We start from the raw sequence: 41,768 nt of genomic DNA, 5'->3' as shown, positions 1-41,768 counted from the left end.
GGGGGGGGGCCCCCCTCGGGGGGGCCCCTACCCCCCCCCGGGGGGGGGGGCGGGGGTACCCCCCGGGCCCCCCCGGCCGGCCCCCCGCCGGCCCCGCCCGCGTCGTACGGGGTTCAGAAGCGGAAGACGACGCCGTCGGCTCCGTCCTTGAGGCAGCTGTTGCCGAAGGTGTGCGCGAAGGCGACCCGCCGGCCGTTCCACACGCCGTCCGCGGTGACCGTCACCGGGTCCCACTGCCTCGTGCACATGACGCCGCTGTCCGCGGCGACGATCGACTCGAACCGGGCTCCGCCGGCGCGCAGTTCGGCGCAGGCCTCGCGGGCGGCCGGGTGGGTGCCGGCCGCCGTGGGCATGCAGGTGAGGGTGACCGCGCGCAGCACGCTGCCGTTCAGGGCGTCGTCGCCGGCGGTCAGGGTGAGCACCAGCGCGGAGGGGGCGTACAGGCTCTGCGTGCCGGTCTGCGCCGCGCCCGCGCTGCCCGTGCCGGGCGCGACGGCGATCCCGAGCGCCGTGGTGGCGAGCACGAGACTCTTGGCGATGTACCGCATGTCGAACACTCCCTGGGGTGGTGGTTTCGGAAATCGGTTGGCGGCTGCCGGAAATCGGACGGGGAAGCCGGAGCGGAGTCTTGCTCACCTCCGGCGAGATCGCTTGCGCGCGCGACCGGAATCGGTCACCCTTTGTGACCCCTCATGGGCAGCTTGTGACTGCCGCTGCCGCACTGAGCAGCGGTTCAGTAGTGCGCCGAAACGGCCGAAGAAAGACGTCCCCGCTTGTTGATCAAGAAAATTTAAGGTGAATCGATCCTTGAATCATTGATTGAAAGGCGCAAGTGAACCCATGCCTTCCTCGTTCACCGTTGGACTGTTCCAGGGTGGCGGGGTTCACTGGGCAGGGGACCTGGGAGGTGCCATGGAACCGGTCGAAGCGCTGGACCGCGTCGCCTATCTGCTGGAGCGCACGCGCGCCGAGACCTATCGCGTACGGGCCTTCCGCACCGCCGCCGCGGCCCTCGCGGAGCTCGACCGCGACGAGATCGCCCGGCGGGCGGCGGCCGGGACGCTGGTCCGGATCAAGGGCGTCGGGCCCAAGACGGCCAAGGTCGTCGAGGAGGCGCTGACCGGCGAGACCCCCGCCTACCTGCGCCGCCTGGAGGAGGAAGCGGCCGCTCCACTCGCCGGCGGCGGTGCCGGGCTGCGCGCGGCGCTGCGCGGCGACTGCCATCTGCACTCCGACTGGTCCGACGGCGGCAGCCCCATCGAGGAGATGGGCCGCGCGGCGGCGGAACTCGGCCACGAATGGGCCGTCCTCACCGACCACTCGCCCTCCCTCAAGGTCGCGCGCGGACTGAGCGCCGAACGGCTGCTCGCCCAACTCGACCTGATCGAGCGCCTCAACGAGGAGTGGAAACCCTTCCGGCTGCTCACCGGCATCGAATGCGACATCCTCCCCGACGGCACGCTCGACCAGGAGCCCGCACTCCTCGACCGCCTCGACCTCGTCGTCGCATCCGTCCACTCCAAACTCCGCATGGACGCCCCGGCCATGACCCGCCGCATGCTCCGCGCGATCGAGAACCCCCTCACCGACGTGCTCGGCCACTGCACCGGACGCCTCGTCACCGGCGGGCGCGGCACGCGGCCCGAGTCGCAGTTCGACGCCGACCGCGTCTTCGCCGCCTGCGCCGAGCACGGCACCGCCGTCGAGATCAACAGCCGTCCCGAACGGCGCGATCCGCCCCTGCGGCTGCTGCGCCGCGCCCTCGACGCCGGGGTGTTCTTCGCGATCGACACCGACGCTCACGCACCGGGCCAGCTGGACTGGCAGATCATCGGCTGCTCCCGCGCCGAGGAGTGCGGCGTACCGCCGGAGCGGGTGATCAACACATGGACGGCGGACCAGCTGACGGAGTGGACCCGCACCCGCAGGCCGCCGGACGGCGGCTGAGCGCGCCCGCCGGCCGCGGGGCCCCGTCGCCGCCCCGGTCGGGCAGGCGACGATCAGCTCCCCGAGCATGCGGCGCTGCCGGGCGTGGTGCTTCGCCGCCGTCGGACCGCGGCCGGACAGGGCGTCCGGACCGATCCCTCCCTCACCCGCGCGAACGCAGCCTGGTCGGGCTCACCGTCCTGGTGGCCCACGGCCACCTGGACGAACTCGCCCTGCACGTACGCGCTGCCGTACGCGGCGGTCCGGCACCGGACGAGACCGGCGCGGGGCTGCTCCAGACCGCCGTCCGCCGCGGCGTGCCGGCGGCCGACGCGGCCTTCGCCGTGGGCGCGGCGCACGCTCGCCGAACCCGGTGACGGGGCACCCCGGCATCCTGAGCGGCCGCGCCCGGGCGCCGGGCGCTCCGGTGCGGAAAATGCGTGGCGCGGCGATCCGCCGTCCCGCTAGGGTGAGTTCACTGCTGCGCCGGCGGTCTTTCCGCCGGTGCTCCGAGCCGAGTACGACCAGGAGGTGTGACCGATGGCTGTCATGGCGATGGGCGCTGCCCGCATCCAGAAGACCATTTCTCCCACCCCTGTGGTCTCCGGCTGACCTCACCTTCCTCCTGGCGCGTCGAGCGCCTGCGCGCCGACGCGCGCCTGCCGGGGCCACCCTTGTGAAGGGTTCCCCTTGAATCTCTCTTCTGCCTCCGCCGCATCCGCACACCCCCTCGCCGCCTACGGCTGGGACGACGGATGGGCGCGGGAGTTCGCCCCGTACGGCGAGCGCGGGCTGCTGCCCGGACGCGTCGTGCGCGTCGACCGCGGTCAGTGCGACGTGGTCACCCCCGCCGGCCCGGTGAGGGCCGACACCGAGTTCGTGACACCCCGCGACCCGATGCGCGTCGTGTGCACGGGCGACTGGGTCGCCGTCGACGGGGACGGCGACCCACGGTACGCGCGCGCCGTGCTGGAGCGCCGTACCGCACTCGTCCGGTCCACGTCGTCGGAGCGGTCCGAGGGACAGGTCCTCGCCGCCAACGTCGACCACGCCGTCATCTGCGTCTCGCTCGCGGTCGAGCTCGACCTCGGACGGATCGAGCGCTTCCTCGCGCTCGCCTGGGAGAGCGGTGCGCAGCCCCTCGTCGTCCTCACCAAGGCCGACCTGGTGCCCGACGTCACCGCGCTGTCCTACCTCGTGCAGGACGTCGAGACCACGGCGCCGGGCGTGCAGGTGCTGCCCGTCAGCTCCACCACCGGGGAAGGCGTCGACGTGTTCCGCGCCATCGTCTCCGGCGGCACCAGCGTGCTGCTCGGCGTCTCCGGAGCCGGCAAGTCCACGCTGGCCAACGCCCTGCTCGGCGAGGACGTCATGGACGTGCGGGCCACGCGCGACGTCGACGGCAAGGGACGGCACACCACGACGACCCGCAACCTCCTCGCCCTGCCGGACGGCGGAGTCCTCATCGACACCCCCGGCATCCGCGGGGTGGGTCTGTGGGACGCGGAGACCGGGGTCGGGCAGGTCTTCTCCGAGATCGAGGAGCTCGCCGAGCGGTGCCGGTTCCACGACTGCGCCCACGGCGCGGAGCCGGGCTGCGCGGTGCTCGCCGCGATTGAGGACGGCACCCTGCCGGAGCGCAGGCTCGACAGCTACCGCAAGCTGGTCCGCGAGAACCGGCGGATCGTGGCGAAGACGGACGCGCGGCTGCGGGCGGAGATGCTGCGCGACTGGAAACTGAAGGGCGCTCAGGGCAAGGCGGCCATGGCCGCCAAGCGCGGCAACCTGCGCTGAGCCCCCACCGGTGCCGTGCCCCGGGAAGCCCCCAGGGGCACGGCACCGGCGTCAGCCGCCCAGCACGACGGCCACCCACGCGCCCACGACCAGCAGGCAGCCGACCAGTTCCACCAGCATGCTCGTGCCCGCCGCGCGCATCGCCGACCGCGTCGCCGCCTTCGCCTGGCCGTGGCCGCCCAGGCGCAGGCGCTCGCAGACGTAGATCCCGCCGATGAACCCCGGCACCGCCCCCACCACGGGCACCACCACGAAACCCACCAGTGCCCCCACACCCGCACAGAGGGCCGCCCGGCGGGTGACGGCCGCCCCCTTGAGCCTGCGCGGCGGCAGCAGCCACACGACGACCTGGTTGATCAGCAGGACCACGGTCGCGCCCACCAGCAGCGCCCACGCGGGTCCCGACAGCTCGTGCATCGCCCACCACAGGACCGCGGCCCACACCAGCCACGGGCCGGGCACTCCCGGCAGCAGCACGCCCAGCAGGCCCAGCAGCATCACGCCGCCGACCATCAGCAGCTGCCACACGCTCATGCGACCACAGTGCAGGATCAGTGACGTCCTCGCAGGTCGCGAGCCACCCACCCGTTCGCACAGGCATGCCACCCGAGCTGCAGGCGGGTGGTGACGCCCGTCAGTTCCATCAGGCCCTTGACCCTGCGCTGCACCGTGCGCAGGCCCAGCTCCAGCTGCTTGGCCACGCTCGCGTCCGTCATCCCGGCGAGCAGCAGCGAGAGGATCTCCAGATCCGTGGCATCCGGTCCCACGGCGGCGGTCTCGGTCACCGCATCGCCCCCGGCGCCCGGCCGCAGCGGCACCGCGTCGCGCCACACCGTCTCGAACACGCCCTTCAGCGACTCCAGCAGGCCGCCGGCCCGGACGACCAGCGCGGCCGGCTCCGCACCGCGGCCGGTCAGCGGCACCATCGCGAGTGAACCGTCGGCGACCACGAGCTCGGTCGGCACCCGGTCCACCACCCGGACCCGATCGTCGCGCCCGAGGGCGGCGGTCAGCTCCGAGGTGCCCTCGGGCGCCGTCAGCACCTCGCGTTCGACGACCAACCGGTACGTCACCCCGCGCGTCGCCGCCGTCTCCTCCGCCTCGTTGTCCATGCCGCTGACCGCGATGGGCCGTCCCGTGACCAGCGCACAGACCTCCTCGGCCGCGCCCCGCTGTAACTGGACGAAACGGTGCGAGACGGCCCTCGCGCCCGTCACCACCTCCACCAGGTCGTGCACGGCGGGCTCTTCCGACTCCGCGCGGGACTCCTCCGCCGGCAGCGCCGCCGCCGGCTCCGCCTGCCCCCGCTCGTGCCGCTGCCGGGTCAGGAGCGCTCCGAGCGCGACGCCCGGCGGAGCCGCCACCCAGCGTCCGGTGCGGGTGGAGGACTGTGCCGCGAGGCCCTGTTGCTCCAGCCGCCGCAGCGTACGCTCCGTCTCCGTCTCCGGCAGTGCGAGACGGCGCGCGAGATCGGTGATCTCCGCGGCTCCGAGCGCGACGAGCGCGCGGTAGGCCGTCTCCTGTCTCTCGTCGAGACCTATGGCTCCCAGCACGATGCCCCTCCCCGGACGTGCGCTTCCTCGCCCCCGTGGCGGAAGACGGCCACGGCGCGAACCCGCCGCGCACATCATCCCCCGCACCGGTCGTTCCTCTGCCGACGGCGCCACCGCAGCCCCGACAGCCTCCGGCGCCGGGCTGTCCTGCCCGTCGTCTCCGGCTTCCCCCGGGCGAGCTGATGTCCGACCGGCGCGTGCCCGCACGGCGGACACCGTTCGCGGGAGTCCTGATACGGCGGGGGGCGTGGCGCCGACCGCGCCGCGCGACGACTGCGGCAAGCCGGTGCTCGCGGCGGAGCGGCAGAGCCACCTCGTCGGTGTGGCCCTCACGCTGGGGCGCGACAGCGGAACTGTCGCCCGCACGGGGGACGTTGGGTGACATCGACAGCCTGCGACTGGTGCGCGACGGGGAGGGGATAGGGCAGACTGGGTTTCCGCTCGGGGTCTTCGAGATCCCGTCGGACGACGCGCTGTGTGAACTGTCGCTCAACCAAGCGGAGATCGCGCAGCCCGCCGCGGTCCGGAAGCGCTCGACCCAGCTGCTGACGGCCTGGAAGTTCCGCTCCCGCCTGGACGAGAGCGCGTACTCGCGAGGCATCCCGCCGCTCTTCCTCACCGGTCACACGGGTTACGAGCCCGGTGAACAGTCGCACGCAAAACCGAACTGACGGACTCCAAGGGCACTTCGTCACCCAGCTCGTGGTCGGCGCATACGCCGTGCGCCGCCCACGACGGTCCGCCGGGCAGTCTTCCCGTGGGGGGTTGGGCCGCCCGGCGGACCACCTTCACGGGTGGGATTCTTCTGGATGCCCCGTTTTCACCCGCCTTTGCGATGGACAATGACAGCATGAGCGAGCAGGGGGAGAGGCCGGGCGAGCCGACCGCCGAGGACGACTGGTGGAGCAGGCTCTACGACGACTCCGCGCCGGACACGGGCCCGGGCCCGACGCGCACGGACGACACGCTCGACACGCGCTTCGCCTCGGCGTCGGGCACGGTCTCCCGCCCCGGCGCCCGGGGGAACCGCATTCCGGCCTCGGCCGACATCCCGGCCCAGGCCGCCGCCACGCCGGACGGCCCGCCCGCCGAGGGCGGTTCCGGGCCGGCGTCCGAGGTCGGGGATTCGCCACCGACGGCGCTGCCGGGGTGGCCGCCGGACGGGTCACGCGTCGATGGCGGTCCGCCGCCGCCCCGGCGGTTGCCCGACGACCGGTCCGCGAAGGCCGGTCCGCGGCCGCCGTCGACTGGCGCTGTGCCGCCGACGGGTGTGCCGGGCGCTCCGGCACCGGACGGGCCGCCCGACGGTGGCGGTCGCGCGCCCGGAGTGGGCGGTCCGCTGCCGCCCCGGCGGTTGCCCGACGACCGGTCCGCGAAGGCCGGTCCGCGGCCGCCGTCGACTGACGCTGTGCCGCCGGCGGGTGTGCCGGGCGCTCCGGCACCGGACGGGCCGCCCGACGGTGGCGGGCGCGCGCCCGGAGCGGGCGGTCCGCCGCCGGCGGTGCCGCCCGCGCCTGGGGGAGCGCCCGCGCAGGGCGGTCTCCGGCCCGGGCGCGTGCCGGACGAGGGCGGTGGCCGTCGGCGGGCTGTCGACGCCGATGGGGGCGAGGCGCCGCCCGGCCCGGAGGGCGACGCGCGGCCGCGGATCGAGGTCGTCGGGGGCGGGCCTCCCACCTACGAGGCCGAGCCCACCGCGTTGCCCGCCGCCGAGGCGCTCGCCCTCGAGCAGCTCGTCCCCGACACCGTCCTCGACGGGGCCCGGTACGGCACGTACACCCTGCGCGCCGCCTCCGTGCGCGGCGATTCCGCTCGCTACCGCGGCGAACCCCGCCGCGACGCCCTGCTCACCGCCCGGTTCGGGACCGGACCCGCCGCCCTCGTGCTCGTCGCCGTCGCCGGCGGCAGCCGCCACGCGGAGAACGCCCGCCTCGCCGCCGCCGACGCCGTCCGCTGGATCGGCACGGCCGTCGGTCGCAGCCACGCGCGGCTCGCCGAGGACATAAGGGCCGGCCGCAGGGACGACCTCAAGTCGGGGCTGCACCGCCTCACCGACCGCGGCTTCGGCAGGCTCCGCGCCCGCGCCGCCGAACTCGGTCTGGAACCGGAGCAGTACACCGCCGGCCTCCGCTGCCTCCTGCTGTCCGCCGACCCGGACTGCCGTACCCGGGTCTTCTTCGGTGCCGGCCCAGGCGGGCTCTTCCGACTGCGCGACGGCGTCTGGCAGGACATCGAGCCGCTCGTCCCCGAGCAGGCCGACGGCGCGTCGGCCGAGACCCCGTACGGCGAGCGGCTCACCGCGGACCGGAACACCACCGCGCCCCCGCCGCCCGCCGATCCGTTCCGCTTCCGTGCCGGTGTCGCCCGCCCGGGCGACACCCTCCTGCTGTGCAGCAACGGTCTCGCCGAGCCCCTGCGGGGCGAGCCCGCGCTCGCCGCGGCGCTCACCAGGCGGTGGGAGGACTCCGGCCCTCCGGGCATGACGCAGTTCCTCGCGGACATCCAGCTCCGCGTCAAGGGGTACGCCGACGACCGCACGGCCGTCGGCGTCTGGGAGGCGTAACCGCACAGGCGCGACATGGCGGGCCGTGGGTTGATGGACGTTCGAGGTCCACCAGAAAGGGCACGCACCCATGGCCAAGCAGAACGTGGCGGAGCAGTTCGTGGACATCCTCGTCCGCGCCGGCGTCCAGCGGCTCTACGGCGTCGTCGGAGACAGCCTCAACCCCGTCGTCGACGCGGTCCGCCGCACCGCGGCCATCGAGTGGATCCAGGTCAGACACGAGGAGACCGCCGCGTTCGCGGCCGGCGCGGAGGCGCAGATCACCGGCCGTCTCGCCGCCTGCGCCGGTTCCTGCGGACCGGGCAACCTGCACCTCATCAACGGGCTCTACGACGCCCACCGCTCCATGGCGTCCGTCCTGGCCCTCGCCTCCCACATCCCCTCCTCCGAGATCGGCCTCGGCTACTTCCAGGAGACACATCCCGACCACCTGTTCCGCGAGTGCAGCCACTACTGCGAGATGATTTCCAGTCCGCAGCAGATGCCGCGCCTCCTCCAGAGCGCGATCCAGCACGCGATCGGCCGCAGCGGGGTGAGCGTGGTGTCGATGCCGGGCGACATCGCCGACCGGCCGGCCCCCGAGAAGACGATCGAGCACGCACTGGTCACCACGCGCCCCACGGTCCGTCCCGGCGACACCGAGCTCGACAGGCTCGTCGCCATGATCGACGAGGCCGACCGCGTGACCCTGTTCTGCGGCAGCGGCACCGCCGGCGCGCACGCCGAGGTCATGCAGTTCGCGGAGCGCATCAAGTCACCCGTCGGACACGCGCTCCGCGGCAAGGAGTGGATTCAGTACGACAATCCCTACGACGTGGGCATGAGCGGACTGCTCGGTTACGGCGCGGCGTACGAGGCCACCCACGAGTGCGATCTGCTGATCCTGCTCGGCACGGACTTCCCGTACAACGCCTTCCTCCCCGACGACGTGAAGATCGCGCAGATCGACGTCCGCCCCGAGCACCTCGGCCGCCGCTCCAAACTCGACCTCGCGGTGTGGGGCGATGTGCGGGAGACGCTGCGCTGCCTCATCCCGCGGGTGCGGGCCAAGACCAGCCGCCGCTTCCTCGACAAGATGCTGAAGAAGCACGCGGACGCCCTGGAAGGCGTGGTGAAGGCCTACACCCGTAAGGTGGAGAAGCACGTCCCGATCCATCCCGAGTACGTCGCCTCCGTCGTCGACGAACTCGCGGACGAGGACGCGGTGTTCACCGTCGACACCGGCATGTGCAACGTCTGGGCCGCCCGCTACCTCACCCCCAACGGCCGCCGCCGCATCATCGGTTCGTTCAGCCACGGCTCGATGGCGAACGCGCTGCCGCAGGCGATCGGGGCCCAGTTCACCGACCGGCGGCGGCAGGTCGTCTCGCTGTCGGGCGACGGCGGCTTCACCATGCTGATGGGCGACTTCCTCACCCTCGTCCAGTACGACCTGCCGGTGAAGATCGTGCTGTTCAACAACTCCTCCCTCGGCATGGTCGAGCTGGAGATGCTGGTCGCCGGACTGCCGTCGTTCGGCACCGCGAACCACAACCCCGACTTCGCGGCCGTCGCGCGGGCGGCCGGCGCCTACGGCGTGCGTGTGGAGAAGCCCAAGCAGCTCGCGGGCGCGCTCAAGGACGCCTTCCGGCACAAGGGGCCCGCGCTGGTGGACGTCGTCACCGACCCGAACGCGCTGTCCATCCCGCCGAAGATCCGCGCCGAGATGGTGACCGGCTTCGCGCTGTCCGCCAGCAAGATCGTGCTGGACGGCGGCGTCGGCCGGATGCTCCAGATGGCACGCTCCAACCTGCGGAACGTGCCGAGGCCGTGACCGCACGCGAGCAGGTGTCGCGGGAATCCCATGAGTGGCGCCCGGCGCGCGGGGCATGCATCCCCTGAACACATGCGCATCACGACTGGTTCCGACATGTGGGTGGGGGATCGATGGGTGAACGTCACGGGGGCGCCGGAGTGCGCGGACGCCTGCACCGCAGACTGGGCAGCGGTGATCTGACCGCCGTGCCCGAAGTGCGGCACGCGTTACGCGACCTGCTGGAGAAATGGCCGCAGCCGGACGCGGACAGCCCGGCGGACGCGGCGGACGTCGCCGAGCTGCTGGCCAGCGAGCTGGTGACCAACGCGCTGATCCACACCGACCGGGGCGCGGTGGTCACGGCCACGGTCGAGGACTCGCGGCTTCATGTGGAGGTCCGCGACTTCATGGCCGGACTGCCCGTCCCCGACGTACCGACCGCCGACCTCGGTACGTCGGGCAGGGGACTGGTCCTCGTGGAGAGACTCGCCGACGCGTGGGGCGTGCGTACGGCTCAGGGGGTGGGCAAGGTGGTGTGGTTCGAGCTGCACGCCGGGGCGGCCTGAAGCCCAGCCGCCCCGCGCTGCCCGGCCCTCAGCCGAACTGCCGCTCCAGGTCCTTCAGCTTGCGCTCCAGGGAGTCGAGACGCGGCAGCGTCAGGGTGTCGTCCTCGGCCGTCAGGTCCACGGTGACGGGCTCGGGCCCCTTCGGCCCGACGGCCTGCAGGGAGCGCCGGCCCCGCACGGGCAGGTGTCCGGACTCCGCTATGGCGGGCTCCACGACGGTTCCCGAGGACTCCACCATGGACCCGGCGAGCGGTGCCTGGGCCTGCGGGCCGCCCGCCGGGCCCCCCGCCGGTCCGAGCGCGGGGAGCTCCGCGGGGCGCACGGTCCGCCCCAGGCCCCAGGACCGGTGCTGCCGGTTGTATGCCTTGAGCTGGGCGCGCTCCAGCTTCTCCCGGTCGCGCCTGCGCATCCGGTTCCGCTCCTTCTCCCGCCGGTCCTCGCGCACCTCGTCGACCGCCTCGTCCAGGGTGCGTACGCCCTCCAGGAGCATCAGCGACCAGGCGGCGAACGTCTCCCGCGGGGCCCGCAGCCAGCGGACGATGCGGATCTGCGGCAGCGGGCGGGGCACCAGGCCCTGCTCGCGCAGCGCCGCCCGGCGGGTCTGCTTCAGCGCGCGGTCGAAGAGGACCGCGGCCGACAGGGACATGCCCGCGAAGAAGTGCGGGGCGCCCGCGTGGCCGAGACCGCGGGGCGCGTGCACCCAGTTGAACCACGCCGCGGCGCCCGCGAACGTCCACACCAGCAGGCGCGAGCCGAGCGCGGCGTCACCGTGGCTGGCCTCCCGCACGGCGAGGACGGAGCAGAACATGGCCGCCCCGTCGAGCCCGAAGGGAACCAGGTACTCCCAGCCGCCCGAAAGATTCAGGTTCTGCCGCCCGAAGCCCACGAGGCCGTGGAAGGAGAGCGCGGCGGCCACCGCGGCGCAGCAGAAGAGCAGTACGTAGGAGGCGCTGCCGTAGACGGCTTCCTTGCGTCTGCGTCGTTCCTCGCTGCGCTCCCAGGAGTCCTCGGCCGCGGCCTTGTCCCCGGCACGCTTGCCGCGCGTGAGCACTGCCACCGCCGCCAGGACCCCCACCAGCATCACGCCGCCCGGAAGCAGCCAGTCCAGCGATATGTCGGTCAGTGTCATGCGGTGTCCCTTGTATCGCGGTACGCGTTCGGCAGTCATATTGGCCGACGGGGCCGGACGTCCAAGGGGTTTCGCTGCAAGAGCACGCCAACGGGGCGCTCGGGCGCACGGATAGGTGCCTACCGGTCGAACTCGTCTGCGGGAAGGGAGTTGCGTTCGATTCACGGCCACTCGAAAGAGTGACGTGGCCCCGATGGCTCCGACCGGCGCCGCGGGGCGCGGGTCACTCGCCACGCAGCAGGCGTTCCACGCGGTCGGCATCGCAGGTGCGGGGGCAGGTGACGCAGGTGTCCTCGGGGCGCAGTGTGTAGAACAGGCAGCAGCTCGCCCGGTCGCGGGTGGGCAGGCGCTCGCCGGCCGGCCCGGTCAGCTCGCGGAAGCCGGCGGTGCCCACGTAGGGCTTGGCCGTGCCCGGCAGCAGCATCTCCAGCTCCGCGACGGCGCGGCTCTCCTCGCCGAGCAGATGTGCGATGTACCACAGGCCCTCGACGACCTCGTCCGTCACCATGCCCCACAGGGCGCGCCCGCCGCGCCGCATCCGGGGGCCGAAGCCGTCCAGGACGGGGCGGATGTGCTCGGCGACCGCGGCCCGGACCTCCTCCCGCAGCGCCTCCTCGTCCGGCACCACGCGGGCGCCGGGCAGGGTGGCCGCCGGGTCGTCCGGCAGGCAGGCGAAGGAGCTCACGCGGACCGCCATGCGCCCGAGAGCGCGCTGGAAGGCCACGTCCTCGACCGGCACCCTCGGGACCCGGCGGTGCAGGAACCAGGGGACGGTGATCAGCAGGCACGCCGGCCAGGCGTAGCGGTGCAGGCCGAAGCTGGCGACGACGTCCGGGCGGGCCTGCTGCCCGTAGTCCCGCAGCACCTGCGCGTTGTCCCAGGCGAGGAAGGAGTCGAGGCCCGGGCCGCCCGCGGCGAGTTCACTCGCACGGACCCAGCCCGCCCCCTCGGGTGTCCGCTCGCCGTCGCCCAGCTCCTGGACGCGCAGGCCGGGGAAGACGTCCGCCAGACGCTCGTAGGCGTCGCCGACCGGGGAGGCGACGCCGGGAAACAGGGCAGGAAGGGTCATGCCGGGGACCACCGAATCGCGATCGTTAGCAGGTAAGCCTTACCTTACCCGATCTGTTCGATGTTTGAACTGCGGCCTCACACGCATATCGTGCACAGGGGGCCTCGCAACGCCAGCCGGGCCCGTTGGACCGGCCGGAGGAGGACCCGAGTGGAGCAGGCCCGAGCGCGTGACGCCGCCGCCCGGCCGCACGCGTCCGCACGCGTTCCCGCCCAGGGCGGCCCCCGCGTGCCGGAAGAGGTCCGCGGCGAGCACACCCACAGCGAGCCCCCCGCCCCGGCGCCCCGGCTCGTCCGTCGCCACTCCGTCCGAGAGCAGATCCTCCAGGCCCTGCGCACCGCCCTGGTCGACGGCGACCTCGTCCCCGGCGAGGTCTACTCCGCGCCCGTCCTCGGCGAACGCTTCGGCGTCTCCGCGACCCCCGTACGGGAGGCGATGCAGCAGCTCGCCACCGAGGGCGCCGTCGAGGTCGTGCCCAACCGCGGCTTCCGCGTCCTCGCGCGCACGCCCCGCGAACTCGCCGAGCTGGCCGAGGTGCGCGCCCTCATCGAGGTACCGGTCATGCTCCGCCTCGCCCGCACGGTGCCCGCCGAGCGGTGGACCGCGCTGCGCCCCCTCGCCGAGGCGACGGCCGTGGCGGCCGCGACCGGTGACCGCGCCGGATACGCCGAATCGGACCGCGCCTTCCACCACGCCGTCCTCGCCCTCGCCGGGAACCAGCAGCTCCTCGCCGTCGCGGACGACCTGCACCGGCGCTCCCAGTGGCCGCTCACCGCCGCCCCCGTCACCAGACGGGCGGACCTGGTCGCGGACGCCGCCGAACACACGGCCCTCCTCGAAGCCCTGATCGCCCAGGACCTGACGGTCGTGCAGTCCCTGGTGCGCGAACACTTCACCGGTTCCGACATCTGACGGGAGCAGGCGTGCGCGGCACGGTATGGGCGGCGGCCAACCAGCTCGGCGTGGTCGCCGGCACCCCCGCGGAACTCCAGTCCGCCCTGCTGTCCGGAGCGCCGCGCACCCTGCGGCTCGGGCAGCCGGGCCAGGACCCGGCGGCCGTCGGCGAACTCGCCCGCATCCTGAGGGAGTTCGGCCATGTCCGGGTGGTCGTCGAGGAGGCCGCGGACAGTGGCCCGCCGCCCCCCGAACCGGTGGACCTCGCCGACCCGGCCGCCGTGTGCGCCGCCGAACCGCTGGGGATCACGGCGGCGTACGAGAAGGACGGCGGTGCGCACGGCGGGCTGCGGGCGGCCTGGCTGCGCGCCGGGCAGGCGCTGATACGCGACCAGGAGCCGGCCGAACGCGCCCTTGCGCTGCTGGCCGCGCTGCCGGCCTCGGCCGAACCGCACCTGCGCGCCGCCCTCACGGACCTGGCCGGCGGGGCCCGCTGGAGCGTCGCGTGGACGCGCGGCCCGGACGACACGCGACCGTCCCCGTCCGGTCCCGTCTCCGCGCTGACCGTCTCCGCGGGCAGGCTGCTGATCGCCGGACGCGACGGAGCCGTACGGCAGCTGGACGCCGAGCCCCACACGGCGCCCCTGCCCGGCCGGGTCAGGGCGATGGCGGCGACGGGCGACGGCACCCTGCTGCTCCTCGACGAACGCGGCCGCCTGCACACCCGCGGCCCCGGCAGCCGGCTGACCGCGGCCGTCACCGCCACGCTCGCCGCCCACCCGGGCACCGCACTCGCCGCGACGGGCGAGACCGTGCTGGCCGGCGACCGCGTGGGATCCGTGCACGCCTTCGGACCCGCCGGACTGCACCAGGCCGCACCGCACTCGGGCCGGGTCACCGCTCTCGCCGCGACCGGCGCCCTCGTGTGCAGCGGCGGCGCGGACGGCGCCGTATGCCTGTGGACTCCCGGGAGCGCGGACCAGCCGGCTCCGCTGACCGAGCGTGCCTGCCCCGTCGTCGCCCTGCACGCCGCGTCCACCGCTCGGGGACCGGCCGTCGCGGTCGCCTGGGAGGACGGACTCGCCGAACTGCACCACCCCGGACCGGGGGACGTGCGGGCCTTCCGCCCGGGGCCCGCGATCCGCGCCGTCGCCATCCTCCAGGACGGTCAACTCGCCCTCGCCACGGACGAGATGCTCGTGGCACTGCGCCCCGCGTGCCCCCCGGCGGAGGCCCTGGACTAGCCTGTGCGGCCGTGCTGTCCACGAGCGAGGGGGGTTCGATGAACGGGGAGCTGCCGGAGACGCCGGAGTCGTCCATATCCGACGAGGAATGGGCGAGGTTCCAGATCGAGAGCGAGGGGCCTGCTCGTCTCGCGGCCCCCAAGGAGCCGTCCGCGCGGGCGCGGATGGTGACCGAACGGCTGCGCCGGGCGGACGAGGAGGCCACGCGGCAGCAGAGCCGCGCGCGGCGCCTCGTGCGCAGGGGCAGGCCCGTACAGGCGCAGCCCGACGGCTGGCGCGCCTGGCCCGACCGGCAGACACGCGAGCGGCGCGGCCGGGTGTGGACCTTCATCTGGATCGCGGTCGGGATCGGCGTGCTCATGGTCCTGCTGAACCCGGTGGCGGCGCTGTCCTGGCTGGTGTGACCGGCGCGGTCAGTCGGGCGGCTCCAGACCGGACAGCAGCGAGGCGATGTCCAGACCGGTCAGCAGGTACTGCTCGAACGCCGGGTTGTGCAGCGCCCAGGACGAGCGGCGCAGTCTGACCCGGTCGATCGCGCCCTCGCTGTCGTGGCCCAGTTCGATCAGGGTCTGCGCGGCGACGAGGCCCGAGCGGTTGTAGCCGGAATAGCAGCGGACGAGGACCTTGCGGCGGGCCCGTACGGCGTCCGCCGCGACCTCCGCGATGCGGCGGACGCTGTCGATCTCGCCCGCCGTCAGCCAGTCGTCCGGGATGGGCACCACATGGTGCTCGACACCGGCGGCCGGGCCGTGGCCCTCGCGGGTCCACAGGCTGATCACCAGGTCGAACTCCCGCCCGACGACCACGTCCTGATGCGGGCGCACCCCGTCGGTCCAGACGTGGCCGCCCATCCACAGGCCGGTGGTGATCTCGTCCCAGCGGGTCCGCGGCTCCGGGACCTCCCCTTCCCTGCGGCGGGTCCTCACGGCGCGGCGGGCTCGGGACGGGCGGGGGAGCCCTGCGGTGGCACCGCGGGCGACAACTGGGGGCTCAGCCACACCGGTACGCCGCCCAGCAGCCGGAACAGCCGACGCGCCTCCGCGCGCATGCGGCTCGCCTCCGGCTCCGGCTCGCAGTCGGCGAGCCCCGCGAGCGCGGGCGCCGTGCCGATCAGGTAGCCCAGCTCCTCGCGGATGCGCAGGCATTCCGCGAAGCCGTGCCGCGCCTGCGCCAACTCGCCCTCGCGCAGGGCGATCCCGGCGAGCTGCTGCCAGGTGAAGGACAACAGCAGGGGGTCGTCGTGCGCGGCGGCTCCCGCATGGGCCCTCTCGTACGCGGCACGCGCTGCCTGCGGCGCGTCGGCGATGTGCTCGGCGACCAGTCCGCGCCGGAAGTCGAGCAGCGGGCGCCGCGGCGAGGAGGGCGCGAGCAGCGCCGTCGCCCGGCCGAGAGCGGAGCGCGCCTCGTCGGCCCGGTCCCGTACCCCGAGCCGGGTCGCCGCGTACGCCAGCCGGCCGCGCTCGCTCGCCGCGCCGCCGCGTTCCTCGTCGTCACCGGCAGCGGCCTCGGCGGTGCGCAGCGCGTCCTCGGCCTCGGCCCATCCGTCGCAGGTGAACAGGCAGCGTTCGACGAGGAGTCCGGCACGCTCCAGAGCCGCCGCCGGGTCCGCGGCGTGCGGTGCGAGGAGAGCCGCAGCGTCGGTCCAACAGCCGCGCGAACGCAGCCGCCATACCGCGGTCTGGAGGGGATCGTCACCTGCTGTGGTTCCGGAACCAGACATGGCGGTATGCGCCACTTGCCCTCCCCGAGCACGCCATTGAGCTGTTGAGTCAGACGGCATCTCAGCACGGATCGGCATGCGTGGCCAAGGGGTCGAGTGAATCAGTTCACAATCTTCAGCGGCCGACCGTGTCGCCGTGGGCGCCCGATCCCCGGGTGACCAGGGCGAGATGGCCCCCGTCGTTGAGCGGTGTCGGCACGGACAGCGTGGTGACCCGCGCGTTCGGGGCCGGCGCGCGGTCGGCGTCAACGAGATGGATCTCGCCGTGGCCCCCACGGGTGACCGCCACCAGAGGGGATCCGGGTGACGCGGCGATGGCCCGGCGCTGCACCCCGTCCCACGGTGTCCCGCCCGGCCGGGGCGCGCCCTCCATGGCGGGCAGCGGCAGCCGGGCGGTGACGCGGGGCGTGGCCGAGTCCGTGGCGATCAGGACCAGTTCGTCGCCGTCCGGGTGGACCCGGGCGTATGCGACGTGGCGCGCGGCCACGGCCAGCCGGAAGACGAAGCCGGGTCCGATCGGCAGCCGCCCGACGGCGCCGGAGTCGAGGCCGTGCCACCACGCGTCGTTGGACCACTCGGGCCAGCGGCCGGGTTCGGCGGGTCCGCCGCGCACACAGGACCACAGGACACGACGGGCGGGGTCGAGGCGCAGATAGTAGCCGCGGCCGGGGCCGCCCCACGGCAGCGCCTCCTCCATGACGAGGGACCCGCCCGCGCGGCGCGCCCGGTGCACCCCGGACCCCGCGGCGGCGAACACCCGCCCGGTCAGCGGATCGTGCGCGTCGCCGTGGCCGTCGTCGTCGGCGAGCGGCAGATCGGCCGCGGGGACGGCGGGCGGACAGGCGGGGGCGGCGGCCATCAGCTCGGCGTGCCGGTAGACGGTGAGCGAGCCGGGTTCGCGGTGACGCAGGACGACCAGCGCGTCGCCGGGTCCCCGGCCGGGGCCGGGGTCCGTCGGGTCCGTGGAGCGCCCGGACGGCCGGGGGCCGAGCACGGTGACGCCCGGTTCGCCCGCGTCCGTGCGCACGCGCACCGCGCGCGGTCCGCCCGGTGCTGCGAGGTCCACGGCGGTCAGCAGATCGCTCCACGGTTCCCAGTTGCGTCCCAGGCCCGTCGTCACGGCGAGCAGCCGGCCGGTCGGGTCGGCGGCCAGGTGCTCGGCGGGGACCGCCACGGGCACGGTCGCCTCGACGAACGGCCGCCCGGCGTCGGGGCCGTACGGGTCGAGGACCACCAGTTCGCCGGCGAGGTCGTCGACGAAGGCGGTCCGGTCGCCGGGGAGCGCGAGGAATCCGGCGTGCTCGGCGAGGTGGCGGCCCTCGACCAGGCCGCGTTCGCGGCCGTCGGGGAGGTCCAGCAACCGTACGCAGCCCGCCACTTGGTCGGCGACGAGCAGACGAGGGGGCGTGGAGGTGGCCTCGGTCATGGCGGCTCCGGAGAGAGGGGTGAATGTTATTGATAATGATTATCATGTAGAACTCTATGGCCGACTCCGGCCGAACCGAACCGAGAGAGAAGAGTGCGATGCCGCACCGAGCGCTGAGGGCCGTCCGCCGCTGGGCCGCCGCCGCCGTCATGGGAGTCCTGCTGTCCGGCTGCGGCGCCGCCACCGGCGGCGCCGAGGACAAGCCGGCCGACGCGGGACCGAAGACCGAGGTGACGGTCGAGCCCATCACCGCCGCCCGGAGGATCACCGACGCCAAGGGCGTCACCGTCGCCACCGGGAAGCCGCCCGCCCGCGTCGTCTGCCTCGTCGCCCTGTGCGACGACATGCTGACCGAGCTCGGCATGAAGCCCGTGGCCACCAACTCCGGTCTGCTCGCGCATCCGCGGTTCCTCGGCAAGGACGCGGCCGCCCGCATTCCCGTCGTTCCCGGGGGCTTCCTCAGCCCCGAGGCCGAGGCGATCCTGTCCCACAAGCCCGACCTCGTCATCGGTCTCGAGGACACCCACGGCAAGCTCGCGCCCGCGCTGAAGGGCGCCACCGTCTTCTGGCCCGTACAGCCGGCCACCTGGCAGGACAGCGTCGGATACCTGCGCGACCTCGCCGCGCTCACCGGACGCACCGCGCAGGGCGAGAAGGCGGAGCTGGCCTTCCGGCACGAGCTGGCCGACGCCGAGGCCGACAGGAGCGCCGAGACGTCGCTGATCATCTTCGGCAGCGACGAGAACTTCGGCGTGGCCACCCCCGGCAACGACGTCGCCGCCGGGCTCTTCCCGAAGATCTCCGACTACCCCTGGAAGAGCCGTGGTGTCGAGGGCTCCTACAGCATGGAGGAGATCCTCGCCCGTGACGTCGACGTCCTGTTCGTGGAGACGCTGTCCTTCGGCGGGCAGGCCGAGAAGAAGCTCTCCGACAAGCTCGCCGAGAACCCCCTGTGGTCGCAGATCCCGGCGGTCAAAAACGGCAGGGTCCACGAGGTCGACTCCGAGGTGTGGGCCAAGGGACGCGGCACCCGCTCGCTCGGCATCGTCCTCGACGAGGCGACGGCCAGGCTGAAGTGACCCGCCACGTCGTCGCCGCGTCGGGGCTGCTGGCGGTCGCGGCCCTGTGCGCGCTGTGCCTCGGCACCCCGTACGTGCCGCCGCACCAGCTGCCCGCGGCCTTCGACGGCGACGGCCTGGCGGGCGTCGTCGTCACCGAACTGCGCCTGCCGAGGCTCGTCCTGGCGCTCGTCGCCGGGGCCTGCCTGGGCGCGGCAGGACTCGTGCTCCAGGAGGCACTGCGCAATCCGCTCGCCGTCCCCGAGCTGCTCGGCGTCTCGTCGGGCGCCGCCCTCGGCGTCGCGGCGCCGCTCGTCCTCACCCTGTCCGTGCCGCTCGCCCTGCAACCGCTGCTGGCGCTCGCCGGAGCGGCGGCCGGAGGCGTACTGACCCTGCTCGCCGCCGGGTTCGGGCGCAGCCCGTCAGCGGTCCTGCTGACCGGTGCGGCCGTCGCGGCGGCGCTGCAGGCGGCGCTGCTCGTGCTGATGGTGCTGGCCGACCAGCTCGACCTGCAGCTGATCTACCGCTATCTCCTCGGCAGCCTGTCGGCCCGCACCTGGCGCGACGTGGACGGGGTGTGGCCCTGGCTCGCCGTCGCGGTGCCCGCCCTGGTGCTGTGCGCACCGGTGCTGTCGGTCCTGCGGCTCGGCGACGACGACGCGCAGGCGCTGGGCGTACGGGTGCGGCGGGCCCGGCTCGCCGCCCTCGCCATCGCCGTGCTGCTCATCGCCCCGGTCGTCGCCGTCTGCGGGCCCGTCGCCTGGGCCGGATTCCTCGCGCCGCATCTGGCCCGCCGTCTGCGGCCGGGCTCGGACGCGGTCGGCTGGCTCCCGTGGTCGGCGGTGTGGGGTGCGGTGATCGTGGCCTGCGCCGACCTGCCCGCCCGGCTCGCCCTCGCCCCGACCGAGACCCCGGTCGGCGCGTGGACGGCTCTCCTGGGCGTTCCCGCGGGAGTCGCCCTGCTGAAGGTGCGCACCGGCACCGGGACACGGCGGCATTCCACGGCCGAGGAGGTGGCGGACGCATGAGCCGCGACAGCACACCGGTCACGGCCGGACGACGCGCCCCCGGCCAACTGCCGCCGCCCGCACGGGCCGTACGGGCGCGAAGGGCCCGCGGGTGGCCGCTCGCCCTGCTGGCGCTGGCGGTCGTCGTCGCCGGCTGCGCGGATCTCGTGGCCGGTCGGTCCCTCGGGCCGGGGGACGTGTGGCAGGCGCTCGGCGGCGGGGGAGACCCCACCGCACGGCATGTCGTGCTCCAACTCCGGCTGCCCCGCGCGCTGGTGGCGCTCGTCGCGGGCGCGAGCCTGGGGCTCGCCGGCATCGTGCTCCAGTCCGCGCTGCGCAACCCGCTCGCCGGGCCCGAGGTCACCGGCGTCACCCCCGGGGCGGTGCTCGGCGCGGTGACCGCCACCGGACTCGGACTGGCCGGATGGCGTTCGCCGGAGGCCGTCGTGGCCGCGGCGTGTCTCGGCGGGTTCACGGGCGCGGGCCTGCTGTGGCTGCTCGCCGGGCGGCAGAAGGCCGATCCGGCGCAGACAGCCGTGCACGGAGTGCTGGTCTCCGCCGTCCTGTCCGGGCTGACGGCCATGGTGCTGCTGGTCGCCCCCGGCGAACTGGGCAGTGTCGTGCAGTGGCTCGTCGGCTCCACCGAGGGCCGGGTGTGGGACCACTGGCGCCTGCTGTGGCCCTGGGCCGCCGTGTGGGGATGCGCCGCCTGGGCGATGGCCGTACCGCTGACGATGCTGCGCTGCGGCGACGAACAGGCCGCTGCCGCGGGCCTGGCGACCGGGCGGGCCCGCGTGGCCGCACTGGTGTGTGCCGTCGCGCTGACCGCGGGCGCCGTCTCGGCCGTCGGCGCCCTCGGGTTCGTCGGACTGCTCGTACCGCACCTGGCCTTCGCGCTCCTCGGCGCGGACCTGCGCCGGGCGCTGCCGGGCGCGGCCCTGCTCGGCGCGGTGGTGGTGTGCGGCGCGGACGCGGGCTCGCAGTGGCTGTCCCGGGCGCTGGCGGGGGCGCTGGACATGGACCGGCTGAGCGTGCCGACGGGCGCGCTGACGACGTGTGCGGGCGCGGCCCTTCTGCTCCTGGTGGCACGCCGCGGCACGGCGGAGGGGTGAACGGCGACGGACGCCCGGTCATCCGGCCGACCCGCACCTCTCGCGAACACGACCCATGGAGGACACATGACCAGGACGGCCGGCGACCGGTCCCTGCCCCGCGACGCGATGTCCGGGAGCGGCACCCTGCGGGTCGAGGGCCTGCGCTTCGGATATCCGGGACGTGACGTCCTCGCCGGCGTCGATCTCGACGTCGGCGCCGGTGAGTCCGTCGCCCTCGTCGGCCTCAACGGCTGCGGCAAGAGCACCCTGCTCAGACTCTGCGCGGGGCTGCTGCGGCCCTCGGCGGGCCGGGTCCTCCTCGAAGGGGACGACCTCGCACGGCTCGGCCGGCGCGCCGCCGCCCGCCGTGTGGCGCTGCTCCACCAGTCCGCGCCGCCCGTACCGGGGATGACGGTGCGCCAACTGGTGCGTCAGGGGCGGTACGCGGCGCGCGGCCCGCTCGGCATGCTCCGCGACGGCGACGACGCCGTCTGTGCGCGGGCGCTGGCCGACGTGGGGGTGACCGCGTGGGCCGATCGCCCGGTCGACGCGCTGTCCGGCGGTGAACGGCAGCGTGTACGGCTGGCCATGGCCCTGGCCCAGGACACCCGACTGCTGCTGCTCGACGAGCCGACCACCTACCTCGACCTGCGGCACCAGCTGGAGGTGATGCGCACGGTCGCCCGACTGCGCGAGGAGCGCGGTCTGACCGTCGTGATGGTGCTGCACGACCTCGGCCACGCGGCCCGGTTCGCCGACCGGATCGTCGCGCTGCGTTCGGGAGTCGTCGCGGCCGACGGGCCTCCCGCGGACGTCGTCACGCCCGCGCTGCTCGCCGACGTGCTGGGTGTGGCGGGGCGAGTGGGGCCGGACCCGGTCGGCGGGTGGCCGGTGTGTTACCCGGATCACCCTCTTCCCGAGCCCTCACCCTTGCAAAATGAAAATCATGTTCATTAAGGTGTTCGTGTGCCGCCGGGAGACCGGTGACACGGAACCGACCGACGAACCGAACGGAGTTCAGATCATGGAGCAGCACAAGGTGTTCAGCCCGATCGCCGAGCAGGGCCAGCTCGCCCACCTGTCCGCCACCCACTCCAACGCGCTCGTCGAGAACCCCTTCGACGACGCCGTCGAGGCCGACAGCGACAAGTAAGTCCCGTATCGGGCCCGCCCGGAGAGCAGTTCCGGGCGGGCCCGACCCGTCCACCGAAACACTCAGGAGACCACGTGTCCACCGCACGGCTCGCTCCCGGCGTCGCACTCGTCACCGTCCCCGGACAGGGCCTCGCGGTGCGCACCCCCGACGGGGAGTTCCTCCGCGTCGACACGGGCACCGCGGACCCGGCCGCGCTGGTGGCCCACCTGACGGGGACCACGGGGGACAACCGGGCGCTCGACGGCCTCACCGACGCCTTCGAGCAGGCCGGTTACCTCGCCCGGCCAGGCGGTTCCTCCCCCCGCCTGGCCGGGCGCACGGTCCTCGTCCTCGGCGACGAGCACCTGACCGGCGCGCTGACCGCGCTCGTGCGCGCCGAGGGCGGCGAGGTCCGTGCCGTGCCCCCCGGTGAACTGCCGGCCGTCGAAGGGCCCGGCACCGCCGTCGTCTGGTGCCTCGACTCGCCGGTGCCCTCCGGCCTCTGGGACGAGGCCGACCGGCTGCCCGCCCGAGGCGTCGCCTGGCTGCGCTGCCACCGCGAAGGGGCGACCGCGTGGCTCGAACCGCTCGCGGCGGGCCCCGGCGACGTGACCTCCGCTCACATCCGGCTGCGGCGGCTCGCCGCGACGCCGGCCCACCGCGAACTCGCCGCGTACTGGGCCGGTTCCGGCACGCCCGACAACGGGCCCGCGCACAGCGCCGCGTCGGCCGCGCTGACCGCCGCCCTGCTCACCGCCGACCTCCTCGCCTGGGCCGCCGGCGCCGACGGCAGCCGGCGCCTGCTGCGCCGCGTCGACCTGCGGGACCTCGCCGTCACGGCGCACCCGGTCCTGCCGGTGCCCGACGTCGCCCCCGTCGTTCGATGAGAACGACCGAGATCGCCGTCCCCGGCGCCCGGCTCGTCACCGACATCCACCTGCCCGACGGCGACGGGCCCTTCCCCGCCGTCGTCCTGCGCACCCCCTACGACCGCCGACGCCACCGTGCCGAGGCGCGCGGCTGGGCGGCGCGCGGCTTCGCCGCCGTGGTCCAGGACGTCCGCGGCCGGTACGCCTCCCGGGGCCACTGGCACCCGTACCGCGAGGAGGCCGCCGACGGCGCCGCCACGCTGCGCCGGATCCGGGACGAGGCGTGGTCCGACGGCCGGATCGTCGCGGCCGGAGCCTCCTACGCGGCCCACTGCGCACTGGCCGCGGCACACGGGGACGACGACCCGGCCGACCGCCCGGACGCCGTGATCGCCGCGGTCCCCGCGCTCGGTCTCGCCGAGACGGCGCGCGAAGCCGGCGGCGTCGAGCGCCTGTCGGCCCGCGCGGGCTGGTGGGCCGCGCACGGCGACCGCCCCGACTCCGACGAGAAGGCCCTCGCCACGGCCCTCGCGTCCGACCCCCACCTGCTCGAACACCTCCCGCTCGCCACACTCCCCTCCCGCCTCGGCCGGGACCTTCCGTCGTGGGCAGCGTTGTGGGAGGCGGCCCCCGCGGGTGCACCGGGCGGGCTCGGCCCGGCCGTGTCCGGGCCCCGAGTGCCGCTGCTCGTGGTGGGCGGGACCAGGGACCCGTTCCTCGACGACGCAATACGGCTGTGGCGTCACTGGGGCGGAACCGCACGCCTTCTCATCGGGCCGTGGGGACACGGGCTCACCGCCGAGCCGGGCCCCGAGGCGCGGCCCGGACACGCGATCGCGCTCGGCGAGCTCTACGTCCGCTGGGCGCGCGCCGCCCTCGGCGGCGCCCTGAGACCGGGACGGGGCGGCGCGATCGCCCTCGGCGGCAGCGAGCACTGGTACGCCGCCGGAACCCCCGCGCGCCCCGTCGCCCGGGACTTCGGCTCCCCGGCGGGGCCGCGGCTCCTGCACGGCGAGCACTTCACCGCCGACCCGCAACGACCCGTGCGCAGCGACGAGTTGGCCATCGGCACCGGCGGGCCGGCCGACCGCGCGGTCCTCGTCACCCCGCCGCTGCCGCGCCCGCTCGACCTCCTCGGCAGCGCGGAGGTCCGGCTGCGCGCCACCGCCGACACCCCCAGCGCCGACTGGGCCGTACGCGTGGTCGCGCTCGACCCCGAGGGCCGCGCGGACCCCCTCGCGGTGGGCGTCGTCCGGCGCGCCGACCCACCGGGCGCCGACGCCCGGTTCCCCGTCCCGCTCGGCCCGGTGGCCCGCCGGCTGCCCGCCGGGACCCGGCTGCGCGTCGAGATCGCCGGGCACCACTTCCCCGCCCACGCCCGCAACCCGCACACCGGCGAGGACCCCGTGCACGCCACCCGGCTGACCGCCTCCCGGCGCACCGTACGGACGACGGGCAGCACCCTGCTGCTTCCCGTCGCCGACGGCCGCCACCCCGTAGACCCCGCAGAGGAGACATGCACGTGACCGGCAGCCCGCTCTCCCCCGACGCGCTCGTCGACCCCGTCTGCGGGCTGATACGCGCAGTCGAGGCCGTGCCGCATCCCACCGGCGCCCCGCCCCGCTACACCGCCATGACCGCAGACGTCTCCGACGCCCGCCGCTTCGGCGCATGGCCCGCGGACCGGGTGTCGCTCGGCACCACGTTCGGCGACCCGTCCGGCGCGCGGATCGCCGCCGTCGCCGAGGCCGTCGAGCGCTACTGCGGCAACCGGCTGCCCCCGCCCGGACACCGGGACGCCCCCCGCCGCGCCACGGCCGCCGAACTCCTCGCCGAGGGCCGCACGCTCTACGGCCCCGGCGACCTCCCGGCGTACGCCGAATGGCAGTACGCCCGTCCCGGCTTCGCCTACCGCCCCCTCACCGAGGACACGCCCGCCCTGTGGATACCGGCCCGGGAGAACGGCGAGGAGGTGTGGGCACCCGTCGCCCTCACCCATCTCAACTGGCGGCAGGGCGACTTGAAGCAGCTGCCCCGCACGCACCACCTCAACTACGCGGGCATCGCGACCGGCCAGGGCCTCGACGACGCGGTCGAACGCGGCCTCCTCGAAGTCGTCGAACGCGACGCGCTCGAACTGTGGTGGCACCTCGACGGCCCCACCCGCGGCATCGACGCCGCCTCCGTCCCCGGCCTCGTCCACGATCTCGCGGGCTGCGACCTGGAGGTGTCGATCGTGGAGATGCCTTCCGAGTTCGCGCCCTGCATGGCCGCGCTCGTGCACGACCCGGAACGCGGCATCCACGCCGCCGGCTTCGCCTGCCGCTACGACCCCGCCGAAGCCGCCCGGAAAGCGGTCCTGGAAGCGGTCCACACCTGGGTGTTCACCCAGGGCGCCACGGAAGCCGACGGCTGGGTCTTCCGCGCGATCGACGCCGGAATGCTCGCCCGCGGGCTCTACCTCGACCACCGGGCCGACCGGCGCTACCTCGACGACTGCGGGACCGACTTCGCGGCCGTACGGGACCTCGGGGCGCACGTGCAGGTGTGGCTCGACCCGCGCATGGCGCCGCTCGCCGCCCGGTTCACCGAGCCGGCGCTCGGCACCGTCCCGGTGTCCGCCGTACCGCACGGCAGCAGGGAAGACCTCCACGCGCGGCTCGCCGCACGCGGACACCGCGTGATCACCGCCGACCTCACCACGGAGGACGTGACCGAGACGCCGCTGCGGGTCGCCCGCGTGCTCGTCTCCGGCCTGGTGCCGAACGCGCCCGCGGCATTCGCCTACCTCGGCTGCCCGCGCTTCGGCCAGGCCGCCCTGGAACGCGGCTGGCGTGACGAACTCCCGTACCGCCCCGGCGACTTCACCCTCGCCCCGCCCCCGCACATGTGAGCCGCGACGCATGACCGACCCCGTACGCCAGGCGCTCGCCCGGGCACGTTCGGCCGAGGAGCCCGGCCCGGACACGCCCGCCGGCCCGGCGCGCCCCGCGCTGCCCGGCGAACCGCTGCCCGTACCGCCCGAACTGGACCGCCTCCTGCGGCAGGCCCTCGCGGGGGACAGGCTGCGCCCCACGCCCTCGGCCGGGGCGCTGCACCCCGTCGACACGTACCTGGTGATCGGATCGGGCTGCTCGGTGCGGCCCGGCCGTTACGTCTACGACCCCGCCGGGCATTGCGTCCACCGTCGCGGCCCGCTCGGCCGCGGACGCGTCCCCGCCGGGGCCGTCGCCGTGTTGGCGGCAGCCCCACGCCGGACCGTCTCCCACTACGGCCACCGCGCCTGGCCCCTCGTGGTCCTCGACACCGGGCACGCCGCGGCGGCGCTCGCGCTCGCGGGAGCGCCCGCCGTGTGCCTCGACGCGAACGGCGCGCTGCTGTCGGCGGCGCTCGGCGGCCCCCTCGAACCGGCCCTCGCCGCCGTGCGGTTGCTGCCGGGCGATCCCGACGCGCTGCTGGTGCGGTCGGCGGCGGCCGGCGCGGTGACGCTCCCGTACGACGAGGTTCCGGTGCACCGGGACCTGGCCGAGGCGCGACGGGTGCTCGCGGCCCTCGCCGCGGCCGGCGGCGTCCGGGGGACCTGGCGTCCCGCACCGCCCCCGGCCGCCTCCGATGTCCTACTGGCGCGCCGCAGTGCGCCCCCCGGTTTCGGCGGCGTCCCGCGCCGCGCCGAACTCCTGCGTGTCCTGACCGCCGCGCGCACGGCGGCCCCGGACGGCCCCGCCTGGAGCCTCGCGCTGGGCGGCCCGCGACCGGGCCTCCTGGCGGCGTCACGCGACGGGCGAGGCGGCCGGGACACGGGCGAAGCCCTGCGCCGGATCGCCTCCGGGCACGTGCTGGGGACGCTCGCCCACTGGGCCGCCCGGCAGCCGTGGATCGCCCTGGCCGGAGCCGTACTCCTCGCGCACGGCTGTCCGTCCGACGCCCCCGCGCACCGGGTGCGGCACGAGCACCTCCTCGCCGGATACGGCATGGGCCACGCCCAGGCCGCCGCCACCGCCCTCGGCCTCGCCTCGCGGCCCGTCGGGTCGTGGCAGGACGCCGACCTCGGCGCCGCGCTCGGCGACCCCGCGGGCCGCGACTGGGTTCTCCACGGCCTCGCCCTCGGCCGCGACGCCGCGGCCCCCCATCCGGATCCCACCACCGCGAGCACTCAAGGAGACGACTCGTCATGATGGTCCACCCCGAGCTGGTGCGCGCGGCCCGCATCGCGCGGCGGCCCCTGCTCACCGCCACCGCGCTCCTCGGCGCGGTCGCCGTCACCCACCTCGCCCAGGCCGTCCTGCTCGCGTACGCGCTGGCCCGCATCGCCCGCGGCGAGACCGGCCCGCTGCCGCCGCTGCTGGGCGCGGTGCTCGCCGCCGTCGCCGTACGCGCCCTGCTCGTGCGCGTCCAGCGGCGCACCGCCGTCGGCGCGGGCGCGAGGGTCAGGACCGCGCTGCGCGACGAACTCCTCGTACGCCTCAGCCGCATCGGACCGTCCCGGCAGGCCGACGCACGCGCCGGGGCCCTCCGCGCCACGCTCGTCGACGGAGTCGAGGGCGTGGACGCCTACGTGTCCCGCTACCTGCCGCAGCTGCTGATCACCTGCGCCGTGCCGCCGCTGCTGCTCGTCGCCGTCGCGTTGGCCGAACCGTGGGCCGCGCTCGCCCTCGGGCCCGCCCTCGTGATCGCGCTGCTCGCTCCCCGCTGGTGGGACAAGCTGCTGGAACGCCGGGGGCAGCAGCACTGGGGCGCGTACGAGGCCCTGTCCGCCGACTACCTGGAGGCGCTGCAGGGCATGCCCGCCCTGCGGGCCGCCGGTGCGGTCGGGCGCACCAGGGTCAGGCTCCAGGAGCGCTCCGCGGAACTGCACCGGGCCACGGTCGCCAAACTGCGCGTCTCGCTGGTCGACACCGGGATCACGGACCTCGCCGTCCAGGGCGGCACGGTCGCCGCCGCCCTCGTGGCCTGCGCGTCCGCCGCGTCGGGCGCGGCGACCCCCACCGGCACCTACCTCGTGCTCATGCTCGCCTCCGAGTGCTTCCGCCCCGTGCGCGACCTGTCGCGTGAATGGCACTCGGGCTACCTCGGCGTCTCGGCCGCCGACAACATCGCCGAACTGCGCACCGCCACCGGCGGCCTCGGCGACGAGGGACGGCTCGCCGCAGCCTGGCAACAGGCCCCCGACATCCGGTTCCAGGACGTGCGGTTCACCCATCCCGGCGCCGCGCGCCCCGCTCTCGACGGCGTGACGTTCACCGCGCGGGCAGGACGCACGACCGCCGTCGTCGGCCCCTCCGGCGCGGGCAAGTCCACGCTCCTCGGCCTGCTGCTGCGACAGACCGACCCGGACGGCGGACAGGTGCTCGCCGCCGGCACCGACATCCGCGCGTACACCCTCGACTCGCTGCGGCGCGGCATCGCCGTCGTCTCCCAGGAGACGTACCTCTTCCACGCCACCGTCGCCGAGAACCTGCGTCTGGGCGCTCCGGGCGCGAGCGACGCCGAGCTCCACCGGGCGGCGCGCGCCGCGGGCATGCACGACGAGATCATGAACCTGCCCGACGGCTACGACACCCAGGTCGGCGAGCGCGGCGCCACTCTCTCCGGCGGACAACGCCAACGGCTCGCCCTGGCACGGGCCCTGCTCGCCGACGCACCCGTCCTGGTGCTCGACGAGGCGACCAGCGCCGTCGACGAACGCCGCGAGGCGCAGATCGTGCGCGAACTCCTGCACGCCGCGCGGGGCCGCACCTGCCTCGTCGTCGCCCACCGGCTCGACTCCGTACGCCACGCCGACCGCATCGTCGTCCTCGACGCGGGACGGGTGGAAGCCGTCGGCAGCCATGGCGAACTGCTCGCCGCGGACGGCGTCTACGCACGCCTTGTCACAGCCGCCCGTACGGCGGGCCCGGCGGAAGGGCAGGCGGCGTGACCAGCGAACGCGGCGCCCTGCGCGCCCTGTTGCCCGTCCTCGGCGCACACCGCGCCATGACCGTCCGCACCTTCGGCGCGGCGCTCGCCGACCAGGCCACGCTCGTCGCCCTGGTCACCCTCGCCGCGCACACCGTCGGCACGGCCGTCGTCTCGTCCACCGCGCCCGGTCCCGGCACGATCACCGCGCTCGTCGGGCTCGTCCTCGTCCGCGCGCTCGCGACCTGGCGCGAGATGGACCTCTCGCACGACCTCGCCTACCGGGTCCTCGCCGAGCTGCGGGTCCGCGTCTTCGACGGCCTCGCCCGCAGCGCGCCCGCGCGCGTCGGGGGCCGCCGCAGCGGCGACCTGGCGTCGGCCGCGCTCGGCGACGTGGAGGCACTGGAGTTCTTCTACGCGCATGCCGTGGCCCAACTGATCGCCTCCGGCGTGGTGTTCGGGGGAGGCACCGTCGTCCTCGCCGCCCTCGACCCGTGGCTGCTGCTCGCCGTCCTGCCCGTCGCCGTCCTGCTCGTCCTCGCCCCCGTTCTCGAGGCTCGGGGACGCGCCGCGCGCGGGGCCCGTACCCGTTCCGCGGCCGCCGACCTGTCGGCGGAGACCGTCGAAACCGTCGACGGACTGCGGGAACTGCTCGCGTTCGGGGCGCTGGAGGGCCGCCGTGAGCGGCTGCGCGCGCACGGCCGCCGGCTCGGCGACGCCCAACGGGCCGAACAGGCGTGGGAGGCGGACGCCTCGGCCGTCCGCGACCTGCTCGTGGTCGCGGCCGTCGTCGGCGTCGTCCTCGTCGCGGCGCACACCGTCGCGGGCGCGTGGGCGCCCGCCGCGATGGCACTCGCCCTCGGCGTGCTCGCGCCGGTCGCCGACTCGTCGGCCGCGCTCGGGCAGGCGGGCGGCCTGCGGGCGGCGGCGGCCCGGGTCGGTGCGGCGGTACGGGCCCCGGCCGGCGCACCGGCCCCCGCCGTGCCGCGCGCGCTGCCCGAGGGGCCGCTCGGCATACGGCTGCGGGGCGTGCGCTTCGACTACGGCGGCGCGCCCGTGCTCGACGGCGTCGACCTCGCCGTCCGGCCCGGTGAGACGCTGGCCCTCGTCGGAGCGTCGGGCGCCGGCAAGTCGACGTGCGCGCATCTGGTGGCCCGCTTCTGGGACCCGGCCGCGGGGGCGGTGGAACTGGTGCCGCGGACCGGCGACCCCGTCGACCTGCGGGAGGTCGCCGAACCCGAACTGCGGCGCGCGGTCGCGGTGGTGGGCCAGGACGCGCCCCTGTTCCACGGCACGCTGAGGGAGAACCTGCGCCTCGCCGCACCGGACGCCGACGCGGCCGCGCTCGCCCGGGCCGCGCGGATCGCGGGCGTCGACGGGATCGCCGAGGGTCTGCCCGACGGGTACGAGAGCGCGGTCGGGGAGCGCGGCACGACGCTGTCGGGCGGCCAGCGCGCCCGTATCGCGCTGGCGCGGGCGCTGATGACCGAGCCACGCGTGCTGGTCCTCGACGAGACGACGGCGAACCTGGACGCGGAGGGCGACGCGGCGGTGTCCGCGGCCCTCGCGGCGGCCCCGAGCACGCGGACGACGCTGCTGATAGCCCACCGCCCTTCGACGATCCGCCGTGCGGACCGGATCGCGGTGCTGGAGGCGGGCCGTGTGGTGCAGGTCGGTACGTGGGCCGAACTGACGGAGGAGGGGGGCGCGTTCGCCCGCGTCCTGTCACGCTGACGCGCCCCGCCCGCGGCGCCCCCGAAACCGCGAGCGCCGGCCCCCGCACCGCTGCGGCGGCTGCCCCCCGGCGCCCGGATCCGGGGCCACCCTCCCAGGCCGGGCGCGCTGACGCGGTGGCAACCGGGGGTGCGCCCCGGGACGCTGTGATGTGGCGGCTCTGCCCTCGCGTGTGGTCTCTGGAGGACACGGCCTCTGCGGGGAGTTGGGGTGCCGGAGCAGCGTCCTTCGCCGCGCGCCGGGCCCGGCCGGGCGGCTGGGCTGTCAGCCTCTGCGCGGCCGGGAGCTGCAAGCCGCGCCCGGCCGCGCACTGATGTGGTGGCTTCGGCCCCTGGCGCGGTCCCTTGGGGCCCGTGGCCCTTGGAGAAGTGGTGGCCAGGACAACGGCGCTGCGCGCCGGGACCGGCGCGCCCCAGCGGCGGCGGGGAAGCCGGGGGCTGCGCCCGGGCCAGGCGGCGATGCGGCGGTGTCGCCGGCCTGCGGGCCGAAGGGGCGGGGGCCGCGCCCCAGCCCCGCGGCCGCGTCAGCTCATCCGCAGCGCCAGGAAGAAGTCCAGCTTGTCCTCCAGCCGCGACAGATCGCGGCCCGTCAGCTGTTCGATCCGGCCCACCCGGTACCGCAGCGTGTTCACGTGCAGATGCAGGCGCGTCGCGCAGCGGGTCCAGGAGCCGTCGCAGTCGAGGAACGCCTCCAGCGTCGGGATCAGCTCGGCGCGGTGGCGGCGGTCGTAGTCCCGCAGCGGGTCCAGCAGGCGGGCCGTGAACGCCCGGCGCACGTCGTCCGGCACGAACGGCAGCAGCAGCACGTGCGATGCCAGCTCGTGGTGGCCGGCCGCGCACACCCGGCCGGGGCGCGCCGCCGCCACGCGGCGGGCGTGGCGGGCCTCCTCCAGCGCGCCGCGCAGGCCCTCCGCCGAGTGCACGGCCGCGCTGACGCCCAGCGTGAGGCGGCCGTCGCCGTCGAGGCCGGCCGACAGCGGGGCGCGTACGGACTCCAGCAGGGCGTCGGCGTGCAGACCGGCGTCCGAGGGCGGCGTGGCGTTCTCCTCCAGGCCGAGGGGGCTCACCGCCGGCAGCGGCACCAGCGCGATGGCCTCGTCACCGGTGTGCGCCACGGCGATCCGGTCCGCGGAGTCCGCTCCGGCGGCCGACGGGTCGACCAGGATCTCCTCCAGCAGCGACTGCGCGACCGGGCCCGCCTCGATGCCGGAGTCCGCGCCCCAGTCCACCCGGGCCACGACGACCTGCCAGTGCGGCGCGCTCCCCAGACCCGGCAGCAGCACGGGCGCGGCCACCCGCAGCCGGGCGGCGATCTCCGCCGGCGCGGCGCCCGTCTGGACCAGCTCCAGGACCTCCTGGGCGAGGCGGCGCCGGACCGTGCGGGCCGCCTCCCGCCGGTCGCGTTCGACGGCGATCAGCTGGGTGACGCCCTGCAGCAGGTCCAGACGGGCCGCGGGCCAGTCCCCGGCGTCGGCCTCGACGGCCAGCAGCCAGTCCGACAGCACGTTCTCGCGGACGTCCCGGGACGCGGCCACCGCCCCCCGGCCGGTGTTACGGATCGGGAAGAGCGAGTACGTCACGCCCCCGACCACCGCCCGGTGCGGCGCCCGCCGGCCGGCCCGTACCGCCGCCAGGTGCTCGGCGGCCAGTGCCGCGCCGGTCTGCGCGGTCAGACCCTCGCCGGCGCCCGCGATCTGCCGCCCGGTGGGGGAGAGGACCCAGGCCCGCAGGTCCAGGTCGGAGCCCAGGAGGTCGAGCACCGCGTCCGGGCCGCCGCCCGCCGGACCGGAGGTCATCAGCCTTCTGTGTCTGTCGACGACTGCCGCGAGGTCCCCGGCGCGCTCCCCGGAGACCTGCCGCACGACGTACTCGGTGATGGTCGCGAACGCAACGGACTCGTTCACAGCGAACAGCGGCAGCCGGTGGCGGGAACACGCCTGCACCAGATCGTCGGGAATGTCGCCGAGCTCCGCCTCGCCCGCGGCCAGCCCCGCGACCTGGGCGCCCGCGAGGATGCGGACGAACGGTTCCGAGTCCTCGGCGCTGCGCCGCCAGGCGAGGCCGGTCAGCACCAGTTCGCCGCCCGACAGGTACCGGCTCGGGTCCCGGAGGTCGGTGGTCATCACGCCCCGTACACCGCGGTCGAGCTCCTCCTCGCCGCCGAGCAGCCGCAGCCCCAGCGCGTCGGTCTCCAGCAGTGCGCGCAGCCGCATCTCGTCGCCACCGATCTGTCTCGTTGTTGCACGTTCCGGCCAGAGATTCTTTGGCCACGGTTTCCGGGGGGAAACGGTGAGGTTGCTGATCCCCGCCTTTCGTTCGAATCTACAAGACGAAAGAGGAGACCAGCCAACTCCTTCATGGTTTCAGTGACTGCACCGCTCGGATCCCGCCTTGTGTACTGGACCACACCGCGTGAAGAGCACATGAACATCCAGTCGAGGGCCGGCCGTCCCGGGCCCGTTGCGACGACCCCGAGACAAGAAGAAGAGAGCCACTCATGGACTTCCTTCGCCCCGCCAGCTGGGAGGAGGCGCTCGCCGCCAAGGCCGAGCACCCCACCGCTGTCCCCATCGCGGGTGGCACCGATGTGATGGTCGAGATCAACTTCGACCACCGTCGGCCGGAGTACCTCCTGGATCTGAACCGCATCGGTGAGCTGACCGAGTGGGAGGTCGGGGGAGAGAGCGTCCGGCTGGGTGCCTCCGTTCCGTACACCAAGATCATGGAGAATCTGCGGGCCGAGCTGCCGGGCCTCGCACTCGCCTCCCACACCGTCGCCTCCCCGCAGATCCGCAACCGCGGCGGGGTCGGCGGCAACCTCGGCACCGCCTCCCCGGCCGGCGACGCCCACCCGGCGCTGCTCGCCGCGGGCGCCGAGGTCGAGGCGGAGTCGGTGCGCGGCTCCCGCCTGATCCCGATCGACGAGTTCTACACGGGCGTCAAGCGCAACGCGCTGGCCCCCGACGAGCTCATCCGCGCCGTGCACATCAAGAAGGCCGACGGGCCCCAGCAGTACTCCAAGGTCGGCACCCGCAACGCGATGGTGATCGCGGTCTGCGCCTTCGGCCTCGCCCTGCACCCCAAGACCCGCACCGTGCGCACCGGCATCGGCTCCGCCGCCCCCACGCCGGTGCGTGCCGAGGCCGCGGAGGACTTCCTGAACGCCGCGCTCGAAGAAGGCGGATTCTGGGAGAACGGGAACATCATCACCCCCTCGATCGCCAAGCAGTTCGCGGAGCTCGCCTCCGGCGCCTGCAACCCCATCGACGACGTGCGCGGCACCGCCAAGTACCGCCGTCACGCGGTGGGCATCATGGCCCGCCGCACGCTCGGCTGGACCTGGGAGCAGTACCGCGGCACCGCCCGCACGCTTGAAGGAGCTGCATAAGCATGCGCGTCAATTTCACCGTCAACGGACGCCGCCAGGAGGCGGACGACGTCTGGGAGGGCGAGAGCCTGCTCTACGTCCTGCGCGAGCGCCTGGGGCTGCCCGGCTCCAAGAACGCCTGTGAGCAGGGCGAGTGCGGCTCCTGCACCGTCAGACTCGACGGCGTCCCGGTCTGCTCGTGCCTGGTCGCGGCCGGCCAGGTCGAGGGCCGTGAGGTCGTGACCGTCGAGGGCCTCGCCGACTACGCCAAGCAGCGCGAGGAGTCCTGCGGGACGGGTGCCTGCGGCAGTGCCAGGGGCACCGACTCGCAGACCGGCGAGGGCACCGAGCTCTCCCCGATCCAGCAGGCGTTCATCGACGCGGGCGCCGTGCAGTGCGGCTTCTGCACCCCGGGCCTGCTGGTCGCCGCCGACGAGATGCTGGAGCGCAACCCGTCGCCCACCGACGAGGACATCCGCGAGGCCCTGTCCGGCAACCTCTGCCGCTGCACCGGATACGAGAAGATCCTCGACGCCGTCCGCCTCGCGGCCGCCCGTGGCGAACGTCAGGGACACCAGGAAGCGACGGTCTGACGATGACGCAGCACACCCGAGTCGCCTCCGCCCCGGCGGGCACTCCCACCAAGGTCACCCAGGGGTCCAGGACCAAGGGCGGCATCGGCGAGTCCACGCTCCGCCCCGACGGCACGCTCAAGGTCACCGGCGAGTTCGCGTACTCCTCGGACATGTGGCACGAGGACATGCTCTGGGGCCAGATCCTGCGCTCCACCGTCGCGCACGCCGAGATCGTCTCCATCGACACCTCCGAGGCCCTGGCGCAGGCCGGCGTCTACGCGGTCCTCACCTACGACGACCTGCCCACCGAGGTGAAGAACTACGGCCTGGAGATCCAGGACACCCCGGTCCTCGCCAACGGCGTCGTACGCCACCACGGCGAGCCCGTGGCCCTGGTCGCCGCCGACCACCCGGAGACCGCGCGCCGCGCCGCCGCCAAGATCAAGGTCGAGTACAGGGAGCTGCCCGTCGTCACGGACGAGGCCTCCGCGACCGCCCCCGACGCGCCGCTGCTGCACCCGGGCCGGAACGACCACCACGCCGGTCACGTCCCGCACCCCAACATCGTGCACCGCCAGCCGATCGTCCGCGGCAACGTCGACGAGGCCGCGAAGAGGGCGGACGTGATCGTCTCCGGCGAGTACGTCTTCGGCATGCAGGACCAGGCGTTCCTCGGCCCCGAGTCGGGCCTGGCCGTGCCCGCCGAGGACGGCGGGGTCGACCTGTACGTGGCCACGCAGTGGCTGCACTCCGACCTGCGCCAGATCGCCCCCGTCCTCGGCCTGCCCGAGGAGAAGGTCCGCATGACGCTGTCCGGCGTCGGCGGCGCCTTCGGCGGTCGCGAGGACCTGTCGATGCAGATCCACGCCTGCCTGCTGGCGCTGCGCACCGGCAAGCCGGTGAAGATCGTCTACAACCGGTTCGAGTCCTTCTTCGGGCACGTCCACCGCCACCCGGCGAAGCTCTGGTACGAGCACGGTGCCACCAAGGACGGCAAGATCACGCACATGCGGTGCCGGATCGTGCTGGACGGCGGCGCCTACGCCTCGGCCTCCCCGGCCGTGGTCGGCAACGCCGCCTCGCTCTCCGTCGGCCCGTACGTCATCGACGACGTCGACATCGAGGCGATCGCTCTCTACAGCAACAACCCCCCTTGCGGCGCCATGCGCGGCTTCGGCGCGGTCCAGGCGTGCTTCGCCTACGAGGCCCAGATGGACAAGCTCGCGGCGAAGCTGGACATGGACCCGGTGGAGCTGCGCCGGCTCAACGCCATGGAACAGGGCACGATCATGCCCACCGGGCAGCCGGTCGACTCCCCGGCCCCCGTCGCCGAGCTGCTGCGTCGCGTCAAGTCCCGCCCGCTGCCGCCCGAGCGCCAGTGGGAGACCACCGAGGGCGCCGACGTCCGCGCGCTGCCCGGCGGCCTGTCCAACACCACGCACGGCGAGGGCGTCGTCCGGGGCGTCGGCTACGCGGTCGGCATCAAGAACGTCGGCTTCTCCGAGGGCTTCGACGACTACTCCACCGCAAAGGTGCGCATGGAGGTCGTGGGCGGCGAGGCGGTCGCGACCGTCCACACCGCGATGGCCGAGGTCGGCCAGGGCGGTGTCACCGTCCACGCCCAGATCGCCCGCACGGAACTGGGCGTCACCCAGGTGACCATCAACCCCGCCGACACGCAGGTCGGCTCGGCCGGCTCCACGTCCGCCTCCCGCCAGACGTACGTCACCGGCGGCGCGGTGAAGAACTCCTGCGAGCTGGTCCGCGAGAAGGTCCTGGAGATCGGGCGCCGCAAGTTCGGCACCTACCACCCGGCCTGGGCCACCGCCGAGCTGCTGCTCGAAGGCGGCAAGGTCGTCACCGACGGCGGCGAGGTCCTCGCCGACCTGGTGGACGTCCTGGAGGGCGAGGCCGTCGAGGTCGAGGCCGAGTGGCGCCACCGCCCCACGGAGCCGTTCGACCTGCGCACCGGCCAGGGCAACGGCCATGTGCAGTACTCGTTCGCCGCCCACCGGGCGGTCGTCGAGGTGGACACCGAGCTCGGCCTGGTCAAGGTCATCGAGCTCGCCTGCGCCCAGGACGTCGGCAAGGCCCTCAACCCGCTGTCCGTCGTCGGCCAGATCCAGGGTGGCACCACCCAGGGCCTGGGCGTCGCGGTCATGGAGGAGATCATCGTCGACCCGAAGACCGCGAAGGTCAGGAACCCCTCCTTCACGGACTACCTGATCCCCACCATCCTCGACACGCCGACCATCCCGGTCGACGTGCTCGAACTCGCCGACGACCACGCCCCGTACGGGCTGCGCGGCATCGGCGAGGCCCCGACCCTGTCGTCCACCCCGGCCGTCCTCGCGGCGATCCGGAACGCGACGGGTCTCGAACTGAACAGGACGCCGGTGCGCCCCGAGCACCTCACCGGCACCTGACAGATCCCCACCACCTCTCCGGGCGGTGCGTGCCATGCCTCCCAAGGAACGCCACTTCCGGCACCGCCCGTGCCGCCCGGAGAAAACCCGAGTGCCGCACCGCTCGCGGCCACAGCACCACCCCGCAGTACGAGCAGTACCCGCAGAGCAGGTTCGTCTCGGGCCGTCCCCCGGGTCGTGCAGCCGAAGCACCTTCCCAAATCCCGCCACCGAAATCCTTCCGGCGGGTGCCCCTGTGAACCTTGGGAGTAGGCACCATGACCCAGCAGTCCACTGAGCCGAGGACCACGGCGGAGGACGCCGGCGCAGGTACGCGCCAGCCCGCCGGCCGGTCCTGGCTCGACCGGTACTTCCACATAACCCAAAGAGGCTCCACCATCGGGCAGGAGGTGCGTGGCGGCATCACCACCTTCATGGCGATGGCGTACATCGTCCTGCTGAACCCGGTGATCCTGTCGGTGCCCGACGCGACCGGCGCGAAGCTCGACGGTGACCAGGTGACCACCGCGACCGCCTTCGCCGCGGCCGCCACCACCATCGTGATGGGCCTCATCGGCAACGTGCCGCTGGCCCTCGCCGCCGGACTCAGCGTCTCGGCCGTGATGGCCTTCCAGGTCGCGCCCGAGATGACCTGGGCGAACGCGATGGGCATGTGCGTCATCTACGGCGCCGTGATCGTCCTGCTCGTCGTCACCGGCCTGCGTGAACTGATCATGAACGCGATCCCCCTGGCGCTGAAGCACGCCATCACCATGGGCATCGGTCTGTTCGTCTGTCTCATCGGCCTCGTCCAGGCCGGATTCGTCACCTCCATGCCCGGTGAGGGCGGCATCGCCGGCGCCAAGCCGATCCAGCTCGGCACGCACGACATGCTCACCGGCTGGCCGGTGCTCTGCTTCTCCGTCACCGTCCTGCTGATCTTCCTGCTCCAGGTGCGCAAGGTCCCCGGTGCGATCCTCATCGGCATCGTCGGCGGCACGCTCTTCGCCGCGGTCGTCCACCAGTTCGCCGGCCTCGACAAGGCCGCCTGGGGCGGTCTGAACGCGCCCGAGATCACCGGCTCGATCGTCTCGACCCCCGACTTCGGCCTCTTCGGCGCCGTCTCCTTCGACGGCATGGCCGACGTCGGCGGCATCACCGTCGGCGTCATCGTCTTCACCCTGGTGCTGGCCGGATTCTTCGACGCCATGGGCACCATCATCGGCATCGGCCAGCAGGCCGACCTCGCCGACGACAAGGGCAAGATGCCCGGCCTCAACAAGGCCCTCGCCATCGACGGCGCGGGCGGCGCGATCGGCGGCCTCGCGGGAGCCTCCGGCCAGACCGTCTTCGTCGAGTCCACCGCCGGCGTCGGCGACGGCGCGCGCACCGGCCTGGCCAGCGTCGTCACCGGTCTCGCGTTCACCCTCTGCCTCTTCTTCACCCCGCTGGCGCAGCTCATCCCGACCCAGGTCGCCGCGGCCGCGCTGGTCGTCATCGGCTCGATGATGATGACCAACGCCAAGCACATCGACTGGAACGACTCGGCCACCGCCATCCCGGTCTTCCTGACCACGGTGCTGATGCCGTTCACCTACTCCATCACCGCGGGCATCGCCGCCGGTGTCATCGCCCACGTCCTGATCAAGGCGGTCCAGGGCCGGGCGCGCGACGTCGGCTGGCTGATGTGGGTCCTGTGCGCCGTGTTCCTCGCCTACTTCGCCCTGAATCCGATCGAGGGCTGGCTGGGAATCAAGTAGCACCTCCGCCGCCCTCCGCACACCTTCATCCAGAGGAGACCGACATGCTGGACATCGCCGAAGAGCTGAACCGGTGGGTCGAGCAGGGCCGTTCGTTCGCCGTCGCCACCGTCGTCGCCGTCGGGGGCAGCGCGCCCCGCCAGCCGGGCGCCGCGCTCGCCGTCGACAGCGAGGGCACGGCGATCGGCTCGGTCTCCGGTGGCTGTGTGGAGGGCGCGGTCTACGACCTGTGCACCCAGGCGCTCCAGGACGGCGAAAGCGTCCTGGAACGCTTCGGATACAGCGACGAGGACGCGTTCGCCGTGGGCCTGACGTGCGGCGGCGTCATCGACGTCCTCGTCACCCCCGTACCCGTGGACGCTCCCGGCAGGGAGGTGTTCGCGGCCGCGCTGGCCACCGCCGCCCGAGGGGAGGCAGCGGCGGTCGCGCGCATCACCGACGGCCCCGCGGAACTGGCCGGCCGCGCCCTGCTGGTACGCCCCGACGGCGGCTGCGAGGGATCGCTCGGCGGGCACCCCGAGCTGGACCGCACGGCGGCCGCCGAGGCCGCGGCCATGCTGGACGCCGGCCGCACCGGGACCGTCGTCATCGGCGAGGACGGTTCGCGCTGCGGCCGCCCGCTGACCCTGCTCGTGGAGTCGAGCGTGCCCCCGCCCCGCATGATCGTCTTCGGTGCCATCGACTTCGCCTCCGCGCTCGTGCGGGTGGGCAAGTTCCTCGGCTACCACGTCACCGTGTGCGACGCCCGGCCCGTCTTCGCCACGCGGACCCGCTTCCCGGACGCGGACGAGATCGTCGTCGACTGGCCGCACCGCTACCTGGAGTCCACCGAGGTGGACGGCCGCACCGTCCTGTGCGTCCTGACCCACGACGCCAAGTTCGACGTCCCGCTCCTGGAACGGGCGTTGCGGATGCCGGTCGCGTACGTCGGCGCGATGGGCTCGCGCCGCACCCACGAGGACCGCAACAGGCGGCTGCGTGAGGTCGGCGTCACCGAGCTGGAACTCGCCCGGCTGCGATCCCCGATCGGCCTCGACCTCGGCGCGCGCACACCGGAGGAGACGGCGCTGTCCATCGGCGCGGAGATCGTGGCCAACCGCCGGGGCGGCAGCGGCGTTTCGCTGACGGGCGCCCACACGCCGATCCACCACGACGGACCCGACGCCGTGGCGGGCCGGATCGGGTCGGTGGCGTAGCCCCGTCCGGCGGAGCGCGCGGCACGTGGTCCGTGCCGTCCCGCTCCTGTCAGCTGTGACGTTTCTGTGGGTCCTGGCGCTGAGTTGTGTGCGGGGGGACACACGCGGGTCATGGTCATGGGCATGACGTGACCGCAATGACGAAGAGGAACGAGTGGGCAAGGAGCGGGGCGACCGACGTGCGCAGGCGGCGCACGACACGGAGCTCGGTGACGCGGTCGCGAGAGCGCAGCAGGGTGACGAGGCCGCTTTCTCCCGGGCCTACCGGATCGTCCAGCCCCCACTCCTCGGGTTCCTGCGCGGACTCGTCGGCGACGACGCGGAGGACGTGGCCTCCGACGCCTGGCTCGAAATCGCCCGTGACATCGGGCGCTTCCGCGGCGACGGGGCCGGCTTCCGCGCCTGGACCGCGAGCATCGCGCGCAACCGGGCCATCGACCACCTGCGCCGCGTCAGGAGTCGTCCGCGCGGCACGTTCCTCGAGAACGACCTCGCCGAGCTGCCGGCTCGTCAGGACACGGCCGAGGAGGCGTTCGAGACCGTCTCGACCCAGGCGGCACTGGCGCTCATCGCCCGGCTTCCGCGCCAGCAGGCCGAGGCCGTACTGCTCCAGACGGTCATCGGACTGGACGGGCCGGCCGCCGCCCGTGTGCTCGGCAAGCGGCCCGGCGCGGTCCGGTCGGCCACCCACCGCGGCCTGAAGCGACTGGAGAAGCACCTCGCCTCACTCCGGCCGAAGGGTCGTGTGACAGATTCGGACCCCTGTGCGCTGGGAGGGGCGAGATGACCGAAAACCGATCTGGAGGCGCGGCGGGCTCCGGGCCCGAGCCGCAGCCCACGCCCCCGGCGCTCGACGAGGTGCTGGCCGCCGCCGCGCGCCCGGCGCCCGTCGAGCCGGAGCGCGCCGAACGCGCGCTGGCGGCCTTCCGCGCCGCGCGCGCCGAAGGCGCACTCTCCTTGCCCACCCGTCCCGAGGACGACTGGGGCCCCGCGGCCCCGCCGCGCATCCGCGCACGAGGGCTCAAGGCGGGCATCACCGCGCTCGTGGCCGGTGTGCTGTTCGGCGGAGTCGCGATGGCGGCCGGCGCGATCCCGGCGCCCTTCGGCGACCCGCCGCCGCAGCGGCCCGGCCCCGTGCCCGGCGCCTCGACCGACGGGGAGCCGGCCCCGGACACCCCTGACGAGGGGTCCGCGCCGCCCACGCCGGACGCATCCGCCGCCCGGGGCGAGCGCCCGCCGACGGCGAAGGACGACGAGGCGCACTGCCGCGCGTACGCCAAGGCGCGGCGGCTCGACGACGAGGCCGGGGTGGGCGCGATGCGTGAGCGGCTGGAGGAGGCGGCGGGCGGCCCGCAGGCCGTCGCGGCGTACTGCGCCGATGTGTTGGCCGAGCCGGACGCAGGATCCGGCTCCGGCGGCAGTGGCCCGAAGCGATCCGCCCCGCCGGCCGCCGACGCACCGGATACATCCCCGGGCAGGGACAGGAACGATTCGCCGCGGCACGGTCAGTTCCCGAAGGACTGAGCACCGCGGCTGCCGGGCCCCGCTGCTGGTTGGGCACCGGGTCCGGCTGCCGGGCGGCCTCACGCGCGTGTGCGGCCCAGGTTGTGCCCGGCTGCCGGACGGCGCTCGGCCCCGTGACTGCGGGCGGCGGCAGATCCGCGCTGCAGGGTGGCCCGCACCTCGGGCGTGCGGACGAGCCGTGCCCGACTGCCGGGCGCAGCCCACCCCGTGAGGGTGGATGTCGGTCCACGACACGGCGGGCGGTGTAGCCGCGGGACGCCGTCGGCGGACGTGAGCGGGCCGGTGCGGCAAGGCGTCCGCTTCACGGTACGCGTCCGGTGGCGCGGGGCGGCCCGCCGCCCGTGAAGGCGAGCCCCGCGGAACCGCGCGGGCCTGCCGGACGCCCTCTCGGGGGTCCGGCGGGCCCGGTGGCGGGGGGCGGCGGGGCCGGCGGCGGCCGCCGGGGGACGGGGGCGGGGCCAGAGAGCGGGGCGG

36 protein-coding genes and 1 pseudogene are annotated in these 41,768 nt (G+C 74.6%); 28 read left to right on the top strand and 9 right to left on the bottom strand.

Features of this window, described 5'->3' with window-relative positions; all coding sequences use genetic code 11:
• Window positions 1-113: 113 nt before the first annotated feature.
• Window positions 114-548: a subtilase-type protease inhibitor gene (locus tag AB0K02_RS28805; protein WP_365995470.1), complete on the bottom strand. Its 435-nt coding sequence runs from the start codon at window positions 546-548 to the stop codon at window positions 114-116.
• Between the two features lie 364 nt (window positions 549-912).
• Between AB0K02_RS28805 and AB0K02_RS28800 the strand changes: the two genes are divergently transcribed.
• The 3 genes and pseudogenes from AB0K02_RS28800 (at window position 913) to rsgA (ending at window position 3,720) form a co-directional block, all read left to right on the top strand.
• Window positions 913-1,947: a PHP domain-containing protein gene (locus AB0K02_RS28800; protein WP_365995469.1), complete on the top strand. Its 1,035-nt coding sequence runs from the start codon at window positions 913-915 to the stop codon at window positions 1,945-1,947.
• Window positions 1,948-2,049: 102 nt separating this feature from the next.
• Window positions 2,050-2,304: pseudogene (locus tag AB0K02_RS28795) on the top strand (carboxymuconolactone decarboxylase family protein); the annotation flags it as partial.
• A gap of 312 nt (window positions 2,305-2,616) precedes the next feature.
• A complete protein-coding gene (gene rsgA, locus AB0K02_RS28790) occupies window positions 2,617-3,720 on the top strand; it encodes a ribosome small subunit-dependent GTPase A (protein ID WP_365995468.1) in 1,104 nt (367 codons plus the stop codon).
• A 51-nt stretch (window positions 3,721-3,771) separates the two neighbouring features.
• On the opposite strand, the gene AB0K02_RS28785 is transcribed toward rsgA, so the two are convergent.
• Window positions 3,772-4,254 (bottom strand): DUF456 domain-containing protein, encoded by a 483-nt coding sequence (locus AB0K02_RS28785; RefSeq protein ID WP_365995467.1) that lies wholly within the window; start codon window positions 4,252-4,254, stop codon window positions 3,772-3,774.
• A 17-nt stretch (window positions 4,255-4,271) separates the two neighbouring features.
• Window positions 4,272-5,273 carry a helix-turn-helix domain-containing protein gene (locus AB0K02_RS28780; protein ID WP_365995466.1) on the bottom strand — a complete coding sequence of 334 codons (1,002 nt, stop codon included), beginning with the start codon at window positions 5,271-5,273 and terminating at the stop codon, window positions 4,272-4,274.
• Between the two features lie 374 nt (window positions 5,274-5,647).
• Here AB0K02_RS28780 and AB0K02_RS28775 point away from each other — a divergent pair, with 374 nt between their 5' ends.
• From AB0K02_RS28775 to AB0K02_RS28760, 4 genes are all read left to right on the top strand, one after another.
• Window positions 5,648-5,944 carry a hypothetical protein gene (locus AB0K02_RS28775; RefSeq protein WP_365995465.1) on the top strand — a complete coding sequence of 99 codons (297 nt, stop codon included), beginning with the start codon at window positions 5,648-5,650 and terminating at the stop codon, window positions 5,942-5,944.
• Window positions 5,945-6,123: 179 nt separating this feature from the next.
• Window positions 6,124-7,833 (top strand): protein phosphatase 2C domain-containing protein, encoded by a 1,710-nt coding sequence (locus AB0K02_RS28770; RefSeq protein WP_365995464.1) that lies wholly within the window; start codon window positions 6,124-6,126, stop codon window positions 7,831-7,833.
• Between the two features lie 70 nt (window positions 7,834-7,903).
• Window positions 7,904-9,646, top strand: a complete 1,743-nt coding sequence (locus tag AB0K02_RS28765; RefSeq protein WP_365995463.1) for a pyruvate dehydrogenase — start codon at window positions 7,904-7,906, stop codon at window positions 9,644-9,646.
• A gap of 113 nt (window positions 9,647-9,759) precedes the next feature.
• Window positions 9,760-10,194, top strand: a complete 435-nt coding sequence (locus tag AB0K02_RS28760; protein WP_365995462.1) for an ATP-binding protein — start codon at window positions 9,760-9,762, stop codon at window positions 10,192-10,194.
• Between the two features lie 28 nt (window positions 10,195-10,222).
• Here AB0K02_RS28760 and AB0K02_RS28755 read toward each other — a convergent pair whose 3' ends face one another.
• Window positions 10,223-11,323, bottom strand: coding sequence for a DUF2637 domain-containing protein (locus tag AB0K02_RS28755; protein ID WP_365995461.1), 1,101 nt, complete (start codon window positions 11,321-11,323; stop codon window positions 10,223-10,225).
• A 223-nt stretch (window positions 11,324-11,546) separates the two neighbouring features.
• Entirely contained in the window at window positions 11,547-12,392 is an 846-nt protein-coding gene (locus AB0K02_RS28750; RefSeq protein WP_365995460.1) for a (2Fe-2S)-binding protein, read from the bottom strand.
• 150 nt (window positions 12,393-12,542) lie between these two features.
• Between AB0K02_RS28750 and AB0K02_RS28745 the strand changes: the two genes are divergently transcribed.
• From AB0K02_RS28745 to AB0K02_RS28735, 3 genes are read left to right on the top strand one after another with little or no spacing between them, the layout of a single operon-like run.
• Window positions 12,543-13,304: a GntR family transcriptional regulator gene (locus AB0K02_RS28745; RefSeq protein WP_365995459.1), complete on the top strand. Its 762-nt coding sequence runs from the start codon at window positions 12,543-12,545 to the stop codon at window positions 13,302-13,304.
• 11 nt (window positions 13,305-13,315) lie between these two features.
• The gene (locus AB0K02_RS28740; RefSeq protein WP_365995458.1) at window positions 13,316-14,530 is read left to right on the top strand and encodes a hypothetical protein; all 1,215 of its coding nucleotides are present in this window, start codon (window positions 13,316-13,318) and stop codon (window positions 14,528-14,530) included.
• Between the two features lie 38 nt (window positions 14,531-14,568).
• Window positions 14,569-14,934: a hypothetical protein gene (locus AB0K02_RS28735; protein WP_365995457.1), complete on the top strand. Its 366-nt coding sequence runs from the start codon at window positions 14,569-14,571 to the stop codon at window positions 14,932-14,934.
• A 9-nt stretch (window positions 14,935-14,943) separates the two neighbouring features.
• Here the strand turns inward: AB0K02_RS28735 and AB0K02_RS28730 are convergent, their stop codons facing one another.
• The 3 genes from AB0K02_RS28730 to AB0K02_RS28720 all read right to left on the bottom strand — a co-directional run bounded on the left by AB0K02_RS28730 (window position 14,944) and on the right by AB0K02_RS28720 (window position 17,676).
• Window positions 14,944-15,456, bottom strand: coding sequence for a protein phosphatase (locus AB0K02_RS28730; RefSeq protein ID WP_365995456.1), 513 nt, complete (start codon window positions 15,454-15,456; stop codon window positions 14,944-14,946).
• Window positions 15,453-16,265 (bottom strand): hypothetical protein, encoded by an 813-nt coding sequence (locus AB0K02_RS28725; protein WP_365995455.1) that lies wholly within the window; start codon window positions 16,263-16,265, stop codon window positions 15,453-15,455. Before AB0K02_RS28725 ends, AB0K02_RS28730 begins: the two co-directional genes overlap by 4 nt.
• 100 nt (window positions 16,266-16,365) lie before the next feature.
• Window positions 16,366-17,676, bottom strand: a complete 1,311-nt coding sequence (locus AB0K02_RS28720; protein WP_365995453.1) for a hypothetical protein — start codon at window positions 17,674-17,676, stop codon at window positions 16,366-16,368.
• Between the two features lie 98 nt (window positions 17,677-17,774).
• Here AB0K02_RS28720 and AB0K02_RS28715 point away from each other — a divergent pair, with 98 nt between their 5' ends.
• The 11 genes from AB0K02_RS28715 (at window position 17,775) to AB0K02_RS28665 (ending at window position 30,468) form a co-directional block, all read left to right on the top strand.
• The gene (locus AB0K02_RS28715) at window positions 17,775-18,755 is read left to right on the top strand and encodes an ABC transporter substrate-binding protein (RefSeq protein ID WP_365995452.1); all 981 of its coding nucleotides are present in this window, start codon (window positions 17,775-17,777) and stop codon (window positions 18,753-18,755) included.
• Window positions 18,752-19,762 carry an iron ABC transporter permease gene (locus AB0K02_RS28710; protein WP_365995450.1) on the top strand — a complete coding sequence of 337 codons (1,011 nt, stop codon included), beginning with the start codon at window positions 18,752-18,754 and terminating at the stop codon, window positions 19,760-19,762. Before AB0K02_RS28715 ends, AB0K02_RS28710 begins: the two co-directional genes overlap by 4 nt.
• Window positions 19,759-20,853, top strand: a complete 1,095-nt coding sequence (locus AB0K02_RS28705) for an iron ABC transporter permease (protein ID WP_365995449.1) — start codon at window positions 19,759-19,761, stop codon at window positions 20,851-20,853. The genes AB0K02_RS28710 and AB0K02_RS28705 overlap by 4 nt, the downstream gene beginning before the upstream one ends.
• Before the next feature lie 108 nt (window positions 20,854-20,961).
• The gene (locus AB0K02_RS28700) at window positions 20,962-21,792 is read left to right on the top strand and encodes an ABC transporter ATP-binding protein (protein WP_365995473.1); all 831 of its coding nucleotides are present in this window, start codon (window positions 20,962-20,964) and stop codon (window positions 21,790-21,792) included.
• A gap of 67 nt (window positions 21,793-21,859) precedes the next feature.
• Window positions 21,860-21,988 carry a streptamidine family RiPP gene (gene amiA / locus AB0K02_RS28695; RefSeq protein WP_256355984.1) on the top strand — a complete coding sequence of 43 codons (129 nt, stop codon included), beginning with the start codon at window positions 21,860-21,862 and terminating at the stop codon, window positions 21,986-21,988.
• A gap of 74 nt (window positions 21,989-22,062) precedes the next feature.
• Window positions 22,063-22,857: a hypothetical protein gene (locus AB0K02_RS28690; RefSeq protein WP_365995448.1), complete on the top strand. Its 795-nt coding sequence runs from the start codon at window positions 22,063-22,065 to the stop codon at window positions 22,855-22,857.
• A complete protein-coding gene (locus AB0K02_RS28685) occupies window positions 22,854-24,365 on the top strand; it encodes a CocE/NonD family hydrolase (RefSeq protein WP_365995447.1) in 1,512 nt (503 codons plus the stop codon). The genes AB0K02_RS28690 and AB0K02_RS28685 overlap by 4 nt, the downstream gene beginning before the upstream one ends.
• The gene (locus AB0K02_RS28680; RefSeq protein ID WP_365995446.1) at window positions 24,356-25,732 is read left to right on the top strand and encodes a YcaO-like family protein; all 1,377 of its coding nucleotides are present in this window, start codon (window positions 24,356-24,358) and stop codon (window positions 25,730-25,732) included. Before AB0K02_RS28685 ends, AB0K02_RS28680 begins: the two co-directional genes overlap by 10 nt.
• Before the next feature lie 10 nt (window positions 25,733-25,742).
• On the top strand, window positions 25,743-27,014 hold the full coding sequence (locus AB0K02_RS28675; RefSeq protein WP_365995445.1) for a hypothetical protein: 1,272 nt from the start codon (window positions 25,743-25,745) through the stop codon (window positions 27,012-27,014).
• Window positions 27,011-28,756 carry an ABC transporter ATP-binding protein gene (locus AB0K02_RS28670; protein WP_365995444.1) on the top strand — a complete coding sequence of 582 codons (1,746 nt, stop codon included), beginning with the start codon at window positions 27,011-27,013 and terminating at the stop codon, window positions 28,754-28,756. Before AB0K02_RS28675 ends, AB0K02_RS28670 begins: the two co-directional genes overlap by 4 nt.
• A gap of 56 nt (window positions 28,757-28,812) precedes the next feature.
• Window positions 28,813-30,468: an ABC transporter ATP-binding protein gene (locus AB0K02_RS28665; RefSeq protein WP_365995472.1), complete on the top strand. Its 1,656-nt coding sequence runs from the start codon at window positions 28,813-28,815 to the stop codon at window positions 30,466-30,468.
• A gap of 523 nt (window positions 30,469-30,991) precedes the next feature.
• Here the strand turns inward: AB0K02_RS28665 and AB0K02_RS28660 are convergent.
• On the bottom strand, window positions 30,992-32,680 hold the full coding sequence (locus AB0K02_RS28660; RefSeq protein ID WP_365995443.1) for a PucR family transcriptional regulator ligand-binding domain-containing protein: 1,689 nt from the start codon (window positions 32,678-32,680) through the stop codon (window positions 30,992-30,994).
• 284 nt (window positions 32,681-32,964) lie between these two features.
• Between AB0K02_RS28660 and AB0K02_RS28655 the strand changes: the two genes are divergently transcribed.
• From AB0K02_RS28655 to AB0K02_RS28625, 7 genes are all read left to right on the top strand, one after another.
• Window positions 32,965-33,855 carry a xanthine dehydrogenase family protein subunit M gene (locus AB0K02_RS28655; RefSeq protein WP_365995442.1) on the top strand — a complete coding sequence of 297 codons (891 nt, stop codon included), beginning with the start codon at window positions 32,965-32,967 and terminating at the stop codon, window positions 33,853-33,855.
• Between the two features lie 2 nt (window positions 33,856-33,857).
• Window positions 33,858-34,427, top strand: coding sequence for a (2Fe-2S)-binding protein (locus AB0K02_RS28650; RefSeq protein ID WP_365995441.1), 570 nt, complete (start codon window positions 33,858-33,860; stop codon window positions 34,425-34,427).
• Between the two features lie 2 nt (window positions 34,428-34,429).
• Window positions 34,430-36,835, top strand: coding sequence for a molybdopterin cofactor-binding domain-containing protein (locus AB0K02_RS28645; RefSeq protein WP_365995440.1), 2,406 nt, complete (start codon window positions 34,430-34,432; stop codon window positions 36,833-36,835).
• 257 nt (window positions 36,836-37,092) lie between these two features.
• Window positions 37,093-38,574, top strand: a complete 1,482-nt coding sequence (locus AB0K02_RS28640; protein ID WP_365995439.1) for an NCS2 family permease — start codon at window positions 37,093-37,095, stop codon at window positions 38,572-38,574.
• Between the two features lie 44 nt (window positions 38,575-38,618).
• Window positions 38,619-39,770 carry an XdhC/CoxI family protein gene (locus tag AB0K02_RS28635; protein WP_365995438.1) on the top strand — a complete coding sequence of 384 codons (1,152 nt, stop codon included), beginning with the start codon at window positions 38,619-38,621 and terminating at the stop codon, window positions 39,768-39,770.
• A 154-nt stretch (window positions 39,771-39,924) separates the two neighbouring features.
• Window positions 39,925-40,557, top strand: coding sequence for an RNA polymerase sigma factor (locus tag AB0K02_RS28630; protein ID WP_365995437.1), 633 nt, complete (start codon window positions 39,925-39,927; stop codon window positions 40,555-40,557).
• Window positions 40,554-41,294: a hypothetical protein gene (locus tag AB0K02_RS28625; protein ID WP_365995436.1), complete on the top strand. Its 741-nt coding sequence runs from the start codon at window positions 40,554-40,556 to the stop codon at window positions 41,292-41,294. Before AB0K02_RS28630 ends, AB0K02_RS28625 begins: the two co-directional genes overlap by 4 nt.
• Window positions 41,295-41,768: the final 474 nt, after the last annotated feature.

Source organism: Streptomyces sp. NPDC049597, from assembly GCF_040675505.1.
Taxonomy (GTDB): Bacteria; Actinomycetota; Actinomycetes; order Streptomycetales; family Streptomycetaceae; genus Streptomyces.
This window is presented reverse-complemented; position numbering and strand designations above follow the sequence as displayed.

What these genes read in the sequence shown, in the direction of transcription:
- AB0K02_RS28805 (WP_365995470.1), bottom strand. Translation starts at nt 548, where the DNA reads ATGCGGTACATCGCCAAGAGTCTCGTGCTCGCCACCACGGCGCTCGGG.
- AB0K02_RS28800 (WP_365995469.1), top strand. Translation starts at nt 913, where the DNA reads ATGGAACCGGTCGAAGCGCTGGACCGCGTCGCCTATCTGCTGGAGCGC.
- AB0K02_RS28785 (WP_365995467.1), bottom strand. Translation starts at nt 4,254, where the DNA reads ATGAGCGTGTGGCAGCTGCTGATGGTCGGCGGCGTGATGCTGCTGGGC.
- AB0K02_RS28770 (WP_365995464.1), top strand. Translation starts at nt 6,124, where the DNA reads ATGAGCGAGCAGGGGGAGAGGCCGGGCGAGCCGACCGCCGAGGACGAC.
- AB0K02_RS28765 (WP_365995463.1), top strand. Translation starts at nt 7,904, where the DNA reads ATGGCCAAGCAGAACGTGGCGGAGCAGTTCGTGGACATCCTCGTCCGC.
- AB0K02_RS28760 (WP_365995462.1), top strand. Translation starts at nt 9,760, where the DNA reads ATGGGTGAACGTCACGGGGGCGCCGGAGTGCGCGGACGCCTGCACCGC.
- AB0K02_RS28755 (WP_365995461.1), bottom strand. Translation starts at nt 11,323, where the DNA reads ATGACACTGACCGACATATCGCTGGACTGGCTGCTTCCGGGCGGCGTG.
- AB0K02_RS28750 (WP_365995460.1), bottom strand. Translation starts at nt 12,392, where the DNA reads ATGACCCTTCCTGCCCTGTTTCCCGGCGTCGCCTCCCCGGTCGGCGAC.
- AB0K02_RS28735 (WP_365995457.1), top strand. Translation starts at nt 14,569, where the DNA reads ATGAACGGGGAGCTGCCGGAGACGCCGGAGTCGTCCATATCCGACGAG.
- AB0K02_RS28720 (WP_365995453.1), bottom strand. Translation starts at nt 17,676, where the DNA reads ATGACCGAGGCCACCTCCACGCCCCCTCGTCTGCTCGTCGCCGACCAA.
- AB0K02_RS28715 (WP_365995452.1), top strand. Translation starts at nt 17,775, where the DNA reads ATGCCGCACCGAGCGCTGAGGGCCGTCCGCCGCTGGGCCGCCGCCGCC.
- AB0K02_RS28705 (WP_365995449.1), top strand. Translation starts at nt 19,759, where the DNA reads ATGAGCCGCGACAGCACACCGGTCACGGCCGGACGACGCGCCCCCGGC.
- AB0K02_RS28700 (WP_365995473.1), top strand. Translation starts at nt 20,962, where the DNA reads ATGTCCGGGAGCGGCACCCTGCGGGTCGAGGGCCTGCGCTTCGGATAT.
- amiA (WP_256355984.1), top strand. Translation starts at nt 21,860, where the DNA reads ATGGAGCAGCACAAGGTGTTCAGCCCGATCGCCGAGCAGGGCCAGCTC.
- AB0K02_RS28685 (WP_365995447.1), top strand. Translation starts at nt 22,854, where the DNA reads ATGAGAACGACCGAGATCGCCGTCCCCGGCGCCCGGCTCGTCACCGAC.
- AB0K02_RS28680 (WP_365995446.1), top strand. Translation starts at nt 24,356, where the DNA reads ATGCACGTGACCGGCAGCCCGCTCTCCCCCGACGCGCTCGTCGACCCC.
- AB0K02_RS28675 (WP_365995445.1), top strand. Translation starts at nt 25,743, where the DNA reads ATGACCGACCCCGTACGCCAGGCGCTCGCCCGGGCACGTTCGGCCGAG.
- AB0K02_RS28670 (WP_365995444.1), top strand. Translation starts at nt 27,011, where the DNA reads ATGATGGTCCACCCCGAGCTGGTGCGCGCGGCCCGCATCGCGCGGCGG.
- AB0K02_RS28665 (WP_365995472.1), top strand. Translation starts at nt 28,813, where the DNA reads ATGACCGTCCGCACCTTCGGCGCGGCGCTCGCCGACCAGGCCACGCTC.
- AB0K02_RS28660 (WP_365995443.1), bottom strand. Translation starts at nt 32,680, where the DNA reads ATGCGGCTGCGCGCACTGCTGGAGACCGACGCGCTGGGGCTGCGGCTG.
- AB0K02_RS28655 (WP_365995442.1), top strand. Translation starts at nt 32,965, where the DNA reads ATGGACTTCCTTCGCCCCGCCAGCTGGGAGGAGGCGCTCGCCGCCAAG.
- AB0K02_RS28650 (WP_365995441.1), top strand. Translation starts at nt 33,858, where the DNA reads ATGCGCGTCAATTTCACCGTCAACGGACGCCGCCAGGAGGCGGACGAC.
- AB0K02_RS28645 (WP_365995440.1), top strand. Translation starts at nt 34,430, where the DNA reads ATGACGCAGCACACCCGAGTCGCCTCCGCCCCGGCGGGCACTCCCACC.
- AB0K02_RS28640 (WP_365995439.1), top strand. Translation starts at nt 37,093, where the DNA reads ATGACCCAGCAGTCCACTGAGCCGAGGACCACGGCGGAGGACGCCGGC.
- AB0K02_RS28635 (WP_365995438.1), top strand. Translation starts at nt 38,619, where the DNA reads ATGCTGGACATCGCCGAAGAGCTGAACCGGTGGGTCGAGCAGGGCCGT.
- AB0K02_RS28625 (WP_365995436.1), top strand. Translation starts at nt 40,554, where the DNA reads ATGACCGAAAACCGATCTGGAGGCGCGGCGGGCTCCGGGCCCGAGCCG.